Source organism: Shewanella sp. 125m-7 (genome assembly GCF_052977045.1).
Window position 1 is genome coordinate 1 of record NZ_JBRILQ010000001.1, and the last position, 57,671, is coordinate 57,671.

A 57,671-nucleotide genomic window follows, 5' to 3' on the forward strand; every position below is an offset into this window, starting at 1 on the left:
CGTTGCACGTTGTTTGGCTGCATGTTTAGTCGGGTCTTTACGCCCAACTTCAATAAACTGAAAATCGTTGCTCATTTCGTATTACCCCGCTATGACAGGTATTGCAGGTTCAGATCGGGAAATGTAGTTATGCAGTGGGCATTTCCATTCACAATAAGGGTTACCACAGTCTAGGCAGCGGTCGGCTTGCTCTTTTACCTGTGGTTGGGCAAAAGGCTGATAAATCTCAATAAACTGCGTTGCACGTTGTTTGGCTGCATGTTTAGTCGGGTCTTTACGCCCAACTTCAATAAACTGAAAATCGTTGCTCATTTTTACTTACCCCGCTCTGACTGCTAGTGCTGGTTCTGATGGTTCTAACTTCAACAGATCGCTAAGTTCTACATTCTTAGGTTTGACTAAGATGAAGCAATCTATCCAGTTGTCGAAATCGCTTAGAATCATCTTGGCGTGTTCACTGTTGGTTTCTTTTACATGTTGCTCAATCAAATCACGCAGATGTTGCTGCTGAATCGGCGACTGTACCTTGTGGGTATCGACCATTTCGGTATTCACCCGTGGGGTAAAGTGGCCGTATTGATCAAATACGTAAGCAAAGCCGCCTGTCATGCCAGCGCCAAAGTTAACGCCGGTTTTACCCAGTACCACTACAATGCCGCCAGTCATATATTCACAGCCGTTATCGCCAAGTCCTTCAACGACGGCAATAGCCCCCGAGTTTCTAACCGCAAAGCGCTCACCGGCTTGACCTGATGCGAATAACTTACCGCCTGACGCGCCATACAAACAGGTGTTACCTAGGATGGTAGAGCGCTCAGCTTTAAACGGGCTACCTAACTGCGGATACACACAAATTTTACCGCCTGACATGCCTTTACCAACGTAATCGTTGGCGTCACCGCAAAGCATGAGCTCGAGACCCGGCGCATTCCACACACCAAAACTTTGACCTGCACTACCGTTAAATTTCAAGGTGATTGGCGCTTTGGCGCCATCACGGCCAACATGAGTCGCAATATAGCCAGATAAGCTCGCGCCTACTGAGCGGTCAGTATTGTTGATACTGAACATTTCACATATTGATTCACCGGCTAGAACGGCTTCTTTACAATCTTCAACTAAGCGCTGATTAAGAGTACCGGGGTCAGATGGTCGGTTTATCTCGCGCCAAGTCACTGCCGAGGTCTCTGGTACGATAGGGCGATACAATATCGGTGCTAAGTCGAGTGCTTGTTGGTTGGCGGTTTCACCTTCAATTGCCGCCAACCAATCGCTGCGACCGACTAGCTGTTCAAACTCGGTGACACCTAAAGCTGCCATGTATTCACGGATCTCTTGGGCGACGAATTCAAAATAGGTCATCACGCGTTCAGGTAAGCCATGATAGTGCTCGTTACGTAGCTTTTTGTTTTGGGTTGCGACGCCTGTAGCACAGTTGTTTAGGTGGCAAATACGCAGATATTTACAACCTAGTGCAATCATAGGTACGGTGCCAAAACCAAAGCTTTCGGCGCCAAGTAGTGCAGCCTTAATCACATCTTTACCGGTTTTTAAGCCGCCATCCACCTGTAGGCGGATTTTATGGCGCAGACCGTTTGTAACCAGTGACTGATGCACCTCTGCAAGTCCAAGCTCCCATGGACTCCCGGCGTATTTAACCGAAGTAATTGGGCTCGCACCTGTACCGCCGTCGTAACCAGAGACTGTAATCATGTCGGCGTAGGCTTTAGCAACGCCGGTGGCAATGGTGCCGACGCCGGGTTCTGATACCAGTTTGACAGAGACGAAGGCGTTAGGATTAATTTGTTTAAGATCGAAGATCAGCTGAGCTAAGTCTTCAATCGAATAGATATCATGGTGCGGCGGTGGTGAGATTAACGTCACACCTGGACGTGCATTACGTAGCGCGGCAATTTCGACACTGACTTTGTCTCCGGGAAGTTGACCGCCTTCGCCAGGCTTAGCCCCTTGAGCCACTTTAATCTGTAATACTTCAGCGTTAACTAGATAGTGAGCCGTCACGCCAAATCGGCCCGATGCTATCTGTTTAATCGCAGAATTTCCTTCGGTGCCAAAGCGGCGTGGATCTTCTCCGCCTTCACCTGAATTTGAGCGTCCGCCTAAACGGTTCATAGCAACCGCTAATGCCTCATGCGCTTCAGGGCTGAGGGCGCCAATACTCATAGCTGCACTATCAAAGCGTGGATAGAGGTTTTTGGCCGTTTCCACTTTATCGACGGCAACGGCTGCAAGTTCACCTTTGACCTCAATTAAATCGCGCAGCGTCGCAATAGGGCGGTTATCGACCAGCTCAGTAAAGCGTTTATAGGCCGGATAATCTTGATCCCTTAAGCTAGCTTGCAGTGTATTAACCACATCTGGGTTAAAGCAATGATACTCGCCACCTTCAACATACTTAAGTAAACCACCTTGAGATAATGGCTGATGCGCTCTAAATGCATGCTTATGGAGCAACAGCTGATCTTGTTCAATGAGATCAAAAGTCGCACCTTGAATACGGCTAATAACACCATTAAAGCAAAGTTCGACCACTTCATTGGCAAGGCCAACGGCTTCAAACTGCTGGCTACAGCGATAAGAGGCGACAGTACTTATCCCCATTTTAGACATGATTTTACGCAGACCTTTATCGATCCCCTGACGGAAATTAAGCATTAGGTCGCGGGTGTGACTGACACCATTGCGCTGAGCGAGATCTGAAATGCACTCGTAAACTAAGTAAGGGTAGATAGCCGTCGCGCCGAATCCGAGTAATACCGCAAAGTGGTGTGGATCGCGAGCCGATGCTGTTTCTACGATGATGTTGGTATCGCAGCGCAGATGATTATTAACCAGCACATGTTGCACCGCACCAACCGCCATGGCTGCTGGGATCACTTGCTTTGATTTAGCTGTGGCGCGATCAGATAGTACAAGTAAGGTGGTACCTGAGCGTGCTAGGCGCTCTGCTTCATCACAGATACGTTTAACTGCCGCTTCTAAGCCTTCATTCAGGTCGTAGTTTAAGTCGACAGTGTTAGCTCGATAGTAGGTGCTATCTAACGCTAACAGCTGATTGAAATCGCTAAATAAGAGTACTGGGGAGTTAAACATCACGCGATAAGCATGGCCTGTCGTTTCATTAAACAGGTTTTGCTCACGGCCAGCACAAGTGGTTAGCGACATGACGTGCTTTTCACGTAATGGGTCAATAGGCGGGTTAGTCACCTGAGCAAACTTTTGACGAAAATAGTCATAGAGGGTGCGTGACTTTTTAGATAACACCGCCATAGGCGTATCGTCGCCCATTGAGCCTGTGGCTTCTTCACCTTTTTGTGCTAATACCCAAATAACTTGCTCTAACTCTTCACGAGAATAGCCAAATTGCTTTTGGTATTGCAGTAATTGCGTATCATTAAATTCACGCTTACCTTGATCGTTTGTTCCAAACTCTTCAGCAGGTTTTAATACCTTACTGTTCTTAGCCATCCATTGCTTATATGGATGACGACGCTTTAGATCGTTATCGATTTCAAAAGACGAATACAGCTGGCCGTTAAGCGTATCAAGTACTAACAGTTCACCGGGGCCTACGCGGCCTTTTTCGATGACTTCATCAGGCGCGTAATCCCAAATGCCGACTTCTGAGGCAAGGGTTAGAATACGATCTTTAGTAATCACGTAGCGTGATGGACGCAGACCATTTCGGTCTACAGCGCAGGCGGCGTGACGACCATTGGTCATTACAATCCCTGCGGGCCCATCCCATGGCTCCATGTGCATTGAGTTAAAGTCATAGAAGGCTTTTAATTCAGCATCCATTTCTGGGTTGCTCTGCCACGCCGGTGGAATGAGGAGACGCATTGCGCGGTAAAGATCCATGCCGCCAGCAAGTAACATTTCGAGCATATTATCAAGAGACGATGAATCGGAACCCGTTTCGTTTACAAAAGGAGCCGCTTGTTGGAGATCTGGCAGTAAAGGCGCATGAAATTTATAAGCACGGGCTCTTGCCCATTGGCGGTTACCTGTAATGGTATTGATTTCACCATTATGAGCTAAGTATCTAAAGGGTTGAGCCAACGGCCACTTAGGTGATGTATTGGTTGAAAAGCGCTGGTGGAATAAGCAGATTGCACTTTGTAGGCGTATATCTGCCAAGTCGCTATAAAAAGCGGGCAGATCTGCGGGCATCATCAGGCCTTTATAAACGATAACTTGCCCGGATAGGCTGGCAACATAAAAGTCTTTATCGTGGCTGAGCTGCTGTTCTACTCGTCGCCTTGCCATATAAAGGCGTCGCTCTAAATCTTTTTCACGCCAGCCGATAGGGGCGTTAATCAATACTTGTACAATATTCGGTTGGCTGGCTTTGCCGATAGGCCCGAGTACATCACTATTAACGGGAACATTACGCCAGCCTGCGACACTCAAGGTTTCTTTTTGAAGCTCAGTCTCAAGCAGTTGCTTAGTTTGAGAAGCTAGAATGGTATCTTGGCTAAGGAAAAGCATACCGACAGCGAAACGGCGGCTAAGATGCCAGTCATTTTCTTCGGCTATTGCTTTAAAGAAGCTAATTGGTAATTGCATTAATAGACCGCAACCGTCACCGGTACGACCATCAGCTGCAATTCCGCCACGATGCTTCATTCGGTCTAGGCCGTGAATCGCGGTACGTACAATACGGTGGCTTGCCTCACCGTCCATTTGAGCTATTAGCCCAAATCCACAATTGTCCCGCTCAAAACTTGGATGATATAAGCTCATTACTACACTCCCTAACCTTTACTGATACAACTCGGGAGAAAAAGCAAAAAATCTCTATAGATATGCACCCGAATCAATCAAATTAACCTCAAGCGGCTTAAAGGTCAAACCAAATTGTTGCATAAAAAATAACGAGTAATGGCTATTTCATACACTTGTATTAACGGGTTTACCTTAACGTAAACTGCTGAATGGCACGTATAACGTTATGAATAAAAAGGATTTTGAAATGCTTGCTTTCATTTCGCCTTTTGTTTGTAACGGAAATGTTGATTGTATCTGCTTTCAGTAAAGTGATTTTTCTTGCACATACAGTGAAATGATAATCACTTTTACTTATGACTATTTATGCATGAGACGATATTAATGTAATAAGGATGACGAAGTGATGACATAAAAAAGTCACTTTTAGGAATCGAGGTCTTTACGGTTATTTGAGCTGGCGCTAATTAATGTATTGCAGAAGTGGTTAAAATGGCGCAAATTTTTTACCTAGGTGATAGAGCAGTTGGGACTGGATAGTTACGTAAATACCTTCGGTGGTGTGTGTAAGCAAAAATATGGTGAGCGGATCCGCAAGCTGACTATTGATGCTAAGTTCACATGTCCAAATCGTGATGGCACTTTAGGCAAGGGTGGTTGTACTTATTGCAATGTGGCTTCTTTTAGTCATGAACATAAGACAGAGCTTTCTATTCAAGAGCAGTTGGCGCAAGGGCGTGAGCGCTTATCATCTAAGTCATCGAAATATATTGCATATTTTCAAGCCTATACCAGTACCTATGATGAGTATCTCGTATTAAAGCAAAAGTACGATGAAGCGATACAAGACAGCGATATCGTAGGACTTTGTGTTGGCACTCGACCCGACTGTGTTCCAGATGATGTATTAGAGCTCTTAGTGGGTTATCAAAATGATGGCGTCGATGTGTGGCTTGAATTAGGTCTACAGTCAGCGAATGATCGCACTTTAAAGAAGATAAACCGCGGCCACGACTTCGCTGCCTATGAAGATACAGTTAAGCGAGCTCGACATCTAGGCATTAAGGTGTGCACTCACTTGATCTTGGGTTTACCTGGCGAAGGCCATGAAGACTACCTTGAAACCTTGGACAAGGTACTAGCAGTTGGCGTTGATGGCATAAAGCTGCATCCACTGCATATAGTAGAAGGAAGTACGATGGCTAAAGCTTGGCGTAATAACAAGATGGAGCTGCTTGAACTCGAAACGTATGCCTATAGTGTTGGAGAGCTCATTCGATGGACTCCTAAAGAGGTGATTTTCCATCGAGTTACCGCATATGCCAAAAAACCTATGTTGTTAGCACCAGACTGGTGTGCCTATCGTTGGAATGGACTGGTGGCAATTGTTGATGATCTTAAAGCCAAAGGTGGTCAGGGAACCTATTTGAATATTGAAGCTTAAGCTGTTAGGTCGCTTGGGTTAAACATTCAAATTGATGGGTAAACAAGTCACTCTTGGGGTACTTTGTTTAATGTTAGGTTGCTAAATGGTTAAATTTGCGGGAATTTTAACCGCCTGTGACACTAGTAGTTGCACCTAAGATTTTAGCGGGTATTATGTGGTAAAATCGTATTTTTGTATACACGGCAATATTTTGAGAGGTGCCTAAATGGCAACAGCTGAATTAGAATCAATCTTGGATCTTAATACACTGGAGCAGTACTGCAGTGCAATTGGTGCAGGTACGCTACTTAAAAGCGTCGTTTTATTTGAACAACTTATGCCTGAATATGTCGGCAATTTAGTTAGTGCACAAGAAGCAAATGACAAAGATACACTTTGCAGCGAAGCACACAAGTTCAAAGGCGCTGCGGGTTCAGTAGGTCTTAAGCGTATTCAGCAATATGCTCAGCTTTTACAACACGGCGAAGAAGCTGGTTGGGAACAAGAACATGCTGCTTGGCTAGGTGAAATTGTCGCATACGCGTCAAAAGATCTGCAGCAATTAAAAGAGTATTTAGAGTCTAAGGCTTAATTTTTAATTAACGTCAGCTTCTAAATTGATAGCGCCGTAGGAGGTATCCACAGCGCTATTTTTTTATCTGTTATTAAGCAGTAACAGCAGATTATCTTGTACATTTTTGATTCAGTTCACAGTCTACTAGTTCTAATCCCGAGTTAGCTTAGGGATTTATGATAGAGTTAGATTGAACGATTAGATAAATGATGACATTGGTAATCTACTTTATGAAACATCTCCCCAGTTTAAAGAATCTGTTTTATTTGGTTAATCTGCACCAAGAACAGAACTTCAACCGAGCCGCAAAAATATGCCACGTTAGCCAGTCTACCTTGTCTAGCGGCATTCAAAACCTTGAAGAGCAATTAGGCCATCAGCTGATTGAGCGTGATCACAAGTCCTTCATCTTCACTGCCATTGGAGAGGAAGTGGTGATGCGCTCGCGCAAGTTGTTAACTGATGTTGATGATTTAGTCGAGCTGGTCAAGCATCAGGGTGAGCCGATGACCGGTGAGATCCGCTTAGGCTGTATTCCAACCATCGCGCCATTTTTATTGAGTAATGTTGTTCAACGTTGTAAGCAGGTTTACCCTGATTTAACCCTATTTTTGAAAGAGGATACAACCGACCGCCTGATTGATGCATTAGGTAAAGGTGAACTCGATTTGCTATTACTGGCGCTGCCTGTGGATACCAGCGGCTTTCACAGTATGAAGGTGGGGATCGATCCATTTAAAATGGTGGTGCATAAAGAATTAACCGATGAGTTTCATGAGCCGATTGATTATCAAGACTTGCCTGATGAAAGTATATTTTTACTGCAAGCTGAACACTGTATTACCGGACATGCCATCACAGCTTGTCAGTTAGGTGATAGCGTTAAGATTAATCCTTTTGCGGCAACGAGTTTGCACACCTTAGTACAGATGGTAAATTGCAAATTAGGCACAACATTCCTACCGCAGATGGCCATAGATGCGGGGATTTTAAATAATACCGATTTAACTATGATGGCCCCGCCAGGCGAAACACCCTATAGAGATATTGGTCTGGTGTGGCGTCAGACATCGAGCAGAATTTTAACTTTTAGAACCTTAGGCTTAGAAATCCAAAAGTTGCTTGAACAAGATGAAAAATAGATAGTTGGTATGACTAAAACAAAAAAGCCGATAATATTATCGGCTTTTTTGTTTTCTATTTTTTTACTAGAGTGACTTTCTAGCTATTCTTTGGCGTTACACCAAACACTTCAATGGAGTGTTGCTTACCTTTAAGCTTGATTGGGCCTAGGCTATTAAGGTCATATTGAGAGTCGCTATATTCAAGACGTGATTGCAGTGAGCCAGAAATCAGCATGCGCTGACCTAGTGGGTTACACTGATCTTGTAATCGAGCTAAGGTGTTTAGCACATCGCTAAAGAAACTGATTTCTTGCTTCTGTACGCCAACAACAGCGGCGACGACTTGCCCACAATGCGCAGCAGCCTTAAATTTTGGCACAAAGCCATACTGCTCTTCAAAGTAACGTCTCTGCCAGCTCAGCTGCTGACTAAACTCATGATAAATATTAAAACAGCGATCTTCTTTTATCCCGTCTTTTAATGGCCAATGGATAAGTACTGCATCACCCATATAACGATAAATTTCGGCTTCATTATTGGTAACTGTGTCGGCTAGCAAGCTGAAACTATCTTGAATTAAACGACTGAAACGGTAATCACCTAAGGATTCTGCGTGGGTAGTCGATGCCACCATGTCTAGATACAGAAATAAACGTTGTTCATACCTAGGCTTATGATATTTACCTAAACCGATATTAAGTAACACTCTAGGTCCAACCAATAATGCCATTTGCTCAATAAATGCAAGACCAACACGAACCACAACGAGATAGACGATTAGTGCTTGGAATGAAGGGCTATAAAGAATATGCGCAGTTAACATCTGCCGCAAAGTGGTCATGTGGTTTTCAATCGCCCACATATTTAGGTATTGGGTGATATAGGCCAGGGTTGTTGCACCGAGCAATAAAAACAGGCCTTTAAATACGACTGAAAACACATAAGGTAAGCGGTTGATAGCACTAAAATCTGCAATCAAGTTCGACATCCAGTGAAGGCTGCCGAAAATAAGACCCATATAAATAGAAAGCGTGGCTAAATCAGCGGAGCCAATGGCCCACTGTGGGAGTTCTGGAGTTTGTGCGTATCTAAAAAATACGAAAGCCGCCATGGCCGAAGTCCAAGCGAATATAGCAAAGGCTAATTTTTTCGCTTGTATTTGTGCTTTCACTATTAAGGGGGTATCCAAATACTACATAATTTTAGGAGGCGCTATTTTATAGAATATTCCCCTACTTTGACTAGTAGTATTTGTGATCTAAGTCAAATGAGTGTGAGTTTTGGCCAAAAAACAACTTAAAGGAGCTGCGAAAGTATTTTTTGAGTAAATTGAGTCTTTAAATAAAAGCCTCTTGGATTAGTTTGAGTGACTTGTCCATCGCGGCCGATGCTATTGGTGACGACATGACTATTTGCTGCTTTTGGACGTAATTGCAGAACTTCGCCATGGCGAGCGGTGACTTTATCGACTTGTCCCATGCTAATCATCTCCATGATCTCCTCCCAGTCTTGTCTTAGGAGTTCACTTTCCTCAATTGATGGTTGCCATAAAATGGGGGAGCCAATCTGGCGCTCGACTAGGGGGATTTCTCGGTCGCCTTGCACCGGGATCCACAATACCTGTTGGAGTTTGTGGCAAACCACACTGTTTTCCCATGTTAACCCTTGAATATTGGTCAGTGGGGCGACGGTTACGTATGTGGTTTCTAACACTTTACCTTGTCTGTTGACTGGAATTGTCTTCAGCTCTATACCCAAGTGTACGAAATCCTGTTCAGGCTTTGATCCCGCTAAGGCACCAAGCTCCAGCTCTATCAACTGACCAACCCAGCCCTTATGGCGTTTCAGATCATTTGGCATCTCAATATCGTGATAATCTGCAAGTTGGCCTAGTGTTAAACCTGCCATTGATTCAGCGCGTTGCATCAGCTCTTCGATGCTTTCAGGTGAGTTCAGTGATTTTTTCATATGCATAATTCTACCTAAATAATGGCGTTTATCAAATGAGTATGAAAAATGAGCAGCGGCTTGGTTGCGTGATGATAACGCCAATGCTGGCATCTAAGTTGGTGAATTTAATGGGGATCTCATTCGCTATTTTTATCAGCGGTTCAGTTTCAGGTAAGTTACACCACAGCTGTCCCTCTTTTCCAACATAGTTATCCACAGATTTATTGGATAACTTGAGTTTATTAATGAGCTACTGTAATAAATCTGTTCTGTCAATCTAATTGAATGGGGCTTTTTTGCTTTTTTTAAGCAGAAAACGGTTGAACTTGTGAATAACCTCCTTGTGCTTACAGCTTTGTTATTGCATTTAATTTTACCGGTTAAAAAGTGAGCAGTTCGTAAGTTTTTTGCCAGTTTGGTTTTTGCGTTGTTATTTAAGTGGTTGTTTTTTATGTGTATAAAACTATTTTTATTGCTAAGGTAAAATTAATAAACCAATGTAAAAAGCATGACTTATTAGACTTTAATTGAGTTTCCAACAGAGATATCCACAGTTTTTGTGGATATCATGAGTTCTTCTTCTGACCCTCTGTTGATAAGGTTGGCGTATCAGACATTTTATCCAGAGGTTTGTGGGTAACTGATATTTGCCGCCGGACACGCTTTGTGAAACAATCAAAAGATTAATAGTTAATAGTTCGGAGTCCATGTGATTGATAGTGACGGCTTTCGCGCAAATGTGGGCATCATTATCTGTAATCGCTTTGGGCAGGTTATGTGGGCAAGACGGTTTGGCCAACATTCCTGGCAATTTCCTCAGGGTGGCGTTGACGATGGAGAGTCAGCAGAAGAAGCCATGTATCGAGAGTTATACGAAGAAGTAGGATTAAAGCCAGAACATGTGCAAATTCTAACATCGACGCGATCATGGTTACGCTACCGATTACCTAAGCGGTTAATCAGACAAGATAGTAAACCTGTGTGTATAGGGCAGAAACAGAAATGGTTTTTGCTGCAATTAAAAAGTGCTGAGAACGCCATCGATCTTAACGCCAGCGGTCATCCAGAATTTGATGATTGGCGTTGGGTGAGTTATTGGTATCCAGTTAGACAAGTTGTTTCTTTTAAGAGAGATGTTTACCGAAAAGTCATGAAAGAGTTTGCATCGACCACTTTACCTCTACAGGTTAAAGAGTCGAATAATAGAAGACGAGGTATGCGTAGAGGCTAAATTGGGAGGTTTGCGCTAGTGCTAAAAACACTGAGAGATATTACACAAGCAGTTGCATCCGCACGCGATCTTCAATACGCGTTAGAGCTACTTGTTACGCAAACCAAACACGCTATGGCTACAGAGTGTTGCTCTATCTACATATTAGAAGAGCAACAACTGGTTCTTTCTGCAACCGACGGCTTAGACCCCGCAGCGGTTAATCGCGTTAAACTTCCCGTTACACAAGGCCTCGTAGGTTTAGTCGCTCAACGAGAAGAGGCTATAAACTTAGCCGATGCACCATCCCACCCGAGATTTAAATTACTTCCTGAAGTTGCTGAAGAAGCCTATAGCGCTTTTCTTGCTGTTCCCATCATTAATCAAAAATCGGTTATTGGCGTTATCGTGGTTCAACAAGTACAAGCTCGACAATTTAGTGAAGGAGAAGAAGCCTTCTTGATGACGTTAGCTGCCCAGTTAGCCGTGGCGATTAAGGGGCTCACGCATAGAGTTCAGTCTAGCAGTAGCCTTCAGCAGCGTTACTACACAGGCAAGCAAGCCTCCAAAGGTATCGCGATTGCACAAGCCTTGATGCTTGGTGGGCAGATTTCATTTGAACTTGTTGAGCGGCGTTGTAAATCAATTGTTGATGAAGAAGATCGTCTTCAAGATGCAATGAGTCGCTGTAAAGATTTGCTCGTTGGCTTATCTCAACGTTTCAATAGAGAGCAAGATGAAGAGGCGGCTTCGATTTTTAAAGCGCTGCTACTGTTACTTGATAAAGCCAGTTTAGCCGGTGAATACATTAAAGAAGTTAGAGCTGGATGGACTGCTGAAACCGCTGTATGTCAGGTGTCTAAGCGTTATATTGAACACTTTGGTTCGATGAGTGATCTGTACTTAAAAGAACGAGCAAGTGATATACGAGATATTGGCCAACGTGTTCTTAGGCAGTTAATTGAACCGAATAAGATCTTTTTAGAACCGGAAACGCCGGTGATCTTAATTACTCGCGAAGCCACTACAAGCTTATTAGCGGAATTCCCCAGACAAAAACTCGCGGGAATAGTTACTGAGCTGGGCGGTGCCAACTCTCATGCGGCTATTTTAGCTCGGGCGATGGGAGTGCCTGCGATTGTTGGTGTGAAAGGCATATTAAGCGCCAATATTGAAAAGTCTCAAGTTATTATTAACGCCAGTCGCGGTCAGGTGATTATTGAGCCCTCTGGGATTGTACTGTCTGAATATCGAAGCTTAATCGCGGCGCAAAAAGAGCAGCAAAGACAGTACGCGCAAGAACTCTCCCTTAAAGCCGTGACAATTGATGGTAAGCGTATTTATCTCTATATCAATAGTGGGCTATTAAGTAGCGTCGATTCGGAAACCGGTGTCGACTCAGATGGTATTGGACTGTATCGCACCGAAATCCTGTTTATGATCAAGCAATGCTTTCCTGGTGAAATAGAGCAGTTAGAAATTTATCGCAAGGTACTAAAGGCTGCGGGTAATAAGCCAGTGGTGATGCGAACTCTCGACGTCGGCGGAGATAAACCGCTGGATTACTTCCCCATTATTGAAGATAACCCGTTTTTGGGCTGGCGTGGCATTCGTTTGTCACTGGATCATCCTGAGCTATTTCTTGTCCAATTAAGGGCGATGTTACAGGCGGCAATTGATACTGAGCAGCTACATATTTTGCTGCCAATGGTCAGTAATCTTGAAGAGATAGATTTAGCCATTATCTATTTAGAGCAGGCGTGCCAAGAGCTAACGGCTGAGCTTGGTAAGCTAATTACTAAGCCAAAAATAGGCATTATGCTTGAAGTACCAGTTCTGCTTTATCAGCTCGATGAAGTGGCAAAACGAGTGGACTTTGTCTCTGTGGGCTCCAACGACTTAACTCAGTATTTATTAGCCGTCGATCGTAATAACCCTAGTGTTAGTCCGCTATTTGATAGTTATCATCCAGGAGTGCTCAGAGCGCTTAAATTTGCTGTCGAGCGTTGCAATGATTACCAACTGCCAATTAGTGTTTGTGGGGAGCTGGCCGGAGAGCCCATTGGTGCAGTACTGCTTGTCGCTATGGGGTATGAGCAACTAAGTATGAACCAAGCGAGCTTGGCCCGTATAAACTATCTGCTTAGACGTGTTTCACAGCTTGAACTTAGCGAGTTGTTAGTTAAGGTGTTGAAACTTAATAGTGGTGAAGAGGTAAGATCCTTGGTGAGTCAGTATTGTGATCAAAAAGGACTTTTAGCCATACTCAGTTAAAACAGTATTTTTTAAAAGTATGCTCATTAAAAGTACACTTATTAAAAGTATGCTTAGTAAAAGAAGCCTGAGTATAAGTATGCTTGGCCTATGAACTTACTCTTGATTCCTTTAAGCTAAAGAGATAATAACAACCTAAGGTAGCGCTCGTGGAAAGCTGGCTATATATATTATCCATTTGCCTTGTTCTAGGCGCTGTGATTGGCTTTATGGCTGGGCTTTTAGGGATCGGTGGCGGATTGATTGCCGTGCCAGCGTTATTGCATATCTTGCCACAAGTCGGCATTACATCCGAAAAACTGCCCCATGTTGCAATTGCAACCTCTTTAGCTGCCATCATTCTCACTTCGCTTTCATCTGCACGTGCGCATCATAAGCGGGGCAATATTCCTTGGTCACTATTTAGGTCCATGCTGCCAGGGTTTGTATTGGGCGCGCTATGTTCTGGCTTTATTTCTGAAATGATTGCCGCCAAATATTTACAACAAATCTTTGCGGTATTTGTCATCCTGATGGCGGCGCAGATGGCTTTTCCATTTAAGGCAGAATCAAACCGAACTATGCCAGCCCCTATGAACTTGTTCTTTGCTGCGACAGCAATAGCTATTATCGCGGCGCTGATGGGCATTGGTGGTGGGGTGCTTTTGGTCCCATTTTTAACGTGGTGCGGGCTGCAGATGCGTTTTGCTGTGGGCTTCTCAGCAGCTACTGGGTTATTAATCGCCTTGTTCGGCAGTATTGGTTATACGCTGGCTGGTTGGGGTGCGGTTGGTTTACCTGCATGGACCTTAGGTTATATCTATTTGCCGGCGTTGATTGGTATTGTATCGACATCGATGTTGATGGCACCAGTGGGCGCAAGAGCTGCGAGTAACTTACCCACGGCAAAATTAAAGAAGATTTTCGCTATATTGCTTGCCCTTGTTGGGCTTAAACTTGTTTTAGCATAATGTTCTACTGGGTAAATTTCGGTAGTATTTATTCGTTTAGCGCTGAGGATAAACTTAGCTTCTTTTTTTATAGGTAGATAATAATGAAACAGTATTTAGATCTTTGTCAGCGTATTATTGATGAAGGGACTTGGGTTGAAAATAGCCGTACGGGTAAACGTTGTCTTACCGTTATTAATGCTGATCTGGTTTATCATGTCGATAAAAATGAATTTCCGCTTATCACTACGCGCAAGAGTTTCTATAAAGCGGCGATCGCTGAGCTTCTAGGGTATATCCGAGGTTACGATAACGCTGCTGATTTTAGAAGCATAGGCTGCAATACCTGGAATGCCAATGCGAACGATAATGAAGCTTGGTTGAATAACTCACACCGTAAAGGCACCGATGATATGGGGCGCGTTTATGGCGTTCAGGGGCGCGCTTGGAGCAAACCTGATGGTGGTACGGTCGACCAGTTACGTAAAATCGTAGATGATTTATCTATGGGAGTTGATGATAGAGGCGAAATTTTAAGCTTCTATAACCCTGGTGAGTTTCATATGGGTTGCCTAAGACCTTGTATGCATACCCATAACTTCTCATTGGTGGGTGATACTTTACATCTGACTAGCTTTCAACGTTCATGCGATGTTCCACTTGGTCTTAACTTTAACCAAGTTCAGGTGTTTACCTTGCTTGCGTTAATGTCACAAATTACAGGGTACAAAGCGGGTAAGGCATTCCATAAGATTGTGAACGCACATATTTACGAAGATCAGTTAGAACTGATGCAGAATGTGCAATTAACACGTGAGCCTTTTGCGTCGCCGAAGTTGGTGATCAACCCAGACATTAAGTCACTTGAAGATTTAGAAACCTGGGTAACAATGGATGATTTTGAAGTGACGGGTTATGAACACCATGAACCGATTAGTTATCCATTTTCAGTGTAGTATTGTGCTATAGCTTACCATCTAAAACTCGCTTAACGGCGAGTTTTTGCTTTAACATTTTATTAAACCTCTTAAAGTCAATTCTTGATCTGCTTCTTATTTTACATTTGAAATTCTATGCTAAAAAATCACTGACATCTTAGTGGCTTAAGCTTGTATTCAGCTTGCTTTCAGCGGTTGTATGCTTAAAAATTGAGTAAATGCTCGTTATTTTCGAGTCGTCAATGATTTGTTTTTTAAATTGTTATTTTGTGTGAAAATTAAGCTCATAATATAGACCACCATTTTACTTCATAAAAAAGTGTGATCTTCAGCACTTTATTGTTATTGTGGCTTTTTAAAGCGTGATTATTCTATTAATGTTTGGTACTTATGCATACTAGTGTGTGGATCAATACTTCGGATATTCCGATGTTTGTAGTTGGCGCAAACGATTATTCAGGTTAATCGTATTCGGCTACACTCGGAAGTATTGAGATTTTATGGAGCGTATAAATGGAACGGGCAATTAGGAATTTTCTAAGCCAGGAATCAGCAGGTGGCATCTTATTGATGTTTTCTGTCGTGATAGCAATGATTTTTGCAAACTCACCGTTATCGGGTATGTATCAAGGATTTCTTGAAACAGAAATGCAAGTTAGGCTTGGTAGCCTAGATATCGATAAGACACTTATTCATTGGATTAACGATGGCTTGATGGCTATCTTCTTCATGCTTATTGGTTTGGAAGTGAAAAGAGAGCTGCTCGAAGGGGCGTTGTCTAGTCGTGCGCAGGCATCTTTGCCTACGTTTGCGGCGATTGGAGGGATGGTTTTTCCCGCTGCCGTTTATCTTATATTCAACTATTCAGACCCTATCACTCAGGTTGGATGGGCAATTCCTGCAGCAACAGATATCGCGTTTGCATTAGGTATTATGGCGTTACTAGGAAGCCGTGTACCAGTAGCGTTAAAAGTGTTCTTGTTAGCACTTGCGATTATCGACGATCTGGGTGTCGTGGTGATTATTGCGCTTTTCTACAGCACAGACTTATCGACAATCAGTTTGGTGGTCGCTGCTGCGGCGATTTTAGGCTTGATAGGCCTCAACCGAAAAGGGGTTACCTCACTCGGGCCATATGGCGTATTGGGACTGATTTTGTGGATAGCGGTGTTAAAGTCAGGCGTACATGCCACATTAGCTGGCGTTATTATCGCATTTTGTATTCCGCTTCGTGCAAAAGATGGCTCGTCGCCTTCTGAGAGTTTAGAGCACAGTTTACACCCATGGAGCACCTTCATTATTTTACCCATATTTGCCTTTGCAAATGCGGGTGTAGATTTAGGTGGCATGAGTCTGAGCTCAATATTGTCCCCAGTACCATTAGGTATTGCACTGGGTCTGCTTGTCGGTAAGCCATTAGGCATTATGTTGTTTAGCTTTATCGCGGTGAAACTTAAGCTAGCGGTATTACCTGACGGTATGGGCTGGAGACACATCACACCTGTCGCTGTGATGTGTGGTATTGGTTTCACTATGTCGATGTTTATCTCGTCACTTGCATTTACTGGCGAGGGGCAAATATACGGAGACTACGCAAGATTAGGGATTTTATTGGGATCATTAGCATCGGCAACCATAGGTTATTTCTGGCTGTCTAAGGTGCTACCAGAAAAAGGAGCAAAAGCATGAGAATGACATTATTAGCAATAGTTGTAGGACTGGGCTTTAGCTCCGCTGCATCGGCCAAGCAGATTGATATTTGTAATCAAGATATCGATAGTGTCGTATGCCAAAATTATCTTGAAGGTGTGGTTGATGGTGCTTTGATGTATAAAGGCGCTGCGGTCGGTAAACGATTAGAAAGTGACGGCTATGAGTCTCGTGCACTTAAATACCGAGGCGGTAAACGTTTTCAAGAAGCTAACCGGACTTTTTGTGAAGATAATCTTCCAGACAGAGATGCGCTTGTTGCAGGATTAGCAGAAGCTTTTTCAGCCGGTGAAATAAAGAAAACTGATGATTTAACAACGGTAATGTCAGGATTGTTGAACTGTCAGCGACTTAAGTAAATCAAGGTCAATGAATGAGGCAACTGAATAAGTTGCCTCATTTTTATATAAAATACTGAACTGACGTATTCCTACAGGTTAACATTGTTAATTTCGGCGCAATGTCGATTAACTTAAATGATAGTTGTGATGACAACAGTTCGATAGCTGCAAATAATTTAGTGTTATAACAAATTTTTCCGCTCAAATTTCCGAACGACGACTTATTCTGATCCGCACAATACGGTGGCGCTACCATGGTAAATCTAAACTATAATCACCTTTACTATTTCTGGATGATCCATAAAAAAGGGACGGTTGCGAAGGCGGCTGAGGCATTATGTCTAACTCCACAGACGGTTACCGGACAAATTCGTGTATTAGAAGCAAGCCTAAATGGTAGTTTATTCAAGCGAGTGGGGCGTTCATTAGAGCCGACAGAGTTAGGGGAGTTGGTATTTCGTTACGCAGATAAGATGTTTAGCTTAAGCTATGAGATGCTCGATCTGCTGAATTACCAAAAAGATGAGAACATCTTGTTTGAGGTCGGTATTGCTGCGGCGCTGTCAAAAGCACTGACGAGCCGAGTATTATTGTCTGTAGTACCAAGTGATGGTTCTATGCATTTAGCCTGTTATGAGTCGACTCATGAAGATTTAATGACACGCCTACGTGAACATAAGCTGGATATGATCTTGTCTGATTGTGCAGGCGAAAGCCTTAAGTACCCAGAGATTTTATCTAAGCAGTTAGGTGAGTCTGGTGTCGCATTTTTCTCAGCAGAAACCTACTCCAAGCCTTTTCCACAGTGTTTAGAGCAAGGCAAGTTATTGATCCCAGGAAGACGTAGCTCGCTTGGCCAACAGCTAGTGCGTTGGTTTGATGAAAAAGCACTTAACGTGAGTATTCTTGGTGAGTTTGATGATGCTGCTATGATGAAATCGTTTGGTTTTTTCAAGCAAGGTATTTTTGTTGCGCCGTCGATTTATAAGCAAGATATTTTGGCCCATGGCATGATGCTTCTTGGCGAAACTTCTGAAATTAAAGAAGTCTACCATGTGATGTTTGCTGAGCGAATGATTCAGCATCCAGCTGTAAAACGTTTGTTAGAAACCGATTTTACTGAGTTATTTGCCGGTAATGATTTGACTGTTCAGCAGCTTTGATATTCTTGCTTGAATAAAGTGTTAGTCCCACATATAAGTTCGAATGGCTAAGACTTCGACTTGCGTAAGTAACTATTAATTTGACGCTATCTATAAATCGACACCATTACTTGGCTACTGTTACACTAGCGCCACTATCAATAAGATATAAAAATTGGAGTTTCACTTTGTCTGATACAAGCCAAGAACCAATGAAGTTACCTAGAGTTAAGTGGGCGTGCCGCAGAGGTATGCTTGAGCTAGATGTATTGTTTCAACCTTTTGTTGAACAGCAATATGAAGCTATGTCAGTTAACGATAAAAACATTTTTGTCAGGCTTCTGGAGTGCGAAGATCCGGAGCTGTTCGCATGGTTCATGGGGCATGAAGTGTGTAACAACCCAGAATTTGCTGAAATGATTATTAGAGTTCGTGGACGTCCAGCAGCATAGCGTTGATGTTCGTAGCTCTTTCGGCCAATGTCTCTCGTTGGCCGTTATCGCTCTTGTCTGTTTAAGCTCTTTTCTTATTTGGCCTTACGCTGAAAACACCCTCTACTCTCTGTCCAAATCCCTGTTGTTTATTGCTTGCAGTATTTTTTTTATGTGGCAGTTTTGGCGCCTAAGAAAATGGCGTTGCAGCTTTGTTATACGCGCCGACAGTACGGGTAAACTCGTGGGTGATATGGATTTTGTCTTGATAGGAAAACCCGTCATTACGCCTTTTGCCGTCATGTTTGATGTCAGCTCGGGACATCGGCAAAAAAGGGTCGTGGTGTGGGCTGATATGCTTGACGACACAAACTTTCGTCATTTGTGTCGTCTACTTCAATTAGCCACTCAAAGCAGAGCGACTAACATACATAATTGATTTAATTTGGTTGCAGGATCGTTGGCTTAGGCGACGGGTCCTTGTTGGGATGATCTATGTTGTAATGCAAGCCGCGACTTTCTTTGCGCTCCATTGCACAACGAATGATCAACTCAGCCACTTGAACTAAGTTACGCAGTTCTAGCAAGTTATTACTGACTCTAAAGTTACTGTAATACTCTTGGATTTCCTGTTGTAGCATTATGCAGCGGCGTAGCGCCCGCTCAAGACGTTTATCTGAGCGCACAATGCCGACGTAATCCCACATGAAAAGGCGCAATTCATGCCAGTTATGGGCAATAACCACTTCCTCATCTGAATTAGATACTTGGCTTTCATCCCAAGCAGGCAAAGTGCCAGGCATTGGGATTTTACCTAGCTGACTTTCAATGTCTTCAGCTGCAGCTCTCGCAAAAACTAAACACTCAAGCAGAGAGTTACTGGCCAAACGATTCGCGCCATGAAGACCGGTATAAGCCACCTCGCCAATGGCATACAAGCCATTAAGGTCAGTTTGTCCGTGTAGATCTGTCATCACGCCGCCGCAAGTGTAGTGGGCTGCTGGAACGACCGGAATAGGATCTTTGGTGATATCAATTCCAAACTCTAAGCAACGCTTATAGATAGTCGGGAAATGCTTAATAATAAAGTCTGTAGGCTTATGAGTGATATCTAAATATACGCAGTCTGAACCTAAGCGTTTCATCTCAAAGTCAATGGCTCGTGCCACGATATCTCGTGGAGCAAGTTCCGCGCGCTCGTCAAATTCGGGCATAAAGCGAGTGCCGTCTGGGCGACGTAAAAACGCGCCTTCACCACGAAGCGCTTCAGTCAGTAAAAAGTTGCGCGCATCGGCATGGTATAGGCAGGTTGGATGGAATTGGTTGAACTCCATATTGGCCACTCGACAACCCGAGCGCCATGCCATGGCGATACCATCACCTGAAGCAATATCAGGATTAGAGGTATATTGGTAAACTTTAGAGCTGCCACCCGTGGCTAGTGCGACAAAGCGGGCTTTAACCGTTTCAACATGTTCTTCATCTCGGTTCCATATATAAGCACCCTGTACGCGATTCCCTGGTCGATTTAGTTTACGTGTGGTAATTAAATCGATGGCGTTATAGCGCTCGAGAACTTGAATGTTCGGATGGTTACGCGCTTGATCTTGCAGTGTCACTTGGACTTCTTTGCCCGTGGCATCGGCGGCATGTAAAATGCGTCGGTGGCTATGGCCGCCTTCACGAGTCAAGTGGTAAGGTGCTTCTTCTTTACTACCAGCAGGTAGCTCCTCTTTATCGAAAGCCACTCCGCAGTCAATTAGCCATTGCAAGGCGGCTTTGGCATTTTCGGCGGTAAATTTAACCACCGGCTCGTCACAAAGCCCAGCTCCTGCAACTAATGTGTCGGCAACATGAGACTCAATAGTGTCCCCTTCGTCAAAGACTGAGGCGATACCGCCTTGGGCATAATAGGTTGAGCCTTCACTTAGCGGCCCTTTGGAAAGTAAAATAACTTTTGATTTTTCAGCAAGATGCAAAGCTAAAGTGAGACCGGCAGCTCCACTGCCGATAACCAAAACGTCAGATTGGTGTTCAACTACTTGTTTCATCAGGTATCATAGAGTTATTAGGGAGTCTGACTATGGTAAACCATGATGCTGTATATGGATACTTTCATAGTTCGCATATAAAGAAATCAAAGCTTCCATAAAAGAAAATCACATCTTTGCAAAATTTTTTAGAACTTTTTTGAAACGCGCTAGTCTACATAAGTGAATATGATTCGAGCGGCTGAGAAATCAGTATTAGATTTAGGAGTAGTCGGCTCGGATGAGTGGACAAATAAGTGATCAACAATTAGTTGAGCGCGTGCAGCGTGGAGACAAAAACGCTTTTAACCTTTTGGTGCTGAAATATCAAAACAAGGTCGCGAACCTGATATCTCGTTACGTACGAAATCAGGCCGATGTTGCCGATGTTTCGCAGGAAGCTTTTATTAAAGCTTACCGTGCATTACCCAATTTTCGTGGTGAAAGTGCGTTTTATACTTGGTTGTACCGCATAGCAGTAAATACTGCTAAGAATCATCTGGTCGCTCAAGGGCGTAGAGCCCCAGCCAATGATGTCGATGCTGAAGAAGCTGAATATTATGATGGCAGTGATGCACTAAAGGAGTTTGCCTCCCCAGAGCGTCTCGTTTTGTCAGAAGAAATTCAAAAGGTGATTTTCGACACCTTAGACACATTGCCAGAAGAATTGAAGATGGCAATCTCATTTAGAGAACTTGATGGTATGAGTTATGAAGAGATTGCTAATGTCATGGATTGCCCTGTAGGCACTGTAAGATCTCGGATCTTCAGAGCGCGAGAAGCAATCGATAAAAAGCTTAAGCCGTTGCTAGAACGTTAGCATCTTAAATAAAGATAGGTGAATAATGGATAAGTTAGGTCAGGAATGGGTATCTGCTGCAGTCGATGGTGAAATTGACGAGCACACGTTAGCTGAATTAGCGGCTGACACAGATTCACATGAGCAGTGGCGTGATTATCATATGATTGGCGATGCCATGCGTGGTGAGCTCCCAAAGACAATGTCTTTTGATCTCAGTGCAAGCATTATGGCGGCTATTGATGACGAGCCTGCGATTGTTGCGCCTCAGCCAACAACGGTAGCTAAGGAATCGACTAGCGTATCAAGTGGTAAAATTATTCCACTATTTAAGCAATTTGGCCAATACGCCATTGCTGCATCGGTTGCTTTGGTTGCTGTTGTCGGTGTGCAAAACTACAACCAAGATACCTTGATGGATAACTCTCCATTACCAGTGCTAAATACGCGACCTTTAATTGGTAGTGCATCACCCGTTAGCTTACAAACAGGTGCTGTACAGCAGAACCAAAGTTATACGAATGATCAGGTCGTAGACCAGCGTCGTCGTATTAATGCCTATATCCAAGATCATATGTTGCAACAAAGATTGAATAATGGAGTGAATATCGACGACAATAGTGAGGTCGATACTACACCTGTTGCTCAATAATGAGGAGTTAGCTTGCGTCTAATCCTATTGGCTATTATAGCCATGAGTTTTCCCGCGATGGCGCGGGAAGATATGCCCGCCAAAGCTTGGCTAGAAAATATGAGCCAAGCCCTGCGAGAACAAGAGTTTAAAATTTCCCTTATCCAACTTCAGGCAGATCATATTCGCCCTTTAGTTTATATTCACGGTAAAGTTAATGATGAAGAAGTGGCCTTTTTAGAGCATCTAAATGGACCACCTAAAAACGCTGTGCGTGTCGGTAATACTGTGACTTTTATTGAGCATGATCAACCTGCTTACAGCGTGCATTCCAATCGAATTCAAGGGGTTATCCCTAGCGCATTTGCCGATGATGTTTCTAAACTGGAACAAGGCTATCAGTTTGTATTAGGCGGTCGTAGCCGTATCGCTGGCCGTCCTGGGCAGCTGGTACGTATTATTCCTATCGATAATAATCGCTATGGTTACCAGATTTGGTTAGACATGGATACCTACTTGCCACTACGTTTTGACATGATAAGTGGTGATAAGCAGTTGCTCGAACAATTACTTGTGGTTGAGTTACTTGTGCTGGATGAAGTTCCTGCAATTTTAAAAGAAGCCTACAAACAAGAATGGCCTGCTGTGATGTCTCAATCAGACAGAGAAGGTGGTGAAGATTGGCAATTTAGCTGGCTTCCCGCTGGTTTTAAAGTGTTAATAAAAGATCAGCATAGACTGATAGGTAGCAAAGAAGCGGTTGAATATATCGCGATTAGTGATGGTTTAGCCAGTATCTCTGTTTATGTGGCTAAAGCGGGTGAGGCACCATTACCCGAAGAGCTGGTTACTCGTAATGGCCTATCTCTCGCTACAGAACGAGTGGGTAATGCCGAAGTGGTTGCTGTTGGTAAAGTGCCAGCTGAAACGCTAAGTCGCATTGCCAAAAGCATCATGTTGCAGTAATGAAGGTTCTATCATGATGGAAGAAGTCGCTAGAGTTGTCGCCAATGGCAACTCTGGTTGGGTGGTTGTCGAAGTCGAAATGAAAAGTGCCTGTAATCACTGTGACAGTAGTGATTCCTGCGGTACTTCGGCTGTATCTAAAGCCTTTTCCCCTAAGGTGCAGCGTTTTTCAATCCAAAGCGAACTGTCATTTGTTAAAGGTGAGCGCTTAAAGCTAGGCTTACCGGAAAGCGTGATCTTAAAGGCGGCAGCCTTAGTCTATATGCTGCCATTAATAGGTTTTTTCATAGGCGCATTGGCTGGTAGTCAATTAGCCGTGTTAACCGATACCCACCCTGATTTACTCTCGATTTTAGCTGCATTACTTGGTGGAATCACTTTTTGGGCTATCGGCAAAAAGGCGGCTAAGAAGTTAGAAGCACAAGCACAACCTGTGATAATTAAGTCTCTGGGGAAGCCAATTGAAATAGGTTAAAAACGGTCGTATTGGTGTCGCCGTTATCTTTTCCACAGCAATCACACTATATAAATTGGTATTAAAGCTGCGATCGGGTACAATTCTGCACTTTAAAATTTTTATCAACTTCGAGTTAAGTCATCCCAGCATAATGAAGCATATTAGAAACTTTTCAATTATTGCCCATATTGACCACGGCAAATCAACACTCTCAGATCGCCTTATTCAAGAATGCGGTGGCTTAACCGATCGTGAAATGGCTGCGCAAGTTCTTGACTCAATGGATATTGAGCGTGAGCGCGGTATTACGATTAAAGCGCAAAGCGTTACCTTGGATTATGTGGCCAATGATGGTGAAACTTACCAGTTAAACTTCATTGATACTCCTGGTCACGTTGACTTCTCTTATGAAGTATCGCGCTCACTTGCTGCATGTGAAGGGGCATTGTTGGTGGTTGACGCGGGTCAAGGTGTTGAAGCACAAACCCTAGCAAACTGTTATACCGCTCTTGAAATGGACATGGACGTAGTGCCTGTTCTGAACAAGATCGATCTGCCGCAGGCTGATCCAGATCGTGTAGCAGAAGAAATTGAAGACATCGTGGGTATCGAAGCGACAGACGCCGTGCGTTGTTCTGCTAAAACCGGTATTGGCATTAAAGATGTACTTGAAGTCATTGTGGCGCAAATTCCACCACCAGAAGGTGATAAAGAAGGGCCGCTACAGGCTTTGATTATCGATTCTTGGTTTGATAGCTACTTAGGCGTCGTGTCGCTAGTACGTGTCAAAAACGGCGTGCTAAAAAAAGGCGACAAGTTTAAAGTGATGTCTACAGGACAAAACTATAATGCTGATCGTGTTGGTATTTTTACGCCTAAGCAAACCGATACTACCGAGCTAAAAACGGGTGAAGTTGGTTTTGTTATTGCAGGTATTAAAGAGATCCACGGTGCACCAGTAGGTGATACCTTGACTCACGCTAAGCACGGTGCAGATAAACCTCTTGCAGGTTTTAAAAAGGTTAAACCGCAAGTTTATGCGGGTTTATTTCCAATCTCTACCGACGATTACGAAAACTTCCGTGACGCACTAAACAAGCTAAGCTTGAACGATGCTTCATTGTTTTTTGAGCCTGAAACCTCCTCAGCGCTTGGTTTTGGTTTCCGTATTGGTTTCTTGGGTCTGCTCCATATGGAGATTATTCAAGAACGTTTGGAGCGTGAGTACAACCTTGAGCTGATTACGACTGCGCCAACAGTAGTGTATGAAATTGTCACTACCAGTGGCGATACCATTTATGTAGACAACCCATCGGATCTGCCAGCGATTAACAATATCGCTGAAATGCGTGAGCCAATTGTTGAGACCAATATTTTGGTACCAAAAGAATACTTAGGTAACGTGATTACCTTATGTATTGAAAAGCGTGGCGTACAAACTAATCTTGTTTACCATGGTAACCAAGTGGCGTTGACTTACGAATTGCCGATGGCAGAAGTGGTGATGGACTTCTTCGACCGTTTAAAATCAACCAGTCGCGGTTATGCTTCTCTTGAGTACAACTTTATCCGCTTTGAGCCTGCCGACATGGTGCGCTTAGATATCTTGATTAACGGCGACAGAGTTGATGCCTTAGCGATGATTATCCATAAAGGATTGATCCGCTCTAAAGGTCTAGCACTAGTGAATAAGATGAAAGAACTTATTCCACGTCAGATGTTTGATATTGCGGTGCAAGCGGCGGTTGGTAGTCAGGTTATTGCTCGCTCGTCGATTAAAGCGATGCGTAAAGACGTAACGGCTAAATGTTACGGTGGTGACGTATCTCGTAAGAAAAAGCTACTGAATAAGCAGAAAGAAGGTAAAAAGCGTATGAAGCAGGTTGGTAACGTTGAAGTGCCACAAGAGGCATTCTTAGCGGTACTGAAGCTTAACGATTAAACAAATTCGTTAAAAATTGTTTATATATCGCTAGACTGAGCGCCGCAATTTGCGGCGCTTTCATTACTGGCGTATAACCTTAATGACAATGGCACTTTCGCCATAAAACTGACTATGTTTGGCAGGAGTTAATTAATAATGGCAGCCTATTTTTCTCTTATTTTGGTGTTGGTTACATTAAGCAGTGGCTTAGTGTGGATGGCTGATGCTCTGTTTTTTGCGCCTAAGCGCCGTGAGAAGTTGGCAATGGCTCAAGCTGCACAGGCAGATTTGAGTGAAGAAAGCGTTGAAAAGATTATGCGTGAGTCGATGTTAGTTGAAACATCGAAGTCTATTTTCCCTGTTATCGCGTTTGTATTGATTTTACGTTCTTTTATTTACGAGCCATTTCAAATTCCATCGGGCTCTATGAAGCCAACGTTACTGGTTGGAGACTTCATTTTGGTGGAGAAGTTTAGTTACGGGATTAAAGATCCCGTTTGGCGCTCAACATTAAAAGAAACAGGTAAGCCTGAGCGCGGCGATGTCGCGGTATTTAAATACCCACTCAACCCACAGGTTGACTACATTAAGCGAATTATTGGCTTGCCGGGCGACCGTATCATTTATCGAAATAAAGAGCTTTATATCCAACCTGCTTGTGCAGAGGGACAAAGTCCTTGTCCTGAGCTTAAAATGGTTGATAGAGCCTTGGTTAATCGTGGTGAGTTTTCTGAAAATGGTACACCGTTAATTCGCTATAAAGAGCAGTTAGGCGATATTAGTCATGACATTTTAGTTAATCCGTCGATTCCTGACCGAATTAACCATTATTTCCGTCAGCAAGATGTACCGTTAACCGAATTTATTGTGCCTGAAGGGCAATATTTTGCCATGGGTGATAACCGTGATAACAGTACCGACAGCCGTTTTTGGGGCTTTGTTCCTGAACAGAACTTAGTCGGTAAGGCGGTGGCTATCTGGATCAGCTTTGAATTTGACAGAATGCCAGCGGACTTTTTGCCGACTTGGATCCCAACAGGGGTTCGCTTTAACCGTGTAGGCGGAATTGAGTAATATGGAACCGATTAAAAATATTCCACGTTTGTGTCGTACTCTTGGGTACGAGTTCAACGAAAAAGCATTGTTAGACCAAGCGTTAACACATCGTAGCGCGTCTAATAAGCATAACGAGAGATTAGAGTTCCTTGGGGACTCGATTCTTTCAATCGTGATTTCTGATGCGCTATATCATAAGTTTCCTACTGCAACAGAGGGCGACTTAAGCCGTATGCGTGCCACATTGGTGTGCGGTAAGATGCTGGCAGAAATAGCGATTGAGTTTAAGCTTGGTGATTATCTCAAGCTTGGACCTGGTGAGCTAAAAAGTGGCGGATTTAGACGAGAGTCGATTCTTGCCGATGCCGTAGAGGCCATTATTGGTGCGATTTACCTTGATTCAGAAATCGAGAAGTGTCGCTCATTAGTGCTGAAGTGGTATGAATCGCGTTTACAGGTCATTGAACCTATAAACCAAAAAGACCCAAAAACTTTGCTGCAAGAACATTTGCAGAAGTTTAGAAAACCACTGCCAATTTATAACGTGGTCCATACTGAAGGTGATGCTCATGAGCAGACTTTCACCGTTGAATGTATTGTTGAAGACTTGAGCCAAGCCGCTGTTGGAGTAGCCAGTTCACGCAGAAAAGCCGAACAAAGTGCTGCTGCTCAAGTGTTGGAGTTAATGAAGAAATGAGTGATAAAAAAGATTTACCTGAAAGCAACGAGCCAAGCTTAGACGAACTACTGGCTAATATGAACAATCCGTCATCCGCGGTTAAATACGCAGTGACCTATTGTGGCATGGTCGCTATCGTTGGTCGTCCAAACGTGGGTAAATCTACACTTTTGAACAAGCTTTTAGGCCAAAAGATCAGTATTACGTCTAAGAAGCCACAAACCACTCGTCACCGCATCATGGGTATTCATACCGATGGTCCACGTCAGGTGGTGTTTATCGATACGCCAGGTCTTCATATGGAAGAGAAGCGTGCGATTAACCGCCTAATGAACCGCGCAGCGGCAAGTTCACTCGCTGATGTGGCGTTGGTGGTATTTGTGGTTGACGGCATGAACTGGACGCCAGATGATGAATTGGTATTGCGAAAACTGCAAAGCCGTGACGATGGTCGTAAGACGATTCTAGCAATCAACAAAGTCGATAATATTAAAGACAAGGAAGCGCTATTCCCGCATCTTGAAGAGTTGTCTAAGAAGTTTCCTTTCGATGAAATCCTACCGATTTCCGCGACTCAAGGTACTAACGTACAACGTATTCTTGATATGTCTGTGGCATCACTGCCAGAGTCTCCACATTACTTCCCTGAAGACTATGTGACTGACCGTTCGCAAAAATTTATGGCATCAGAAATCGTCCGTGAAAAGCTAATGCGCTTTTTAGGTGACGAGCTGCCATACGATTGTACGGTAGAGATTGAACAGTTTAAGATGATGGAGAATGGTGTTTATCAGATTAATGCCTTGGTACTTGTTGAGCGTGAAACGCAAAAGCGCATGGTCATTGGTAACAAAGGTGAGCGCATCAAGAAGATCAGTTCAGCAGCTCGCGTCGATATGGAGACGTTGTTTGATAACAAGGTTTTCTTAGAAATGTGGGTTAAAGTTAAATCTGGTTGGGCTGATGACGAGCGCGCACTGCGCAGCTTAGGTTACGGCGACGACTAGTCGTCAGTATTTATATCGTCAAATTTAGATGCCTCTTTTTAGCAATAAGAAGGGGCATTTTTATATTTTGCTCTACTTGTTTTAGTGGCGCAGGTTTCTAGTTAAGCTTTATGATGTTATTAACCGTCATGGTTTATTTACTTTTTGGAATGAGATAATTATGGAACGTGGTTACGTTCTTCATAGTCGGCACTTTCGAGACGGTAGTGTCATCGTTAACTTATTGGTTGATGGTAAAGGTCGAGTCGATGCCGTCGCACGCCTTGGCGGCGCTAAAAACTCTATTCGTAGCATTATACAGCCATTTCAGCCGATTATTTTCCAGCTGCAAGGTAAGTCCGAACTTAAAAATCTTAAGCAAGTTGAAGCAGCAAGTCCCGCGGTGCCGTTGACCGGCGATTGTTTATATTCGGGCCTTTATCTTAATGAATTATTGATCCGCTGTTTAAGCGGGCAGCATAACGCTGAAAACTTGTTTTTTGATTATCATCGCACCTTAATCGGCATGGCGACGAGATTTGAACAAAGTCAACTTAGGTACTTTGAGCATGCACTGTTAAAAGAGCTTGGAACGATGCCATCATTGGAGTTTGACCCTAGTGATGCGCCAATCACAGCTAGTGGCTTTTATCGATTAGAGCAAGCGCATGGTTTTACACCTGTGATTGCCACTGAGTTTAATCAGCATAAGTTTTTTACCGGTGAGATGTTAGTTGCGTTAAATCAGCAGACATTAGCGATAGAGCACTATGGCGAGGCAAAAAAATTGATGCGCCAGTTGCTAGCACCAATACTTGGCGATAAACCACTGCATTCGAGAAGCTTATTTATCAAGCAGGTTAAGACTTAGTATCGCGAAGCAAAGTAAGATAAATTCAATAGCCTTCTTATGCATGTACTGGCTAAAATGCCACCCAATCAGTACAATACGCTCTTTTAAGTCAGCTTATTTTTTAAGGAATTGTCATGGGCCGGATCTTATTGGGCGTTAACATCGATCATATTGCGACTTTACGTCAGGCACGCGGTACCAATTACCCCGATCCAGTTCATGCTGCGGCGGTTGCTGAGCATGCCGGTGCAGAAGGTATCACCATTCACTTGCGTGAAGACCGTCGTCATATTATAGATAGAGACGTCTACACCTTAGCTAAAACGCTAAAAACCCGCATGAACTTCGAAATGGCAGTCACTGAAGAGATGCTTAATATCGCTTGTGATATTAAGCCTGCTTATGTGTGTTTAGTACCTGAAAAACGTGAAGAGTTAACCACTGAAGGTGGTCTTGATGTTGCGGGCCAGCAAGATAAAATTGCCTCTGCAGTAGCGCGGTTGTCTCAAGAGGGGATCAAGGTTTCGTTATTTATTGATGCCGAAAAAACGCAAATCGATGCAGCGGTTGCCGTTGGTGCACCTGTGATTGAAATCCATACCGGTTGTTACGCAGATGCAGAAACCGATGCTGAACAAGCGGCTGAGTTACAGCGGATCTCTGAGATGGCAACTTACGCTCATGGTCTGGGCTTAGTGGTTAACGCTGGACATGGATTACACTATCATAATGTAAAAGCGATTGCGGCGATTCCAGAGCTGTACGAGCTTAATATTGGTCATGCAATTATAGCTCGCGCTGCTATCGATGGTTTAGCGACTGCGGTACGCGATATGAAGCAGTTAATGCTTGAAGGTCGCCGCGGCGAATAAGCAGTGGTTAGCGTAGTGACTATTAAGCCGAGGCATCCGCTCTCGGCTTTTATTTACCCCTTAATTGGGGCTAGGTTTAAGCGGTATTAGATAGAGAGTCATTATGATTGTAGGTTTAGGCACTGACATTGTTGAAATAGCTCGGATTGAGTCGCGCATTCCTGCTGCTGGTGATGCCGCGTTATTAACTTGCCGCCTGGCCAAGCGGGTGCTCACTGAAACCGAATTTGCGATCTTTATTCATTCAGCCAAGCCTGGGCGTTACCTCGCCAAGCGTTTTGCCGCTAAAGAAGCGGCAGCTAAGGCATTGGGGACGGGTATTGGCCGTGGCGTATCTTTTCAGCATATTGAAATTAGTAACAACGACAATGGTGCCCCGTTGATTAGTTTTACTGACGGTGCAGCTGAAAGGTTGGCGTTACTCGGTGGCCGATATGCACACATCTCTATAGCGGATGAAAAACACTACGCAACAGCGACGGTGATCTTAGAGTCTTGATGCTGCATCTGTAATGAGTGTAGACTCATTACATGCTCACCATTTATGTCTTGCTCACCTGTAAACTCAAAACCTAGCTTATGATATAAGGCGATAGCTGCACGGTTATTCGGATAAACACTTAAGTAAACCTGCTGACATTGAAAGTGGCAAAATAGAAACGCTAATAGCAAGTCTGCAAAGGCTTTCCCTAAACCCCGGCCTTGAAAGTCTTGAGCGATAAGAAATCGGTCAAACCAGACCCGTTGCATTTGGCATTCATTAAACAAGCCATACATAGCAAATCCTGCCACTTGTTGATCGCAACACAGCGCGACAGGAGTATAGCGAGTGTCTTCTTTAGCCTCTTGTAAACATTCTGCAATAGACTCAATAAAGCCACGTTGTTCAGCCTTTAATTGCAGTTCAAGCAGTTCGCCTAAGTTATTGTCATTGACAGGCACGATTGTGAGATAAGGGACTGGGTGAGGCATCTACTGGTCAGCTTATGGTTGGTTTTTATCGTATCGGCGCGAATATTAATACTTTGCTTATTTGCCTTCAAGCACAGCCCAAACCAAAACCAAAATTAAACACGCTCTACCCTTTATTGCTAATGTTTCACAAGTGCGGAGAGAGCGAGTTGTTAGCTTTGTACTTGTATGTATGGATCAATTATTTACTCGTCGTCAAATTGATCTAAAAAAGTTTGCGATGGCATAAAGAACAAACAACCTGTTTTGGCTTCAACAAAGTCGAGTAGGCGATCATAATGGCCGTTTTCGTCGGCGTGGATCATTTGACTTAAAGAGGTTTCAATAATAGACGGTGTGGCGGCAAAGCCAACAAACATAGTACCGTGCTCCATCGCATTGCCGTATGGACGGTTTTGTCTAAGCATTTTAATTTCTTCACCATCAATCTCAACTTTACTCTTAGCATTATGCGCCCAAGCAGGTTTTGCTTCATCACTGAGCTCAACGTTATCCATCTTAGTTCGGCCGACTACTTGCTCTTGATATTCAGTCGTCTGCTTATCCCAATCAGCTTGGCGGTCGATATAGCGCTGCACATGCAGATAACTGCCCCCTTGGTGCAGGGTAATATCATCAGCGACTAACACCGCTTCTACGCGTTCATCACCATTTGGATTTTCTGTACCGTCGACAAAATCAATCATGTCGCGGTTATCTAGGTACTTATAGCCTTGGATATCTTCTGTCAGACTGGCAATAGCGTCAAAGCTGTTACGAATGTATTTAGCGGCCTGAAAATTAAGATCGATACGCTCAGATTTAATCATCACAAATATATCACCAGAGGTGGAGGGGAACTGACGTTCGCCGTTACTCATGGCTGGAAACTGATGTAGCTCTGCTGGCATAGGTTGATCTGGAAATAGCTGTGGCCAAGCATTTGCGGAAAAACCAATGGATATGTTTAATCCTGCGGTTAAGTCTTTTTGATTAATCGACTTCTCAATGCCATTTATCGCAGCGATACCATCGCCTATTTGCTTTGCAAGGTCTGAGTGATCTTTTAGGCAGAAAGTGAGGTATTCCACATGAGATGTTGGATTAGATAAAACGCCTGATTGTGCGAGTGAACAGAGCTGTGTCATTGAGTTTTCCTCATCAGATATGGTTTGCTGTGATGGTTCTAAAATAAGATAGTTCCATAATAAAGAGTGTAGCGGAACTGATTGGAGTACTTAAAAACTATACGCTTTTAATTGTGGAAGTGAAATTAACTAGCGTTAATCATTGCCTTGGAGCAGCCAGAGGATGGGTGTTTTGGCTAACTTTGACAGAATATAGTGATTTGAGTTGCGAAACGGCCAATAAAGTCAGCGTAATTGCCAAGGCAGTTTGAGAACCCAGTTAACTCTGTGTATTGTGCAGCTGTTTAAGTTGATGTTTTATCTACGTGTTTTATTTTATGTATTAGGCTTGCCAGCCAAATACCTCTAACCACATTGAGTAATGATTATGCTGTATACCCAAAGATTAAAGCGAATAACGTCCCTATTAATGCTGCTGATAAGTGTGTGGTTACTATCGGCATGCGGCAATGATATACAGCTTCCGGTTAGTGAGGACGATTTAGAGCAGCCTCGATGCAGCGCGCAATATCAAAGTGATTGCCCTGAGTCTTATCGAGGCAAGCTGTTTACTGGCATTGCAACTAATTATGCTTATGGCAAGGCGTTTTATAGAGTGACTCAGTATCAAGATGGACTCGAGCACGGCTATAGCTTCTCGACGTTAAACAACCAACTCAATGAAACCGCTTGGTATAAGGCAGGTAAGTTAGATGGAAAACAGATTAGTTACCACTTTTCGACTACAGGAAAGCCGCAATGGGTGAGGTTTTACCAAGCAGGCGTAAAAACGGAGCACTGGCTTTATAATGAGCAGGGCGTAATCCTCAGCTATAAGCGATTTGAAGGCGATAAAGAGGTCGAGAGCATCCGTTATGAGAAGGGCCGAGAATGGCGCCTGTATTATTTTGTTGATGGTGAAAAGCGCCAGCGTCACAAGGACTATTATGCAAGCGGCGAGCTTGAGAGTAATAGTGAATTCATTTATGCCGATTATAAAAAACTTAATGAGAAAACCTACTATCGAAATGGTCGCTTAAAAACTAAATTTAACTTCGACAGGGCAAACAATACCGGCATATTTGAAACCTACGGTTCAGATGGTAAGCGGCGCTCAGAGCAGCATTATGGCTATAAACCGCTAAAGACTCGCCATGGAGTGCAATTAACTTTTTGTGGTGAAAATGGTCGGGTTGATTCTCGCGAGCATTACAATATGGGCGTAGAAGATGGCGAGTTTGCTAATTATCACTGTAATGGTCAGCTACAAAATATGAGCACCTATGTTAATGGTGTGGTGATTGATAAACAGATTAAAACCTATGATGAGAATGGCCTGGTAGTGTTTATTGAAAAGCTCGATGGTAAAGGCAAGGTAACACAAAAAAGCTACTATGATGAGGAGACTGCTAAGTGGGTGACTTACTCTACGGCTGACTAGTCGCAAGCTGGGTACCGCGACAGTTGAGAAGGTGCCTATTCAGCATAAGCTGCTTTATTGGAGAGTCATGTAACCATAAAAAGCTCTTTTGAACTTTTACGCTATTAAAATGTGACAAGATCCATTAGGTTAATATTAAGTTAAATTTGGTGGCAGTTAACGGGACTGAGTCTGAGAAGAGGGCTATCGTGATATTTGCGAGACTCGTAACAAGTTGTGCCCAATACAATCGTCACGGTAGAAACTAAGGTTCAGCTAGGTTTCTATACAGGCAAGCCTATATGGAGAAGAGCAGATGAAATCCGCCGAAGAGCAGTTATCGACCTATAAGAGTGTGCATTTAAACCCGAAAAACATTAAGACCCACTTTATTGGGATCCCACTGATTATCTGGTCGTTGTTTTTATTACTCAATTTGATCCCGCTAAACTTTGTGATGTTTAATGACCCGGTGATCAGCTTTAATGTTGCGACTATTTTTGCTGTTGGGGTACTCATCTATTACGTGTTCTTGCACTTTAGATTAGCGATTGGCTTAGCCCTGTTTATTATTCCAGTGCTTTACACTTCAAGTCTGGTGGCGCAAATGCCTGATGCATTTTGGATTGCTGTTGCTGTATTTTTTGTTGGCTGGGTCATTCAGTTTATTGGCCACCACTATGAAAAAGCCAAACCTGCATTTGTAGATGATCTTAATCAATTGCTCATTGGACCTTTTTTCTTAATGGCAGAGATTTATTTTATGCTGGGTATGGAAAAACAGTTGCTAGCCGACATCACGCCAATGGCTAGAGATAAACGCAGAGCGATAGAAGCTGCAAAAAAAGTGGCTTAATAGAATAGAACGTTGATATAACAAAGGCGCTATTTGCGCCCTTGTTTGCTTAGTCTAAGTTTACTTTAATTCTAAATTAGTTTTGCGAGATTATGGTTCGGCTTTTTTAGGGGCTTTATAGTGCTGCGGCATGATTCTTACCGTTTTAATCATGTTGCCAGCAACATCAATCACCTCGAGAGGATACCCGTATAGGCGCATTGAGGTATTTGGCTCGGGGATCTCCTCTAAGTATTCAAGTACTAAGCCGTTAATAGTCTTAGGTCCATCAATCGGAAAGTGCCAAGTCATCTCTTTATTTAAGTCTCGGATGTTTATGCTAGCCTCAACCAGATAGCTACCATCTTGTTGTTGGTTGATATCTTCACTCGGTGTGGTCACCATTGAAGTGGTAAAATCACCGACGATTTCTTCTAAAATATCTTCCAATGTGACTAAGCCTTGAATATCACCATACTCATCGACGACCAAACCAATACGCTCTTTATTTCGCTGAAAGTTAGAGAGCTGTACGTTAAGTGGTGTGGCTTCAGGAATAAAGTACAGCTCTTTTACTGCGCGTAGTAAGGATGACTTACTAAACTGCCCTTTAGACTGTAGGCGCAGAGCGTCGCGTAGGTGAACAAAGCCAACAGCATCATCAATGGTATCACGGTAGAGCAAAACTCTTGTATGCGGGCTTTGGATCACCTGCTTGTTTATGCTCTTAAAGTCATCGTTAATATTGATGGCATAAAGATCAGAACGGGGGACCATGACGTCATCAACGGTGACGTTTTCAAGATCCATTATCGACAACAGCATCTCTTGGTGGCGCCGTGGGATTAAGGCGCCAGCTTCATTTACGACGGTACGTAGCTCCTCTTGGCTTAGGGCGTCGTCAGTTTTGACTGAATGAATGCCCAATAGATGTAAAAAGCCAGAGGTAATGAAATTGACGATTTTAACGAAAGGAGAGAGTACGACTAACAGCACTCGCAAAATAACACTAGAGGGGAAGGCGATACGTTCGGGGTGCAATGCGGCAACGGTTTTAGGAGTGACTTCGGCAAATACCAGTACGACGAGCGTTAATACACCTGTGGCGATGGCGACCCCCACGTCACCAAATAAGCGCATACCAATAATGGTTGCGATAGCTGAGGCTAAAATATTAACTAAGTTATTGCCGATAAGAATTAGGCCTATTAGCCTGTCTGGGCGTTCAAGCATCTTTATGGCGCGAATGGCACCCTTATGCCCACTGTTAGCCAAGTGGCGTAAACGGTAGCGGTTGAGCGACATCATGGCGGTTTCTGAACCAGAGAAGTAGGCAGAAAGTACAATCAAGACGAACAAAATAGATAACAGTACGCCAGTGGATATATCGTCCAAACCTTGGAACTCCGCTGTTGTTTTAAAGATAGAGGGCGAATAAATAATGTTGAATAAAACGCTATGAAATTAGTAATTACAGAACTTTCGAAGGTGTGTCAAGTTTGACCCGCCTTTTGAAGACGGGCAACTGACAACATCTTGGCTTAGCGGAGGATTAACTCTTTTACAACTCGGGCACCAAAGTAGGCCAGTGACAGCAATACTCCACCCGTTAATGTGTAAGCAACGGCTGTTCTAATGCGGCAGCCTACCCAATATTGCTGAGCTAACATGGCGATATAAACACACCAAGCCATAATCGATAGCACAGCTTTGTGGCCCTTACCTTCTTCAAACATGTCATCGAGGAAAATAAAACCGGTGGCAAGTGATAAACTTAATAAAATCACACCGACAATCACTAAATGGTACAGCTGCTTTTCAACCGTCATGAGTGGCGGCATAGCTGAGGTGATGACAATTTTCTTGTTCTTAAGCCGGTTTTGGATAATAGCCAGTTGAATTGCATACAGTGCTGCAATCATCAGTGCACTGTAGGCCATCAGTGATAAAACGACATGGACTAATACATCTGGGTGAACTTCAAAATGAATGATGTATTCAGGTGGCACTAACCAAAGCAGCGCAACTGATATTACCGAACAAGCGTAGACTACCGGTAAGACAACAATGACCTTGAGCCTAAATAATAAGATGGTAAAGCTGAAGGTAATGATCCAGTTAACCATAGAAATGACATTGGTTAAGCTGAAGTTTTGTCCATCGCCTGTTTGGATAGCCTGTGACAAAGCGGCAGCATGCAGTACCACACCGACAGCGGCAAAGGCTGCGATGAGTTTTCTGTTTGGTCCGTCTACATGAAACAGGCGACTTGCGACGAGAACCAAAGCAATACTATAGAAAAACATGGCTGAAGCTGAAAAAATGACCATTGAGTATTAACCTATTGTTTTATGTGACCGATGCTTTGAAGCATGCTTTTAACGCTTAAATAAAGCTGACCAAACGAGCTGCATACTAACGTGATTCATACAGGAGTTAAATCACTGAATGAGCGAAAGTATCGTGCCCAGTCTGTGAGTTAAAGTCATTCTGATTTTAATCACTGATTTCGCACGTAACGTTATCGGATAGAATAGCATGAGCAAAGGTCATTTGGGCAGTGACCTTGATTGCAAAAATGGGCCGATTCCTTGCCTTATCGTCAATTTTTGGAAATTATTTTCGATTGTGACCCTGACTTATAAAAGTAACTTGCGTCATTCTGTAGCATAATATCTGGGCATCGCTATAATACAGCCCCATCAATATAAATTTTAAACGGTAAAGAACTGGATAATGTTTGAGAACTTAACTGACAGATTGTCACGGACTCTGAAAAATATCAGTGGCCGTGGTCGCTTAACGGAAGAAAACGTTAAGGAAACCTTACGCGAAGTCCGCATGGCTCTTCTTGAGGCCGATGTTGCCTTGCCTGTGGTGCGTGAATTCGTAAATAGCGTTAAAGAACGCGCTGTTGGACAAGAGGTTTCAAAGAGTCTAAGTCCAGGCCAAGCCTTTATTAAGATCGTTCAAAGCGAACTTGAAAATGCGATGGGCGAAGCGAACGAAGCTTTAGACCTATCGGCTCAGCCTCCTGCAATCATCATGATGGCGGGTCTACAAGGTGCGGGTAAAACCACCAGTGTTGCCAAGCTTGCAAAATTCTTACGTGAACGTGAGAAAAAGTCTGTTTTGGTTGTATCTGCCGACGTGTACCGTCCTGCGGCGATCAAACAGCTAGAAACCTTAGCAACTGAAGTAGACGTTGAATTCTTCCCGTCAGATGTCAGTCAAAAGCCTGTTGATATTGCTAAAGCGGCGGTTGCTCACGCTAAGCTTAAATTCATTGATGTGGTTATTGTCGATACCGCAGGTCGCCTGCATGTCGATGAAGCCATGATGGATGAGATTAAAGAGCTTCATGCGGTAATTAACCCTGTTGAGACATTGTTTGTGGTTGACGCCATGACAGGTCAAGATGCGGCAGTCACGGCAAAAGCCTTTAATGAAACACTGCCGCTAACGGGTGTGGTTTTGACAAAAGTAGACGGTGATGCACGTGGTGGTGCTGCGCTATCTATTCGTCACATTACCGGTAAACCGATTAAATTCTTAGGTGTTGGCGAAAAGACCGACGCATTAGAAGCATTCCACCCAGATCGCGTGGCGTCACGTATTCTTGGTATGGGCGACGTACTTTCTCTTATTGAAGAGGTTGAGCGTGGCGTAGACCAAGAAAAAGCGATGAAGCTGGCTGCTAAAGTAAAGAAAGGCGGCAGCTTTGATTTAGAAGATTTTCGTGAACAGCTTCAGCAGATGAAGAACATGGGCGGCATGATGAACATGATTGAGAAGCTACCAGGTGTGGGCCAATTACCCCCTGAAGCGCTTGCTCAAGTTCAAGATGGCAAAATGACCGGACAGATGGAAGCGATTATCAATTCTATGACACAAGGTGAGCGCCAACGGCCGGACATTATCAAAGGTTCGCGTAAGCGCAGAATCGCGATGGGCAGCGGCACACAAATTCAAGACGTGAACCGTTTACTTAAACAGTTTACGCAAATGCAGAAAATGATGAAAAAAATGTCAGCTAAAGGTGGCATGAAAAAGATGATGCGCGGCATGAGTGGTATGCTGCCTCCAGGCATGAAAATGCCTGGTCGTTAGGCTTTATTTTAATTCTGCAAAGCTAAATTTACAGGCCAGGGTGAATTCCACTCTGGTCTTTAAATCGTTTTAGGCGTAAAAAACGTCGATTACGGTTGCATTCGTCGGTCAGTCAGGTAAAATCTGCCGGCTTTATATCTGGGGCTCTCCGCGAACACGGAGTTTCAGTTTTTATTTTTGCTTGATAAAAAGCAAATCATTAGAGGATACAAAACGCATGGTTACCATTCGTTTAGCTCGTGGCGGCGCAAAAAAGCGTCCATTTTATAACATCGTTGTAGCTGACAGCCGTAACGCCCGTGACGGTCGTTTCATTGAGCGTGTTGGCTTTTTTAACCCAGTAGCTCGTGGCCAAGAAGAAGCTCTACGCTTAGATCTTGACCGTGTTGAGCATTGGGTTGCTAACGGTGCTGCTACTACTGATCGTGTAGCAAAATTGATCAAAGACGCTCGTAAAGCAGCTGCTTAATAGCGTTAGGGTATAGATTGATGAGTAGTAAACAAGAACCCGTCATCCTTGGGAAATTAGGTTCCAGTTTTGGCATTAAAGGTTGGTTGAAGATCACTACCTATACCGACTCTGTTGAAGGTATTTTTGACTATTCACCTTGGCTTATTAAAGAACAAGGCGAATGGCGCGAGGTTAAAGTCGCCCAGTGGCGTTTTCAGGGTAAAGCAGTTGTTGCTTGTCTTGAAGGCGTAACAACACGGGATGAGGCGCAAGCGCTTACAAATTGTGAGATTGCTGTGCCTGCTGAGCAGATGCAAGACTTACCAGAAGATGAATTCTACTGGCGAGATCTTATCGGATGCGAAGTGCTTAATACCAAAGGCTACAACATGGGTACAGTACAAGAGATCGTGGAAACAGGATCGAATGACGTACTTTTAGTTAAAGCTAACGCGAAAGATGGCTTTGGCAAAGCGGAACGAATGATTCCCTTTGTTACTGACCAGTTCATCCACAAGGTGGACTTGGCAGCAAAACAGATTTTAGTGGACTGGGATCCGGACTTCTAAGTCGAGGTACAACATATGTGGTTAGGGGTAGTAACCCTGTTTCCCGAGATGTTTCGTGCCGTAACAGACTTTGGTGTAACGGGTCGTGCAGTTAGCAGAGGGTTGCTAGAGTTGCAAACGTGGAATCCTCGCGATTTCACCCATGATAAACATAAAACAGTGGATGACCGCCCTTATGGTGGTGGCCCTGGAATGTTAATGATGGTGCAGCCTCTACGTGATGCCATCCATGCAGCAAAAGCTGCAGCTGGAAAAGAGGCAAAGGTGATTTATCTTTCTCCTCAAGGCCGAAAGCTGACACAGCAAGGTGTTGAAGAGTTAGCAAAGTCATCCAGTTTGGTTTTAGTGTGTGGACGATACGAAGGTGTCGATGAACGCATTATTCAAACTGAAGTGGACGAAGAGTGGTCGATAGGAGATTACGTGCTTTCGGGCGGTGAACTACCTGCGATGGCTCTGATCGATTCAGTATCTAGATTGGTTCCTGGCGTGCTAGGAAAACAAGCTTCCGCAGAGCAAGATTCTTTCTCTGATGGATTACTGGATTGCCCCCACTATACGCGTCCTGAAAGTTTGGATGGCCTGGATGTTCCAGCCGTATTGTTAAGTGGTAACCACGAACATATTAGACGCTGGCGTCTACAGCAAAGCCTAGGTAGGACTTTGTTAAGACGACCAGAATTACTTGAAAATCTAGCTCTGACTGGCGAACAAGAGAAGCTTTTAGCCGAATTTGTTGACACGATCAAATAAGATGATTAGTCGAAGCGCAGTTATTACTAGTATGGAGTTTATTTAATGAATAACATCATCAAAATGCTCAACGAAGAGCAAATGAAAACCGACGTACCACAATTTGGTGCCGGTGATACAGTAGTTGTTAAAGTACGTGTTGTAGAAGGCGGAAAAGAGCGTCTACAGGCGTTTGAAGGTATTGTAATCGCTAAGCGTAACCGCGGCGTTCACTCTGCATTCACAGTACGTAAAATCTCTAATGGTGAAGGTGTTGAGCGTGCGTTCCAGACTCACAGCCCAATCATCTCTAGCATCGAAGTTAAGCGTCGCGGCCGTGTTCGTCGTGCTAAGCTTTACTATCTACGTGAGCGTTCAGGTAAGTCTGCACGTATCCGTGAGAAGCTTGCTACTAAGTAATTTAGTACTCGCTATAAAAAAGATGCAGTGTTCGCACGAGAAACCGCCTATATGGCGGTTTTTTGTTGCCTGAATTTATCAAAGCTAACTTCATATCCGCTCCAGCACCGTTGGTTTTCAGTTTGGCACATCATTAGAATTACTCACTTATTGAAAATGATACTTGATCTCGCAGCCTCACGTAGGCATAGTGTTCTCAAGGTGTAATGGTGTACCGTTACGCTGATGCTGGTATTCAGGCGTTAAATCCGAATTAAAAGATATTAGTTGAAACGTTCTTCAGTGATTTAAAGACTGTTAGCGCAAAGCAGATAAGAGATAAAGGCAGGTGGTTATCATGCAACAAGACACAATTAACAATGTTCATATTAGCTCTGAGCAAGTTCTAGTCACTCCAGAAGAGTTAAAACGCGATCTACCTTTATCTAAGCATGCATATCAATATGTTCTTAACGCGCGTAAAGTCGTTTCAGATATCGTACACAAGCGTGATAACCGTGTACTTGTGATCTCTGGTCCTTGCTCAATTCATGATATCGATGCAGCTAAAGAGTATGCTTTAAAACTTAAGAAGCTACATGATGAGCTCGGCGATCAGTTTTTTGTATTGATGCGGGTTTACTTTGAAAAGCCACGTACAACGGTTGGCTGGAAGGGCATGATTAATGACCCTGATATGAATGAATCATTTGATGTTGATAAAGGCCTAAGGCAAGCAAGAGAGCTAATGATCTGGCTGGCGGAGCTTGAACTGCCCGTTGCGACTGAAGCACTAGACCCTATTAGTCCGCAATACATGTCAGAACTTATCACTTGGTCAGCGATTGGCGCACGTACAACAGAATCTCAAACTCACCGTGAAATGGCTTCAGGTCTTTCAATGCCAGTAGGTTTTAAAAATGGCACTGACGGAAAACTTGGCGTTGCGATAAATGCGCTAGAGTCAGCAGCGAGTGGTCACCGATTCATGGGGATTAACCAACAAGGTCAAGTGGCCCTACTGCAAACCGCGGGCAACCCTGATGGGCATGTTATTTTGCGTGGTGGTAAGACACCAAATTATGGCGCTGCGAGTGTCGCTGAGTGCGAGCAGCAGCTACATGCGGCTAAGCTTAATGCTCGATTAATTGTCGATTGTAGCCATGGCAATTCGTCAAAAGATCATAATAAGCAAAAACCGGTATGCGAAGATGTATTTAACCAAATTGCTGTAGGTAATCAATCTATTATCGGTGTTATGCTAGAAAGCCACCTCAATGCTGGTAAGCAAAGTAGTGATTTACCGATGGATGAGTTAGCGTACGGTGTATCGGTAACTGATGCGTGTATTGATTGGCAGACCACTGAAAGTTTGTTGCGTGCAGGTTCCAACCTGTTAGCGCCGGTATTACCTACTCGATTTGATATGCTGAAAGTAGCAAATGGCTGATGGAAGAAAGATTGATGAATGAGAAGACTACAGCAGAGCTTGAGAACCTCAGAGGTTTGATTGACGGTGTCGATCAGCAGTTACTGCATTTATTGAGAAAACGTTTAGATCTTGTGGCACAAGTTGGCGCAGTAAAACACGGCGCTGGACTGCCTATTTACGCACCTCAGCGCGAAGCGAACATGTTAGCTAAAAGGCGTGCTGAAGCGAAAGCGATGAATGTTGCGCCGCAACTGATTGAAGATATTTTGCGTCGCCTTATGCGTGAGTCTTATCTTAATGAAAAGGATGTAGGCTTTAAGCAAGTCAAAACCGATTTAGGTCATGTGGTAATTGTTGGTGGAGAAGGTAAGCTCGGTGGCTTGTTCTCACAAATGCTGACGCTTTCAGGCTACCAAGTAAGAAGTCTCGATAAAGATGATTGGGTTAAGAGTGAGTCTATCTTTGATGGAGCAGGCTTAGTTATTGTTACTGTGCCAATTAACATTACCTGTGAATTAATTGCTGAGAAACTAACGAATTTGCCTGAAAATTGCATCTTGGCTGACTTAACATCAATTAAGGGCGCACCGGTAGAGACAATGCTTGCGGCGCACAAAGGGCCAGTACTTGGTTTACATCCCATGTTTGGTCCAGATGTAGGCAGCCTTGCAAAGCAAGTCGTCGTCGTGTGTCATGGCCGCGATCAAGCTGCTTATCAGTGGTTGATTGAGCAGATTGAAATCTGGGGAGCTCGTATTGTTGAGGCTGAGCCTAGTAAGCATGATAAAGCGATGCAACTCGTGCAGGCGATGCGCCACTTTTCAACATTTGTATACGGTTTAAACTTATACAAAGAGGAAGCAGATATCGAGTCATTGCTCCAGTTCAGCTCACCAATATACCGATTAGAACTGGCGATGGTTGGGCGCTTGTTTGCACAAAGTCCTGAGTTATACGCAGATATCATTTTTGCTCAAGAAGAGAGTTTGGTGGCAATTAGTGATTACTTAGATAATTACTCACAGGCACTTGCACTTCTTAAGTCGGGTGACAGAGATGCATTCGTTGCTCAGTTTGCAGAGGTATCTCGTTGGTTTGGTGATTTTGCGCCGCAATTCCAAAGAGAAAGTCGGGCGATGCTGCAATCGGTTAACGATATGAAAACAGGTTAATGGCTTAATGAGCGTAACGTGTATAGATAATAAGGAGCTTAGGCTCCTTTTTTTGTTGCTAAAAACACACTGAGTAAATCGTCATTATTATTCCAAGTTCTTGCTTTTAAAAGCCAATGATTAAATATCGCCACAGTTTCTACAGCGTATGGTGTTTTACGATTCATTTTGTTTGCCCCCCCCTTAAAGTGATCTCTCTCATGTTTTTGTTCATCTATCTTAAATAATCCTTTAGCTATTTCTCAGGAAGCGTAGACTAACCTTAAAACATGTAAATAATATGCATGATTAAAATATAGGAGTTAGTGTCGTGTTTTGTATTCAATGTGAGCAAACAATTAGAACACCTGCGGGTAATGGCTGTAGCTACACTCAAGGTATGTGCGGTAAGTCTTCTGATACCTCAGACTTACAAGATCTTCTCATCTATATTCTTCAAGGTGTTTCATCTTACGCAGCGTTAGCGCGTGAAGTCGGTATCATTGACCATGAGGTTGATACTTTCGTACCAAAAGCATTCTTCGCTACACTCACTAACGTCAACTTTGATGATGACCGTATCATTGCTTATACCACTCAGGCTGAAACCTTCCGTAACCGCTTAAAGTCCGCTTATGAAGCTAAATGTAGCGAACTTAACGTCGAAGCTAAGCCAATGAATGCCCCTATGCAGCTTGTGCTGGGTGCAACTAAACCTGAAATGCTATCTCAAGCACTTCAGGCTGTACCAAACCGTGGTAAAGATGAAGTCCATGAAGATATTATGGGTCTACGCTTATTGTGCCTATACGGCCTTAAAGGTGCAGCAGCTTATATGGAGCATGCTCGCGTACTTGAGCAGACTAGTGATGAAGTCGCTGGCGAGTTCCACCAGATCATGGCGTTTTTAGGCGAAGATTCAGTTGATGCTGATAAGCTATTTAATACGGCGATGCAGATTGGTCAGCTTAATTACCGCGTAATGGCAATGCTCGATGAAGGCGAAACCCATGCCTTTGGTCACCCAGAGCCAACGCAGGTTAACACCAAGTCTGTAAAAGGTAAGGCTATCTTAGTGTCTGGTCATGACATGAAAGATCTTGAGCTGATCCTTGAGCAAACAGAAGGTAAAGGCATTAACGTTTACACCCACGGTGAGATGTTACCTGCACTGGCTTACCCTGAACTTAAAAAGTATCCACACTTAGTGGGCAACTACGGCAGTGCATGGCAGAATCAGCAAAAAGAATTTGCGACATTCCCTGGTGCAGTAGTAATGACATCTAACTGTATTATCGACCCAAATGTGGGTGATTACTCTGATCGTATCTTCACTCGTAGCATCGTCGGTTGGCCTGGTGTGACGCACCTAACCGGTGACGATTTCAGTGAAGTGATTGCTAAAGCTGAGTCTCTAGAAGGCTTTATCTATGATGAGATCCCCCATCTAATCACCATAGGTTTTGCTCGTAATGCGTTGATGGCTGCTGCACCTACTGTAATCGAGAATGTTAAGAGCGGTGCAATCAAGCATTTCTTCTTAGTAGGTGGTTGTGACGGTGATAAGCAAGAGCGTGGTTACTTCACGGATATCGCGACTCAAGCGCCTGCAGATTCAGTTATTTTGACACTAGGTTGTGGTAAGTATAAGTTCAATAAACTTGAGTTCGGTGACATCAATGGAATTCCACGTCTATTAGATATTGGTCAGTGTAATGATGCTTACTCAGCCATTCAGCTTGCTATAGCACTGTCTGAAGCTTTTGAGTGCGATATTAATGAATTGCCACTTACCTTAGTACTTTCATGGTTTGAACAAAAAGCGATTGTGGTATTGCTAACGCTACTATCACTGGGTGTGAAGGACATTATGACAGGTCCAACGGCACCAGCATTTTTGACTCCTAACCTAGCTAAGGTGCTTGAAGAGAAGTTTGGTCTTCGTAACACCACAACCGTTGAAGCAGATCTAAATCGCATCCTTAATGTGGCGTAACTGCATCGATACGGGTGATAAGTAAGTTTAAAATGGTCACCAATGTGTGGCCATTTTTAGTTTAAGGGTTAACAACTTAGTTTGATAGGTAGGTATAGCGTGAATATGGCAATCAATAAGCAAACTTCTAATTTAGAATCTTTTTCGGCTCAGCAATGGCAGTCTGGCGAACATCAACTTGTGTGTGTTGAAAAATGGAATGAGACTCATGACGTTATCAGCTTTAGATTTCAAGCTGCCACTCCAGTTAAGTTTCATTTTAAGCCTGGTCAGTTTCTTACTTTATTGCTGGAAATTAATGGTGAGAAAATTGCTCGCAGCTATACCATTAGTTCGTCACCTTCTCGTCCATATTCTATTGTACTGACCATTAAGCGTATTGAAGGTGGCAAGGTTTCAAATTACTTAGCTGATAACCTTGAAGTCGGTCATATGGTGCGAGCTCTTGGTCCCGATGGTGCATTTAATTTAGTCGATATTCAGGCTGATAAGTATCTGTTTTTAAGCGCAGGCTGTGGTATCACGCCTATGTACTCTATGTCTCGCTGGTTAACCGATACTGAAATGGGGCCAGATGTAAACTTTCTACATAGCGCCAAATCAATGAGTGACCTTATTTTTGAATCGTCCATTGCACAGATGGCTAAGCGAAGCGCCAAATTTAAGCTTAACTATGTTTTAGAAGAGGTTAGTGACCAAGCGAGTGCTTACATAGACAGTCAGGCTGGCCGTTTAAATGCAGATAACTTGGTGAGACTTGTACCAGACTTTAAAACTCGAACGGTTTTTGTATGTGGCCCTGAGCCTTATATGCAAGCAGTAAAAGCATTACTTGAGTCGTTAGACTTTGACATGCAGCAGTTTCACCAAGAGAGTTTCGGTACATTTAAAGGTGATAGCGCAGAGCTTAGTGCAGCGAAAGAGCAAGGTACTGATATTAGTTCTGATATTAATTCTGGTGCCAGCGGCTTTATGTTGAGTATTGGCGATAAAATCCGCGCTCTGTCAGCAGATCAAACCGTATTGGACGGCATTGAAGCCGAAGGGTTACCTATTCTTGCTGCCTGTCGTTCAGGTGTTTGCGGCGCATGTAAGTGTAAGGTTGTTGAGGGTGAAACAGAGTCTACAAGCCAAATGGCATTGACTCCAGATGAGATAGCACAGGGCTTTGTGCTCGCTTGCTCAACCAAGTTAAAGTCAAACGTGACCTTAGAGTTGTAGATGTAAAAAATTAAGTTCGCTTGTTTATAGCGCTATATTTATAGCTCTGTGTTTATAGAGTTAAGTCTATTGAATGAAAATCTGAAATAAATCAGGTGTGAAAGTTGCGTAACTCACTATGAGAAAGTAAGGTTAATGACAGGTCGTGATGGAATTACGCCTGTCTTTATATACCAATCGATATCATTTCTCGATGGAGTGGCGTATGGCATCAACATTACATTCTCAATCACTAGCACTGGAAGATAAAAATCTTGCGCATTTTTTGTATGCGTTGATGGCATGCTTCCCGATAATGTTAGTACCAACAGCCCTGAGTCTTCTTATAAACATGTATCAACCTCAGCAAAATGCCAATAGCATATTGGCAATACATTTACGTTGGCAGCGCTGGTCTATCATAGGTCTATTTTTAGTGATGTTAACAGGGTACTTATGTGCTCAGTCATGGTTGAGCGCCACGCTATATGTGGCCGGTGCGATATGGTTTAGCGGCAGAGTGATTAAAGGCTGGCTAAGCTTAATTGAAGGCCGCAAAATTTAATCTCTGTTACTTCTCTCTTTATTTTAATGAGACTTCACTGTGACTAGTTACGAAATCCTGTGTCTACTTTCCGCACTTTCTCTTGTTATTTCGCTTATTTCATCACGATTACATCGCTGGCAACAGACCATAACAATTACCGCATTAGCCTTAGGTTTAAGCTTAGTTATCTTAATCGCGGGTAAGATCTTTGGTATAAAAATATATTCAACTTTAGTAACCGATTTGGAGCAGCTCGATTTCAATGCTCTACTGCTTAACGGCATGTTGGGCTTCTTACTTTTTGCTGGTACGTTGCAGATTAAGCTGCATATTTTAAAAAAACAAAAGTGGGAAATTTTCATACTGGCTTTTGTTGGTACACTCATATCCACATTTCTTGTCGCTGGCCTGCTCTATTCATTCGCTTCTTTTATCGGTTTACCTTTAAATTTTAGTCATTGCTTACTATTTGGAGCACTGATTTCGCCAACAGATCCTATTGCGGTGTTGGCTATTATTAAACAGCTTGGCGCCCCCGAGGATATTGCAACTCAGGTTGAGGGGGAGTCGCTCTTTAATGACGGTATAGGTTTAGTGATTTTTATTACGGTTTCACAAGTCGCATTCTCAACTGAACCGTTAACATTTATTGATGTGAGTAAACTCTTTATTAGAGAAGCGATAGGAGGTTTACTTTACGGCGCAGTATTAGCCGCAATATTACATGGCATGCTGCATTTCTCCGAAGAGCGGACTCAGTATTTATTGATGACATTATTGGTGCCGAGTGCAGGTTATATCGGAGCCGATATGCTAGGTGTTTCAGGGCCATTAGCTATGGTTGCAGCAGGAATAATCATCGGAAATATCAGTGTGCCAAAGTTGCTAAAGAAAGAAGAACAAGGGCACCTAGAGAGTTTTTGGTTATTGATTGAGTCGTTCTTTAATTCGTTGCTGTTCCTGCTATTAGGTCTACTATTATTACTGATTCATTTCGATGTTGAGCTATGGTGGTTTATGCTACTTGCCGTCCCAATCGTTTTGATAGGGCGCACTATTAGTATTTACTTGCCTTATTTGGTTTTTAGATGCTTCAGGCACTACAACTCATATGCAGAGAAGATCTTGGTCTGGGGAGGATTGCGTGGTGGGTTGGCATTAGCGATGGCGATGAGTTTACCTACCGGTATTATTGTCATCAGCGGCAGTAATATTGACCTTAGAGACCTGTTAATGGTGATGACTTACGCAGTGGTCGTTTTTTCTATTTTAGTTCAAGGGACAACGATTCCGAGCTTGATTGATAAAAGTAACGCTGAGCAAGCTGCCCAGCGTAAACGTTAATTTTACAAGGTAGGCGTGGACCTACTGTTGTTCATGTTTCACAAGCTGTTTATACCAGTTGTCAGCATATAGATGCCTGTATCAAGGCATCTATAGAAAGCAGTCTAATCAAACTACCTATAGCAAACTATCGACAGTCTAGTGGTATAGATTGCTTAATAACTCGTTAACCAGCTTTGCTGAGTCGGCTTTTGAAGCTTGCTCAATCGCGCTCAAGTTCACCATGATACCATCGCCTTTTAACTGCCTTATAGCCTTTACAAATGTTGGCATTTGCTCGACTTCAATCGCATAGCTTGGATTGACTAACACTGGTAAATGGCTCAGGGCTTTCAGCTCAACCAATGCCGCCAAATCCAGTGATGGTTTACCTGAGTTATTAAGAGTTGTGACGCCTGACTCACATAAAATAAGCTGCTGGTTACCTTGGCTTAAGATAACTTCTGCTGCATTAAGCAGATCATCGACGCTAGCCATGGTATTACGCTCTACGATAACCGGAACCAGTAAAGAGCCAAGTTGAGTTAAAATAGCTTGGTTGTACATTAGATTACCCGATAACATGACAACATCAGCAAATTGAGTCGCCATGGTTAAGTCGGTTTCATGTTCGATGACCAGCACGCAAACTAAACCAAATTGAGCAAGAGTATGCTTAAACTTATCAATAGAGTTAATCACATCGCTTTGCTGGTTTAATCCTTGGATCGCCACCGCTTGAAACCCTGACTCTTTAAGCTCCTTTGCCATCTGCTCAAACTTCAGCAGTTCGATAGGAAGCTGAATTTGTGCAAGGGCGCCAATATGGCCATTGCCAAGATCCAATTGTCCACAAATGACTTGTGTTGCCTCACTCTTATATTGCTTACTAAAGCGTTGCTGTTTATTACTGGTTGTTGGCGCAACAGCGGTCGACTTAGAAGTATTAGGCTCAATCATCAACTGGCTATTACTCAGTTGAGTTGGTCTAACTGTTTCACAAGGGTAGCAGCCGAGTACTTTAATGAAGCGAGTAGTACGTTCTAGCTCTTTAAGCGCTGCTTGCATCGGCTCGCTTGATAGATTGGCATCGATATCTAAATAGAACATCTCTTCCCAAGGCGTACCCGGTATCGGGCGGGACTCAAGTTTACTCATGTTAAGATTACGGGCTTTTAATACCAGTAAGGCTTCGACTAATGCCCCTGGTTTCTGGCCTGTTGCCATGATCAGTGTACACTTTGCTGGAAGCTGCGATGGCACTTCAACAGCCTTTCTGGCGACAACGATAAAACGGCTTTGATTGATTTTTTGATTTGCGAGATCAGTTTCTATCGCCTCTAATTGATACAAGGCGCCGCCTTCGGCACTACCGATAGCAGCGACACTGTTATCGTTTGTATTGCAGACTTTCTCCATCGCCTCAGCACTACTTGAACAGTATTCTAGTTTGAATTCACCGTGCTGGCTTAAATAGCGACTGCATTGACTAATTGGCTGAGGGTGCGCATAAACGGTTTTTATATCGCTAATATTACTGCCACTATTGGCGAGTAAGCAGTGCCCGACCTCAATGGTCGTTTCTCCAACAATTGCAAGGCTAGTGTGCTGTAATACATCATACACTTCGTTAATAGAGCCTGACGATGTGTTCTCTATTGGAAGGAACCCATAGTCAGCGTGACCCGATTCAACGGCTTGCACTATCTCATCGAAGCTTTGGCAACCTAAATCTTGCATCTCTACCTGACGTCTATCGCAGTAACGACTAGCAGCTAGATAGGAATAAGAGCCCCTAGCGCCAAGATAAGCGATACAGTATTGCTGTTGTTGAGTCTCTGGATTAGCACGGCCATGTAAATAAGCTTGCTGGTTGAGCACAGAGTCTTCGATGATACTTTGATAGAGTGAGATAACATAATGGGCATCTAAGCCTTGCTCGCGCCCCTGTTTTACAAGACGTGATAACAGCTCTTTTTCACGGATAGTATCGCGAATGGGTCTGACATCGACTTCTTTACTACGTGCTACATCTAAGCTTAGTTCTCTGCGCCTTGCTAGCAGAGCCAGCAATTCATTGTCGAGACAGGTGATCTGCTCTCGAGTGTGATTTAAGGGTTGTGGTTTACTCATCTTCGCCTCTGACTCTTTTATTGCGCTTAGTATTAATACCCTAGTGATAAGCATGGCAATGCATGCTTATCTTAGCTGATATAAAAAAGCCTCCCATGTGGGAGGCTTTGGAATTTTCACTTTCGTTTTTACACCGAAATTCCGCCTCCTAAGGTGGGGGGCATAAAAAAGAAAATGAAAAAAGCAGTATGGAATTTATTCATTGAATTAAAACTAAAGCGGGGCGGCTTGGGTGTCAATCAAAACTTAGCCTATTTGAATTTTTTGCATTAAAAAGCGCACCCGAAGGTACGCTTTGCGTGTAAATTTAACAATGATATCAAGCTGCGTATTCCTCCTCTAAGTTGTCGTCAAAGTCGTCATCAATGGCATCATCTTCTACTTTAAGTGTTGCATGACGTTGACTTTCAGGTTTATGAGTCAGGCGGTTTAGCTGTTTCTCCAGCTTTTGTCCCATTGCATTAATTGCTGCATAGAGGTCGTCGTGTTTCGCCTGGGCAAATAACTTGGCACTTGGGATGCCGACAGAAGCTTCAATTTTAAACCCTTGCTTCTCCTGTTCAATAATTACGTGTGGATTAATTAGCTGCACATCGTGCCTGGCTAACTTATCTAATCTGGCTTCAATACGTTCGCGGATAGATTCAGTAACTTCAAAATGCTTGCTAGTAATCTTTATCATATGTCGAACCTTTTGTTGTTTCCTTGAATTCAGACTACCAATCTCAGATAGGAAAGTCGTGATCTAAATCACGTTTTATGGGGTCTTTTAAACTGTTCGCTTTTTATTTGATCACTTAGACAAATATAGACAATAACTGGCCAAATTTCCTTGTAAACATAAAAAAATCAGGTCATATTGGATTGGATAAGTTGTCTCTTATTTAGTGTTTCTAGCAAAAAGATCAGTGTAAATAACTCGATAGCCCTTCTGTAATTCCCCGTTTATAATGGCCTCCTCAGATAAATTATTTTTCAAGAGTGACGGAACATGGAACAAAATCTGGTCAAAATTAAAGTGTGGGATGTGCCGACGCGCGTTTTCCATTGGGGGATGTTGTGCTTACTCGGTGGATTATGGTGGAGTGCAGATGCCGGTGAGATGGAGTGGCATCAAATTCTTGCTTATGGCTTGATGATTTTGATTGCAGTAAGGCTTATCTGGGGGCTTATTGGTAGTGATACATCACGCTTTAGTCACTTTGTTCACTCACCTAAAACCGTTATTAACTACCTAGGTAAGACTCGACGTGAAGGGATCTCGTCATCAATAGGCCATAATCCAGTTGGTGGTTATATGGTGGTAACCTTAATAACGCTTATTTGTGTTCAGCTCATTAGCGGTTTATTTGCAACGGATGACATTTTTACAGAAGGCCCTCTCTATTCTTTGGTTAGCTCTGATACTGCAAGCTGGCTCACTTGGTTACATAAAAAGAACTTCGATCTTATTTTAATCTTAGCGGCAGTGCATGTACTGGCAGTCGGAGTGCATATGATTAAAGGGGATAAAATTCTAGGGCCTATGTTTAGTGGCTATAAAACCTTACCTGATTCGGTAATTAACGATCTTAAGACTAACAAGCTACAATTCGCATCGATGATAAAAGCCGTTATTTTAGTGCTAGTTGTTAGTGTGTTGGTGCTGAACTATTTGATGTTGCCTGTGATTGATATGCTCTAGGCGCTAGAAACAAAAAGCCAGTTGGGTTGCCAACTGGCTTATAGAAAACGTTAATCTATTTTAAGATTAGAGGCGTTTAATCAGTATTAGTCTTTCTTATAAACGTCATGACAGCCTTTACAGCTTTTTCCTGTGTTACCAAAGGCTTTCTTCATCTCTTTCTTATCACCGCTTTTTGCTGCTACAGCAAGGATAGCTGCATTCTCTTGGAAGGTTTTCATCTTGGCATCAAAATCAGCTTTATCACTCCAGACTTTAGCTAATGCTTCGGTGTCACCTTTATCAGAACCTGCAACAAAGCCTTCAAGTGGTAGCTTTGATAAGGCCGCTACATTTTCTGCTCGCTCAGAAAATACTTCAGCGTTGAACTCTTTTTTGCCTTTAAGCATTGCACCCATGTCACCAAAGTTATGGGCAATCATGCTAAATGCTGATTGACGATAATCGATTGCGTCATCAGTTTCTTTAAAATTATTTGCAAATGCACTAGTGGCTAGGGTCGCAGTTGCTGCTAGTGCGATAAGGCTCATTTTGGCTGTTTTTTTCATGTTAATTCTCACGTTTTTATTTTGTTATGTGATCTGTTTGCGCTTACTGTATATAGTTTTATCCCGCTGACTGCAATCGTTTTTCACAATAGTTACTCTTAGTTACAAATGATTAGTTCTAAATGACTTTTAGCAAAAGTGAATCATTGATAAAAAGTGCAGAATAAAGCGTATTCTTGATACAATAATCGTAATGTTGCACCAGTACGTGATTGTGGTTGTAAATAGGAGATAAAATGCGCGCAGAATGGGATTCCGTTTTGGAGAAAGTCTTATCACATCAAGCTCATGATGATTTAATCGTATTGTTTGAGCTGTTACTGACCGAAGAGGAGCGCAGTGCTGTTGCGGGGCGGCTGAAGGTTTTTCAGATGTTATTAGACGGCGAGATGAGCCAGCGACAGATTGCGCAGGAGTATCAGATAAGTATCGCCACTATTACTCGTTGCTCAAACTACCTTAAGCATATGACTGAGCAGCAAAGAGAAAAAGTTAGACTGTTAATCTTGTAAATACCTGTTCGATTCTATGTTGATTTGCATTTTTGATTAGAAGAGTGGTGCAGCAACTATTCTATGTTTGCGATACATGCTGCGTCTTAAGCCTATATAAAGTGCATAGCTGATCAAAATAAGACTCAATATCGGTGCAAGTTTTGAGTCGAGCTTTAACAGAAGTAGCGCTATTAATAGGTAAAGTGCTGGGGTGTGCTCATAAAGCGTTGTAGGAAGTAAGCCTTTTTTTCTGCGCTTTTTGGGATCGGTTCGGCGATTACTCGATCGCAATGTATAAACCCGGCTCCCTAGAAGAAATAATATTATTGCAAAAAACTGAGCATAGGTTTGTTCGAGCATGATTAAACTGACGCTGGCGACAGTTAAATAGCAGAAAGGTAGAGTTTCGTAGACAGTTTTAGAGAGCATTGCAGATCCTTTGCAAATGAGAATAGCTAACAAGTCCGTTGCTTAATATTTACTGCGTTATTATAGGGCATAAAAAAAGCCCGTTTCATTGCAATCAATGAAACGGGCTTAAATTCATGCTAAAGAACTAGCGAGAATGAGCTTGCATAGGACTAGTGTCTGCAGCCACAGCCGCCGTTACCGTCACAGCCTTCTTTCGCTTCTTTAGTTTCGTCGTCACTACAGCATCCACCTTCGTGAGCATGCTCGTGTCCGCCACCACAACAGCCACCTTCATGAGAATGTTCATGACCACCACATCCACCGCCATGAGCGTGGATATGACCGTGGGCAATCTCTTCTTCAGTTGCTGCACGAACTTCAAGCACTTCAACATTGAATACTAAAGACTGGCCAGCAAGAGGGTGGTTCCCGTCAACAACAACGACGTCATCTTTAACTTCGGTCACTTGCACTGGGCGTTGGCCCATTTCAGTTTCTGCGATGAAACGCATACCAGGAACGATATCTTCGATATCGCCAAATGCTGAGATAGGCACTTCTTGACGAAGCCCATCATGATATGGGCCATAGCCTTGCTCTGCATCAACAGTTACATCAAGGGTATCACCTTGTGCTTTGCCTTCTAGCGCAGCCTCTAAGCCTGGGATCATGTTGTCTGCACCATGCAGATAGACCATAGGCTCGCCTTCAAAAGAACTTTCTACAAGCTGACCTTTTGCATCTGATAATCGGTAATTGATGCTAACAGCACATTTTTCGGTGATTTTCATATTGGCTCCAAATCGGAAATTTGCGCGCATTCTAGCCTGCTTTAAACTGATTTGCGATAAATTGAATGCACTTCTGCTACGCAAGCCACATCTTTAACTATCGAAATTATCATTCACTTAATCAAGTTTGATTAGGGATAGAAGCAATTTTCATAACGAGTGCGAATTTATTCATAGTGTATGTGCTTGCAAGTTTATGAGTTTTTTTGGAAGAACTATTGAGAATGTTGCATTCGAGTTGATTTTAATTTTAGTCATAGTTTTGAGCTGTTTTTATGTGTTTCGCTTTGGTTGTGATATCTAACATTATGATTTTAAAAGTGTAGATGTTTCCGATGGCTTCAGTTTACGTAAGCGTAACTCAATAATTATCTTGTAATTTTATCAGTAAACACTAATTGACAGTTATTTATGACGCTTTCACTTAGGTTTTATCTAATAGTCTTAATAATAACAATAAAGTTGGTTTTGGGGGTTGACAGGAGTTAGCAAAAAAGGCAATTCTGTTAGTACACAAATTAATCCAATTGGATAGAAAAGAATTTATATGTTTAGCCAGGTTTTAATGATTACCAGCATTATTACAACCACCACGATTACCAACGTGGGGGCGGGCTAAGCACAACCTGATATAAGTAAAATATCAAGCCCGCTCCCCCAAAAGGAGCGGGCTTTTTTGTTTCTTAGGTGGCGCGGCACAAGGAGTTTTTGATGAAAGTAATGAAATTTGGTGGAACCTCGCTGGCTAATTGGCAGCGTTTTAACGTCGCTGCAGAGATTATTAACCAGTCTGCTAACTCACAAACGACAGCTGTCGTATTGTCAGCCCCAGCCACGGTAACAAATGGCTTAATTGAGATGGTGGATGTTGCGGTGAGTGGTGGTGATTACTGCGCGGTGCTATCCAAGGTCGAAAAAGTCTTTAACACACTTTATGCCGCAGCGGCTGCTAGTTTAACTGCAGAGCAAAATCATTCGCTTAATGAAAAATTGCAGCAGCAACTTATGTTTTGGCAGAGTAAGCTCGACGGAATGAGCCTACTGGGAGAGTGTCCTGAAAGCGTTGAAGCACAAGTTTTAGTCGGTGGTGAAAAGCTGTCATCGGCGTTAATGGTTGAGGTGATGAAATCTTTTAACCACAGTGCAGGTTTATTAGTACCAGAATCTTTGCTAGTTGGTTATGGTCCTCGCTTAGAGTCTGCAGTGGATATTGAAGCGAGTAAACGTCGTTTTAGTGCACTGGACTTTTCTGCGGCAAAAGTATGGGTGATGCCAGGGTTTACAGCAGGTGACAGTGAAGGCAAAGTGGTTACATTGGGGCGCAATGGCTCTGATTACTCTGCAGCCGTATTGTCAGCCTGCCTTAACGCGAGCTGCTGCGAAATTTGGACCGATGTTGATGGCGTTTATAATACCGACCCGCGTGTAGTCACAGATGCCAAACTGTTATCGCAGCTTAGCTACCAAGAAGCGATGGAAGTATCATATTTTGGCGCTAAAGTACTGCATCCAAAAACAGTCGCTCCTATCGCTCAGTATCATATTCCTTGTTATATCCGTAATACGTTTAACCCCGATGCTGTTGGTACATTAGTATCGGATCAGCCAGATGAAACGGGCTTAAATGTTAAAGCGATATCAAACCTAGATGATCAAACCATGTTTGATGTATCAGGCCCAGGTATGAAGGGCATGGTGGGTATGGCGAGCCGGACACTCGGCGCTATTTCTCGCTCTGGCGTATCGGTGTCTTTAATCACTCAAAGCTCATCGGAATACAGCATCAGTTTTTGCGTTGCGACAGAAGATGCAATTAAAGCCAAGTTTGCCTTAGAACAAGAATTTGAGCTTGAGCTTAAGAACGATATTCTAGAGCAGATAGAGATGCGTCATGATTTAGCAATAGTTTCGCTGATTGGTGATGGTATGCGCACTCACAAAGGCGTGGCAGCTAAATTCTTCCAAGCGCTTGCTCAGGCGACAGTGAATATCGTTGCTATTGCTCAGGGCTCATCAGAGCGTTCGATTTCAGCGGTGATAGAGCAGCGTAAAACCAAGCATGCCATAGCGGCGTGCCACCAATCCTTCTTCGATGTACAGCACTATCTTGATGTGTTCCTTGTTGGTTGCGGTAATGTGGGCGCGGGCTTACTTGAGCAAATAAAGCAGCAACGCGGCATGCTAAAAGAGCAACATATTGCTATCCGGGTTTGCGGTATCGTTAATTCGAAGAAAATGTTACTCGACGCACAAGGGGTTGATTTAGCAAACTGGCAGGGCTTGCTTGCTGACTCAGCACAACCAGTAGATCTTGATGAGATGCTGAGCTGGGCTAAAGAACAACAGTTGCTAAATCCTGTACTGGTGGACTGCACCTCTAGTGAGCTCGTTTCTAATAAATATCTTGATGTCATGAATGCAGGACTGCACGTTGTTACGCCTAATAAAAAGGCAAATACTCGTGATATGGCTTACTACCAAGAGTTAAGAAAAACAGCACTTAAACAACGCCGCCAATTTTTATATGAAACAACGGTTGGTGCGGGTCTGCCTGTTATCGACAACCTCAAGAAACTGCTATTTGCAGGTGATAAATTGCTGCGTTTCAATGGCATTTTATCAGGTAGTTTGTCATATATTTTCGGTATGCTCGATGAGGGGATGACCCTTTCTCAAGCAACATCAATCGCAAGAGAGAAGTGTTTTACTGAGCCAGATCCTCGAGATGACTTAAGTGGTATGGACGTGGCGCGTAAGGTGCTTATCCTTGCGAGGGAAGTCGGTATGGAACTCGAGCTAAATGATATCCATGTAGAATCAGTATTGCCGGACTCATTTGATGCATCTGGAGATGTAAATGACTTTATGACTAATCTACCTTTACTCGACGCTGCAGTTGCCGAGCGTGTTGAAGCGGCTAAAGGACAAGGTAAAGTGCTGCGCTATGTCGGCCAGATTGATGATGAGGGCTGTAAGGTTAAAATAGTTGAAGTTGATGCTAATGATCCGCTTTATAGCGTTAAAGGTGGTGAAAATGCTTTGGCTTTTTACAGTCGTTATTATCAGCCGATCCCATTTGTCCTTAGAGGTTATGGCGCAGGTACAGATGTGACTGCTGCTGGGGCATTTGCTGATATTTTACGTACACTAAACTGGACTCGTGAGGTAGGCGTATGAGTGTAACTATTTATGCACCAGCATCGATGGGCAACGTCGGTGTAGGTTTTGACTTACTTGGCGCGGCGTTAGCGCCCATCGATGCTAGCCTGCTTGGTGATAAAGTCACAGTCGAGTCCGCTGATAATGGCTTGTCGTT

Annotated in this window: 54 protein-coding genes, 1 pseudogene and 1 other annotated feature (1 of these 56 running past the window's edge); of the genes and pseudogenes, 41 read left to right on the top strand and 14 right to left on the bottom strand. The window is 43.3% G+C overall.

Annotated features, from left to right (window positions below):
* Window positions 1-120: 120 nt before the first annotated feature.
* Window positions 121-312, bottom strand: a pseudogene (locus tag ACVBIL_RS00005) (glutamate synthase small subunit); the annotation flags it as partial.
* 6 nt (window positions 313-318) lie between these two features.
* Window positions 319-4,767 carry a glutamate synthase large subunit gene (gltB, locus tag ACVBIL_RS00010; protein WP_447164954.1) on the bottom strand — a complete coding sequence of 1,483 codons (4,449 nt, stop codon included), beginning with the start codon at window positions 4,765-4,767 and terminating at the stop codon, window positions 319-321.
* Window positions 4,768-5,275: 508 nt separating this feature from the next.
* Here gltB and ACVBIL_RS00015 point away from each other — a divergent pair.
* The 3 genes from ACVBIL_RS00015 (at window position 5,276) to oxyR (ending at window position 7,891) form a co-directional block, all read left to right on the top strand.
* The gene (locus ACVBIL_RS00015) at window positions 5,276-6,193 is read left to right on the top strand and encodes a TIGR01212 family radical SAM protein (RefSeq protein ID WP_447164955.1); all 918 of its coding nucleotides are present in this window, start codon (window positions 5,276-5,278) and stop codon (window positions 6,191-6,193) included.
* 208 nt (window positions 6,194-6,401) lie between these two features.
* Window positions 6,402-6,767, top strand: coding sequence for an Hpt domain-containing protein (locus ACVBIL_RS00020; protein WP_447164956.1), 366 nt, complete (start codon window positions 6,402-6,404; stop codon window positions 6,765-6,767).
* A gap of 212 nt (window positions 6,768-6,979) precedes the next feature.
* Window positions 6,980-7,891, top strand: coding sequence for a hydrogen peroxide-inducible genes transcriptional activator OxyR (oxyR, locus tag ACVBIL_RS00025; protein ID WP_447164957.1), 912 nt, complete (start codon window positions 6,980-6,982; stop codon window positions 7,889-7,891).
* A gap of 79 nt (window positions 7,892-7,970) precedes the next feature.
* On the opposite strand, the gene ACVBIL_RS00030 is transcribed toward oxyR, so the two are convergent.
* Window positions 7,971-9,044: an adenylate/guanylate cyclase domain-containing protein gene (locus tag ACVBIL_RS00030; protein ID WP_447164958.1), complete on the bottom strand. Its 1,074-nt coding sequence runs from the start codon at window positions 9,042-9,044 to the stop codon at window positions 7,971-7,973.
* Window positions 9,045-9,169: 125 nt separating this feature from the next.
* Window positions 9,170-9,841, bottom strand: a complete 672-nt coding sequence (gene mutH / locus ACVBIL_RS00035) for a DNA mismatch repair endonuclease MutH (protein ID WP_447164959.1) — start codon at window positions 9,839-9,841, stop codon at window positions 9,170-9,172.
* Window positions 9,842-9,876: 35 nt separating this feature from the next.
* On the opposite strand from mutH, the gene ACVBIL_RS00040 reads away from it, so the two are divergent.
* The 10 genes from ACVBIL_RS00040 to ACVBIL_RS00085 all read left to right on the top strand — a co-directional run bounded on the left by ACVBIL_RS00040 (window position 9,877) and on the right by ACVBIL_RS00085 (window position 19,237).
* Window positions 9,877-10,032, top strand: a complete 156-nt coding sequence (locus ACVBIL_RS00040) for a hypothetical protein (protein WP_447164960.1) — start codon at window positions 9,877-9,879, stop codon at window positions 10,030-10,032.
* Between the two features lie 500 nt (window positions 10,033-10,532).
* Window positions 10,533-11,054: an RNA pyrophosphohydrolase gene (gene rppH, locus ACVBIL_RS00045; protein ID WP_220768106.1), complete on the top strand. Its 522-nt coding sequence runs from the start codon at window positions 10,533-10,535 to the stop codon at window positions 11,052-11,054.
* Between the two features lie 18 nt (window positions 11,055-11,072).
* Window positions 11,073-13,307, top strand: a complete 2,235-nt coding sequence (gene ptsP, locus ACVBIL_RS00050) for a phosphoenolpyruvate--protein phosphotransferase (protein ID WP_447164961.1) — start codon at window positions 11,073-11,075, stop codon at window positions 13,305-13,307.
* Window positions 13,308-13,456: 149 nt separating this feature from the next.
* Window positions 13,457-14,257, top strand: a complete 801-nt coding sequence (locus ACVBIL_RS00055; protein WP_447164962.1) for a sulfite exporter TauE/SafE family protein — start codon at window positions 13,457-13,459, stop codon at window positions 14,255-14,257.
* Window positions 14,258-14,340: 83 nt separating this feature from the next.
* Window positions 14,341-15,192: a thymidylate synthase gene (locus ACVBIL_RS00060; RefSeq protein WP_447164963.1), complete on the top strand. Its 852-nt coding sequence runs from the start codon at window positions 14,341-14,343 to the stop codon at window positions 15,190-15,192.
* Between the two features lie 495 nt (window positions 15,193-15,687).
* On the top strand, window positions 15,688-16,863 hold the full coding sequence (gene nhaA / locus ACVBIL_RS00065; protein ID WP_447164964.1) for a Na+/H+ antiporter NhaA: 1,176 nt from the start codon (window positions 15,688-15,690) through the stop codon (window positions 16,861-16,863).
* Window positions 16,860-17,243: a hypothetical protein gene (locus ACVBIL_RS00070; RefSeq protein ID WP_447164965.1), complete on the top strand. Its 384-nt coding sequence runs from the start codon at window positions 16,860-16,862 to the stop codon at window positions 17,241-17,243. Before nhaA ends, ACVBIL_RS00070 begins: the two co-directional genes overlap by 4 nt.
* A 236-nt stretch (window positions 17,244-17,479) precedes the next feature.
* On the top strand, window positions 17,480-18,388 hold the full coding sequence (nhaR, locus tag ACVBIL_RS00075; protein ID WP_447164966.1) for a transcriptional activator NhaR: 909 nt from the start codon (window positions 17,480-17,482) through the stop codon (window positions 18,386-18,388).
* Window positions 18,389-18,579: 191 nt separating this feature from the next.
* Window positions 18,580-18,819, top strand: a complete 240-nt coding sequence (locus tag ACVBIL_RS00080) for an FAD assembly factor SdhE (RefSeq protein WP_447165117.1) — start codon at window positions 18,580-18,582, stop codon at window positions 18,817-18,819.
* On the top strand, window positions 18,800-19,237 hold the full coding sequence (locus ACVBIL_RS00085; RefSeq protein ID WP_447164967.1) for a protein YgfX: 438 nt from the start codon (window positions 18,800-18,802) through the stop codon (window positions 19,235-19,237). The genes ACVBIL_RS00080 and ACVBIL_RS00085 overlap by 20 nt, the downstream gene beginning before the upstream one ends.
* 1 nt (window position 19,238) lies before the next feature.
* Here ACVBIL_RS00085 and nadB read toward each other — a convergent pair whose 3' ends face one another.
* Window positions 19,239-20,849 (bottom strand): L-aspartate oxidase, encoded by a 1,611-nt coding sequence (gene nadB / locus ACVBIL_RS00090; protein WP_447164968.1) that lies wholly within the window; start codon window positions 20,847-20,849, stop codon window positions 19,239-19,241.
* Between the two features lie 220 nt (window positions 20,850-21,069).
* On the opposite strand from nadB, the gene rpoE reads away from it, so the two are divergent.
* The 11 genes from rpoE (at window position 21,070) to acpS (ending at window position 30,550) form a co-directional block, all read left to right on the top strand.
* The gene (gene rpoE / locus ACVBIL_RS00095; RefSeq protein ID WP_447164969.1) at window positions 21,070-21,648 is read left to right on the top strand and encodes an RNA polymerase sigma factor RpoE; all 579 of its coding nucleotides are present in this window, start codon (window positions 21,070-21,072) and stop codon (window positions 21,646-21,648) included.
* Between the two features lie 25 nt (window positions 21,649-21,673).
* Window positions 21,674-22,279: a sigma-E factor negative regulatory protein gene (locus tag ACVBIL_RS00100; protein WP_447164970.1), complete on the top strand. Its 606-nt coding sequence runs from the start codon at window positions 21,674-21,676 to the stop codon at window positions 22,277-22,279.
* Window positions 22,280-22,291: 12 nt separating this feature from the next.
* Window positions 22,292-23,224 carry a MucB/RseB C-terminal domain-containing protein gene (locus tag ACVBIL_RS00105; protein ID WP_447164971.1) on the top strand — a complete coding sequence of 311 codons (933 nt, stop codon included), beginning with the start codon at window positions 22,292-22,294 and terminating at the stop codon, window positions 23,222-23,224.
* 13 nt (window positions 23,225-23,237) lie between these two features.
* Complete coding sequence (locus ACVBIL_RS00110) at window positions 23,238-23,699, top strand: SoxR reducing system RseC family protein (RefSeq protein WP_447164972.1); 462 nt, start codon at window positions 23,238-23,240, stop codon at window positions 23,697-23,699.
* Window positions 23,700-23,832: 133 nt separating this feature from the next.
* A complete protein-coding gene (gene lepA / locus ACVBIL_RS00115; RefSeq protein WP_447164973.1) occupies window positions 23,833-25,623 on the top strand; it encodes a translation elongation factor 4 in 1,791 nt (596 codons plus the stop codon).
* 138 nt (window positions 25,624-25,761) lie between these two features.
* Window positions 25,762-26,679: a signal peptidase I gene (gene lepB / locus ACVBIL_RS00120; protein ID WP_447164974.1), complete on the top strand. Its 918-nt coding sequence runs from the start codon at window positions 25,762-25,764 to the stop codon at window positions 26,677-26,679.
* Window position 26,680: 1 nt separating this feature from the next.
* Entirely contained in the window at window positions 26,681-27,358 is a 678-nt protein-coding gene (gene rnc / locus ACVBIL_RS00125) for a ribonuclease III (protein WP_447164975.1), read from the top strand.
* A complete protein-coding gene (gene era, locus ACVBIL_RS00130; RefSeq protein ID WP_447164976.1) occupies window positions 27,355-28,347 on the top strand; it encodes a GTPase Era in 993 nt (330 codons plus the stop codon). Before rnc ends, era begins: the two co-directional genes overlap by 4 nt.
* A 160-nt stretch (window positions 28,348-28,507) precedes the next feature.
* A complete protein-coding gene (gene recO / locus ACVBIL_RS00135; RefSeq protein WP_447164977.1) occupies window positions 28,508-29,197 on the top strand; it encodes a DNA repair protein RecO in 690 nt (229 codons plus the stop codon).
* A gap of 116 nt (window positions 29,198-29,313) precedes the next feature.
* On the top strand, window positions 29,314-30,051 hold the full coding sequence (pdxJ, locus tag ACVBIL_RS00140; RefSeq protein WP_447164978.1) for a pyridoxine 5'-phosphate synthase: 738 nt from the start codon (window positions 29,314-29,316) through the stop codon (window positions 30,049-30,051).
* 103 nt (window positions 30,052-30,154) lie between these two features.
* On the top strand, window positions 30,155-30,550 hold the full coding sequence (gene acpS, locus ACVBIL_RS00145) for a holo-ACP synthase (RefSeq protein WP_447164979.1): 396 nt from the start codon (window positions 30,155-30,157) through the stop codon (window positions 30,548-30,550).
* Here the strand turns inward: acpS and ACVBIL_RS00150 are convergent.
* Complete coding sequence (locus ACVBIL_RS00150) at window positions 30,517-31,023, bottom strand: GNAT family N-acetyltransferase (protein ID WP_447164980.1); 507 nt, start codon at window positions 31,021-31,023, stop codon at window positions 30,517-30,519. The two genes, acpS and ACVBIL_RS00150, sit on opposite strands and share 34 nt — an antisense overlap.
* A gap of 185 nt (window positions 31,024-31,208) precedes the next feature.
* Window positions 31,209-32,150, bottom strand: a complete 942-nt coding sequence (locus tag ACVBIL_RS00155) for a Dyp-type peroxidase (protein WP_447164981.1) — start codon at window positions 32,148-32,150, stop codon at window positions 31,209-31,211.
* 409 nt (window positions 32,151-32,559) lie between these two features.
* On the opposite strand from ACVBIL_RS00155, the gene ACVBIL_RS00160 reads away from it, so the two are divergent.
* On the top strand, window positions 32,560-33,570 hold the full coding sequence (locus ACVBIL_RS00160; protein ID WP_447164982.1) for a toxin-antitoxin system YwqK family antitoxin: 1,011 nt from the start codon (window positions 32,560-32,562) through the stop codon (window positions 33,568-33,570).
* A 295-nt stretch (window positions 33,571-33,865) separates the two neighbouring features.
* Entirely contained in the window at window positions 33,866-34,405 is a 540-nt protein-coding gene (locus ACVBIL_RS00165; RefSeq protein ID WP_447164983.1) for an Mpo1 family 2-hydroxy fatty acid dioxygenase, read from the top strand.
* Between the two features lie 90 nt (window positions 34,406-34,495).
* Here the strand turns inward: ACVBIL_RS00165 and ACVBIL_RS00170 are convergent, their stop codons facing one another.
* Complete coding sequence (locus tag ACVBIL_RS00170; protein ID WP_447164984.1) at window positions 34,496-35,779, bottom strand: HlyC/CorC family transporter; 1,284 nt, start codon at window positions 35,777-35,779, stop codon at window positions 34,496-34,498.
* A 146-nt stretch (window positions 35,780-35,925) separates the two neighbouring features.
* The gene (locus tag ACVBIL_RS00175) at window positions 35,926-36,714 is read right to left on the bottom strand and encodes a cytochrome C assembly family protein (RefSeq protein WP_447164985.1); all 789 of its coding nucleotides are present in this window, start codon (window positions 36,712-36,714) and stop codon (window positions 35,926-35,928) included.
* 406 nt (window positions 36,715-37,120) lie between these two features.
* On the opposite strand from ACVBIL_RS00175, the gene ffh reads away from it, so the two are divergent.
* The 7 genes from ffh (at window position 37,121) to tyrA (ending at window position 43,249) form a co-directional block, all read left to right on the top strand.
* Window positions 37,121-38,494, top strand: a complete 1,374-nt coding sequence (gene ffh, locus ACVBIL_RS00180; protein WP_447164986.1) for a signal recognition particle protein — start codon at window positions 37,121-37,123, stop codon at window positions 38,492-38,494.
* Between the two features lie 217 nt (window positions 38,495-38,711).
* Window positions 38,712-38,963 (top strand): 30S ribosomal protein S16, encoded by a 252-nt coding sequence (rpsP, locus tag ACVBIL_RS00185; RefSeq protein WP_012154307.1) that lies wholly within the window; start codon window positions 38,712-38,714, stop codon window positions 38,961-38,963.
* Window positions 38,964-38,983: 20 nt separating this feature from the next.
* Window positions 38,984-39,514 carry a ribosome maturation factor RimM gene (rimM, locus tag ACVBIL_RS00190; RefSeq protein WP_447164987.1) on the top strand — a complete coding sequence of 177 codons (531 nt, stop codon included), beginning with the start codon at window positions 38,984-38,986 and terminating at the stop codon, window positions 39,512-39,514.
* Between the two features lie 15 nt (window positions 39,515-39,529).
* The gene (gene trmD / locus ACVBIL_RS00195; RefSeq protein ID WP_447164988.1) at window positions 39,530-40,267 is read left to right on the top strand and encodes a tRNA (guanosine(37)-N1)-methyltransferase TrmD; all 738 of its coding nucleotides are present in this window, start codon (window positions 39,530-39,532) and stop codon (window positions 40,265-40,267) included.
* A gap of 45 nt (window positions 40,268-40,312) precedes the next feature.
* Window positions 40,313-40,666, top strand: coding sequence for a 50S ribosomal protein L19 (rplS, locus tag ACVBIL_RS00200; RefSeq protein ID WP_012154310.1), 354 nt, complete (start codon window positions 40,313-40,315; stop codon window positions 40,664-40,666).
* A 337-nt stretch (window positions 40,667-41,003) separates the two neighbouring features.
* Window positions 41,004-42,095, top strand: a complete 1,092-nt coding sequence (locus ACVBIL_RS00205; RefSeq protein WP_447164989.1) for a 3-deoxy-7-phosphoheptulonate synthase — start codon at window positions 41,004-41,006, stop codon at window positions 42,093-42,095.
* A gap of 14 nt (window positions 42,096-42,109) precedes the next feature.
* The gene (tyrA, locus tag ACVBIL_RS00210) at window positions 42,110-43,249 is read left to right on the top strand and encodes a bifunctional chorismate mutase/prephenate dehydrogenase (RefSeq protein ID WP_447164990.1); all 1,140 of its coding nucleotides are present in this window, start codon (window positions 42,110-42,112) and stop codon (window positions 43,247-43,249) included.
* Between the two features lie 38 nt (window positions 43,250-43,287).
* On the opposite strand, the gene ACVBIL_RS00215 is transcribed toward tyrA, so the two are convergent.
* Window positions 43,288-43,416: a hypothetical protein gene (locus tag ACVBIL_RS00215; RefSeq protein ID WP_447164991.1), complete on the bottom strand. Its 129-nt coding sequence runs from the start codon at window positions 43,414-43,416 to the stop codon at window positions 43,288-43,290.
* 143 nt (window positions 43,417-43,559) lie between these two features.
* Here ACVBIL_RS00215 and hcp point away from each other — a divergent pair, with 143 nt between their 5' ends.
* The 4 genes from hcp (at window position 43,560) to ACVBIL_RS00235 (ending at window position 48,315) form a co-directional block, all read left to right on the top strand.
* A complete protein-coding gene (hcp, locus tag ACVBIL_RS00220; protein WP_447164992.1) occupies window positions 43,560-45,224 on the top strand; it encodes a hydroxylamine reductase in 1,665 nt (554 codons plus the stop codon).
* A 105-nt stretch (window positions 45,225-45,329) separates the two neighbouring features.
* Window positions 45,330-46,445, top strand: coding sequence for an FAD-binding oxidoreductase (locus ACVBIL_RS00225; RefSeq protein ID WP_447164993.1), 1,116 nt, complete (start codon window positions 45,330-45,332; stop codon window positions 46,443-46,445).
* Between the two features lie 205 nt (window positions 46,446-46,650).
* On the top strand, window positions 46,651-46,989 hold the full coding sequence (locus tag ACVBIL_RS00230; RefSeq protein ID WP_447164994.1) for a hypothetical protein: 339 nt from the start codon (window positions 46,651-46,653) through the stop codon (window positions 46,987-46,989).
* A 39-nt stretch (window positions 46,990-47,028) separates the two neighbouring features.
* Window positions 47,029-48,315 (top strand): cation:proton antiporter, encoded by a 1,287-nt coding sequence (locus ACVBIL_RS00235; RefSeq protein WP_447164995.1) that lies wholly within the window; start codon window positions 47,029-47,031, stop codon window positions 48,313-48,315.
* Window positions 48,316-48,453: 138 nt separating this feature from the next.
* On the opposite strand, the gene pheA is transcribed toward ACVBIL_RS00235, so the two are convergent.
* Together pheA and hpf are read right to left on the bottom strand one after the other, a co-directional pair.
* Window positions 48,454-50,427: a prephenate dehydratase gene (gene pheA / locus ACVBIL_RS00240; protein WP_447164996.1), complete on the bottom strand. Its 1,974-nt coding sequence runs from the start codon at window positions 50,425-50,427 to the stop codon at window positions 48,454-48,456.
* A 79-nt stretch (window positions 50,428-50,506) separates the two neighbouring features.
* Window positions 50,507-50,627 (bottom strand) — a sequence feature (Phe leader region).
* A gap of 119 nt (window positions 50,628-50,746) precedes the next feature.
* Window positions 50,747-51,109, bottom strand: coding sequence for a ribosome hibernation-promoting factor, HPF/YfiA family (gene hpf / locus ACVBIL_RS00245; protein WP_447164997.1), 363 nt, complete (start codon window positions 51,107-51,109; stop codon window positions 50,747-50,749).
* 309 nt (window positions 51,110-51,418) lie between these two features.
* Between hpf and ACVBIL_RS00250 the strand changes: the two genes are divergently transcribed.
* Window positions 51,419-52,111, top strand: coding sequence for a cytochrome b/b6 domain-containing protein (locus tag ACVBIL_RS00250; protein WP_447164998.1), 693 nt, complete (start codon window positions 51,419-51,421; stop codon window positions 52,109-52,111).
* Window positions 52,112-52,197: 86 nt separating this feature from the next.
* On the opposite strand, the gene ACVBIL_RS00255 is transcribed toward ACVBIL_RS00250, so the two are convergent.
* A complete protein-coding gene (locus ACVBIL_RS00255) occupies window positions 52,198-52,659 on the bottom strand; it encodes a c-type cytochrome (RefSeq protein WP_447164999.1) in 462 nt (153 codons plus the stop codon).
* Window positions 52,660-52,895: 236 nt separating this feature from the next.
* On the opposite strand from ACVBIL_RS00255, the gene trpR reads away from it, so the two are divergent.
* Window positions 52,896-53,171: a trp operon repressor gene (trpR, locus tag ACVBIL_RS00260; protein WP_447165000.1), complete on the top strand. Its 276-nt coding sequence runs from the start codon at window positions 52,896-52,898 to the stop codon at window positions 53,169-53,171.
* A gap of 563 nt (window positions 53,172-53,734) precedes the next feature.
* On the opposite strand, the gene slyD is transcribed toward trpR, so the two are convergent.
* Complete coding sequence (slyD, locus tag ACVBIL_RS00265) at window positions 53,735-54,355, bottom strand: peptidylprolyl isomerase (RefSeq protein ID WP_447165001.1); 621 nt, start codon at window positions 54,353-54,355, stop codon at window positions 53,735-53,737.
* A gap of 711 nt (window positions 54,356-55,066) precedes the next feature.
* Here slyD and thrA point away from each other — a divergent pair.
* Window positions 55,067-57,532 carry a bifunctional aspartate kinase/homoserine dehydrogenase I gene (gene thrA, locus ACVBIL_RS00270; RefSeq protein WP_447165002.1) on the top strand — a complete coding sequence of 822 codons (2,466 nt, stop codon included), beginning with the start codon at window positions 55,067-55,069 and terminating at the stop codon, window positions 57,530-57,532.
* Window positions 57,529-57,671, top strand: partial view of a homoserine kinase gene (thrB, locus tag ACVBIL_RS00275; RefSeq protein ID WP_447165003.1) — the beginning only. It continues 793 nt past the right edge of the window; the window shows 143 of its 936 coding nt (coding positions 1-143); its start codon is at window positions 57,529-57,531; the stop codon falls past the right edge of the window. Before thrA ends, thrB begins: the two co-directional genes overlap by 4 nt.

Bases quoted from the DNA above. Each gene is read 5' to 3' on its own strand.
- tyrA (WP_447164990.1), top strand. From the start codon at position 42,110: ATGAATGAGAAGACTACAGCAGAGCTTGAGAACCTCAGAGGTTTGATT.
- ffh (WP_447164986.1), top strand. From the start codon at position 37,121: ATGTTTGAGAACTTAACTGACAGATTGTCACGGACTCTGAAAAATATC.
- pheA (WP_447164996.1), bottom strand. From the start codon at position 50,427: ATGAGTAAACCACAACCCTTAAATCACACTCGAGAGCAGATCACCTGT.
- mutH (WP_447164959.1), bottom strand. From the start codon at position 9,841: ATGAAAAAATCACTGAACTCACCTGAAAGCATCGAAGAGCTGATGCAA.
- ACVBIL_RS00205 (WP_447164989.1), top strand. From the start codon at position 41,004: ATGCAACAAGACACAATTAACAATGTTCATATTAGCTCTGAGCAAGTT.
- ACVBIL_RS00080 (WP_447165117.1), top strand. From the start codon at position 18,580: ATGAAGTTACCTAGAGTTAAGTGGGCGTGCCGCAGAGGTATGCTTGAG.
- ACVBIL_RS00255 (WP_447164999.1), bottom strand. From the start codon at position 52,659: ATGAAAAAAACAGCCAAAATGAGCCTTATCGCACTAGCAGCAACTGCG.
- rnc (WP_447164975.1), top strand. From the start codon at position 26,681: ATGGAACCGATTAAAAATATTCCACGTTTGTGTCGTACTCTTGGGTAC.
- slyD (WP_447165001.1), bottom strand. From the start codon at position 54,355: ATGAAAATCACCGAAAAATGTGCTGTTAGCATCAATTACCGATTATCA.
- nhaR (WP_447164966.1), top strand. From the start codon at position 17,480: ATGGTAAATCTAAACTATAATCACCTTTACTATTTCTGGATGATCCAT.
- rpsP (WP_012154307.1), top strand. From the start codon at position 38,712: ATGGTTACCATTCGTTTAGCTCGTGGCGGCGCAAAAAAGCGTCCATTT.
- ACVBIL_RS00070 (WP_447164965.1), top strand. From the start codon at position 16,860: ATGAGAATGACATTATTAGCAATAGTTGTAGGACTGGGCTTTAGCTCC.
- ACVBIL_RS00100 (WP_447164970.1), top strand. From the start codon at position 21,674: ATGGATAAGTTAGGTCAGGAATGGGTATCTGCTGCAGTCGATGGTGAA.
- ACVBIL_RS00020 (WP_447164956.1), top strand. From the start codon at position 6,402: ATGGCAACAGCTGAATTAGAATCAATCTTGGATCTTAATACACTGGAG.
- ACVBIL_RS00160 (WP_447164982.1), top strand. From the start codon at position 32,560: ATGCTGCTGATAAGTGTGTGGTTACTATCGGCATGCGGCAATGATATA.
- ACVBIL_RS00155 (WP_447164981.1), bottom strand. From the start codon at position 32,150: ATGACACAGCTCTGTTCACTCGCACAATCAGGCGTTTTATCTAATCCA.
- trpR (WP_447165000.1), top strand. From the start codon at position 52,896: ATGCGCGCAGAATGGGATTCCGTTTTGGAGAAAGTCTTATCACATCAA.
- ACVBIL_RS00250 (WP_447164998.1), top strand. From the start codon at position 51,419: ATGGAACAAAATCTGGTCAAAATTAAAGTGTGGGATGTGCCGACGCGC.
- rplS (WP_012154310.1), top strand. From the start codon at position 40,313: ATGAATAACATCATCAAAATGCTCAACGAAGAGCAAATGAAAACCGAC.
- rimM (WP_447164987.1), top strand. From the start codon at position 38,984: ATGAGTAGTAAACAAGAACCCGTCATCCTTGGGAAATTAGGTTCCAGT.
- ACVBIL_RS00215 (WP_447164991.1), bottom strand. From the start codon at position 43,416: ATGAATCGTAAAACACCATACGCTGTAGAAACTGTGGCGATATTTAAT.
- oxyR (WP_447164957.1), top strand. From the start codon at position 6,980: ATGAAACATCTCCCCAGTTTAAAGAATCTGTTTTATTTGGTTAATCTG.
- gltB (WP_447164954.1), bottom strand. From the start codon at position 4,767: ATGAGCTTATATCATCCAAGTTTTGAGCGGGACAATTGTGGATTTGGG.
- ACVBIL_RS00175 (WP_447164985.1), bottom strand. From the start codon at position 36,714: ATGGTCATTTTTTCAGCTTCAGCCATGTTTTTCTATAGTATTGCTTTG.
- ACVBIL_RS00060 (WP_447164963.1), top strand. From the start codon at position 14,341: ATGAAACAGTATTTAGATCTTTGTCAGCGTATTATTGATGAAGGGACT.
- ACVBIL_RS00225 (WP_447164993.1), top strand. From the start codon at position 45,330: ATGGCAATCAATAAGCAAACTTCTAATTTAGAATCTTTTTCGGCTCAG.
- rpoE (WP_447164969.1), top strand. From the start codon at position 21,070: ATGAGTGGACAAATAAGTGATCAACAATTAGTTGAGCGCGTGCAGCGT.
- ACVBIL_RS00040 (WP_447164960.1), top strand. From the start codon at position 9,877: ATGAGTATGAAAAATGAGCAGCGGCTTGGTTGCGTGATGATAACGCCA.
- nadB (WP_447164968.1), bottom strand. From the start codon at position 20,849: ATGAAACAAGTAGTTGAACACCAATCTGACGTTTTGGTTATCGGCAGT.
- thrA (WP_447165002.1), top strand. From the start codon at position 55,067: ATGAAAGTAATGAAATTTGGTGGAACCTCGCTGGCTAATTGGCAGCGT.
- acpS (WP_447164979.1), top strand. From the start codon at position 30,155: ATGATTGTAGGTTTAGGCACTGACATTGTTGAAATAGCTCGGATTGAG.
- ACVBIL_RS00230 (WP_447164994.1), top strand. From the start codon at position 46,651: ATGGCATCAACATTACATTCTCAATCACTAGCACTGGAAGATAAAAAT.
- ACVBIL_RS00165 (WP_447164983.1), top strand. From the start codon at position 33,866: ATGAAATCCGCCGAAGAGCAGTTATCGACCTATAAGAGTGTGCATTTA.
- lepA (WP_447164973.1), top strand. From the start codon at position 23,833: ATGAAGCATATTAGAAACTTTTCAATTATTGCCCATATTGACCACGGC.
- hpf (WP_447164997.1), bottom strand. From the start codon at position 51,109: ATGATAAAGATTACTAGCAAGCATTTTGAAGTTACTGAATCTATCCGC.
- ACVBIL_RS00150 (WP_447164980.1), bottom strand. From the start codon at position 31,023: ATGCCTCACCCAGTCCCTTATCTCACAATCGTGCCTGTCAATGACAAT.
- trmD (WP_447164988.1), top strand. From the start codon at position 39,530: ATGTGGTTAGGGGTAGTAACCCTGTTTCCCGAGATGTTTCGTGCCGTA.
- ACVBIL_RS00110 (WP_447164972.1), top strand. From the start codon at position 23,238: ATGATGGAAGAAGTCGCTAGAGTTGTCGCCAATGGCAACTCTGGTTGG.
- lepB (WP_447164974.1), top strand. From the start codon at position 25,762: ATGGCAGCCTATTTTTCTCTTATTTTGGTGTTGGTTACATTAAGCAGT.
- era (WP_447164976.1), top strand. From the start codon at position 27,355: ATGAGTGATAAAAAAGATTTACCTGAAAGCAACGAGCCAAGCTTAGAC.
- recO (WP_447164977.1), top strand. From the start codon at position 28,508: ATGGAACGTGGTTACGTTCTTCATAGTCGGCACTTTCGAGACGGTAGT.
- nhaA (WP_447164964.1), top strand. From the start codon at position 15,688: ATGGAACGGGCAATTAGGAATTTTCTAAGCCAGGAATCAGCAGGTGGC.
- pdxJ (WP_447164978.1), top strand. From the start codon at position 29,314: ATGGGCCGGATCTTATTGGGCGTTAACATCGATCATATTGCGACTTTA.